56 protein-coding genes (1 of these 56 only partly in view) are annotated in these 57671 nt (G+C 51.8%); 13 read left to right on the top strand and 43 right to left on the bottom strand.

Translation table 11 applies throughout. From position 1 onward, the window contains the following. Window positions 1–44: 44 nt before the first annotated feature. From D3P07_RS15255 to yyaC, 13 genes are all read right to left on the bottom strand, one after another. On the bottom strand, window positions 45–860 hold the full coding sequence (locus D3P07_RS15255) for a class I SAM-dependent methyltransferase (protein ID WP_119801080.1): 816 nt from the start codon (window positions 858–860) through the stop codon (window positions 45–47). A 16-nt stretch (window positions 861–876) separates the two neighbouring features. Then, entirely contained in the window at window positions 877–2439 is a 1563-nt protein-coding gene (locus D3P07_RS15250; protein WP_259391524.1) for a 2-isopropylmalate synthase, read from the bottom strand. An 881-nt stretch (window positions 2440–3320) separates the two neighbouring features. Further along, a complete protein-coding gene (gene tsaD / locus D3P07_RS15240) occupies window positions 3321–4391 on the bottom strand; it encodes a tRNA (adenosine(37)-N6)-threonylcarbamoyltransferase complex transferase subunit TsaD (RefSeq protein ID WP_182914341.1) in 1071 nt (356 codons plus the stop codon). Next, the gene (gene rimI, locus D3P07_RS15235) at window positions 4388–4882 is read right to left on the bottom strand and encodes a ribosomal protein S18-alanine N-acetyltransferase (RefSeq protein WP_119801078.1); all 495 of its coding nucleotides are present in this window, start codon (window positions 4880–4882) and stop codon (window positions 4388–4390) included. Before rimI ends, tsaD begins: the two co-directional genes overlap by 4 nt. Further along, a complete protein-coding gene (tsaB, locus tag D3P07_RS15230; protein WP_182914340.1) occupies window positions 4879–5688 on the bottom strand; it encodes a tRNA (adenosine(37)-N6)-threonylcarbamoyltransferase complex dimerization subunit type 1 TsaB in 810 nt (269 codons plus the stop codon). The genes rimI and tsaB overlap by 4 nt, the downstream gene beginning before the upstream one ends. Further along, window positions 5688–6176, bottom strand: a complete 489-nt coding sequence (gene tsaE / locus D3P07_RS15225) for a tRNA (adenosine(37)-N6)-threonylcarbamoyltransferase complex ATPase subunit type 1 TsaE (protein WP_119801223.1) — start codon at window positions 6174–6176, stop codon at window positions 5688–5690. The genes tsaB and tsaE overlap by 1 nt, the downstream gene beginning before the upstream one ends. A 13-nt stretch (window positions 6177–6189) precedes the next feature. Then, window positions 6190–7311 carry a thiamine-phosphate kinase gene (gene thiL, locus D3P07_RS15220; RefSeq protein WP_119801076.1) on the bottom strand — a complete coding sequence of 374 codons (1122 nt, stop codon included), beginning with the start codon at window positions 7309–7311 and terminating at the stop codon, window positions 6190–6192. Between the two features lie 120 nt (window positions 7312–7431). Further along, window positions 7432–8514 (bottom strand): HD-GYP domain-containing protein, encoded by a 1083-nt coding sequence (locus tag D3P07_RS15215; protein WP_119801075.1) that lies wholly within the window; start codon window positions 8512–8514, stop codon window positions 7432–7434. 174 nt (window positions 8515–8688) lie between these two features. Beyond that, complete coding sequence (locus D3P07_RS15210) at window positions 8689–10368, bottom strand: histidine kinase N-terminal 7TM domain-containing diguanylate cyclase (RefSeq protein WP_259391537.1); 1680 nt, start codon at window positions 10366–10368, stop codon at window positions 8689–8691. Window positions 10369–10447: 79 nt separating this feature from the next. After that, window positions 10448–11653 (bottom strand): class I SAM-dependent methyltransferase, encoded by a 1206-nt coding sequence (locus D3P07_RS15205; RefSeq protein WP_119801073.1) that lies wholly within the window; start codon window positions 11651–11653, stop codon window positions 10448–10450. Beyond that, on the bottom strand, window positions 11650–12333 hold the full coding sequence (locus D3P07_RS15200; protein WP_119801072.1) for a DUF6483 family protein: 684 nt from the start codon (window positions 12331–12333) through the stop codon (window positions 11650–11652). Before D3P07_RS15200 ends, D3P07_RS15205 begins: the two co-directional genes overlap by 4 nt. Window positions 12334–12364: 31 nt before the next feature. Next, window positions 12365–13216 (bottom strand): alpha/beta fold hydrolase, encoded by an 852-nt coding sequence (locus tag D3P07_RS15195; RefSeq protein WP_259391523.1) that lies wholly within the window; start codon window positions 13214–13216, stop codon window positions 12365–12367. Window positions 13217–13246: 30 nt separating this feature from the next. Continuing rightward, window positions 13247–13870 (bottom strand): spore protease YyaC, encoded by a 624-nt coding sequence (gene yyaC, locus D3P07_RS15190; protein ID WP_259391521.1) that lies wholly within the window; start codon window positions 13868–13870, stop codon window positions 13247–13249. A 130-nt stretch (window positions 13871–14000) separates the two neighbouring features. Between yyaC and D3P07_RS15185 the strand changes: the two genes are divergently transcribed. Next, entirely contained in the window at window positions 14001–14231 is a 231-nt protein-coding gene (locus D3P07_RS15185) for a DUF1128 domain-containing protein (RefSeq protein ID WP_119801070.1), read from the top strand. Between the two features lie 119 nt (window positions 14232–14350). On the opposite strand, the gene D3P07_RS15180 is transcribed toward D3P07_RS15185, so the two are convergent. The 4 genes from D3P07_RS15180 to D3P07_RS15165 all read right to left on the bottom strand — a co-directional run bounded on the left by D3P07_RS15180 (window position 14351) and on the right by D3P07_RS15165 (window position 18787). Next, a complete protein-coding gene (locus D3P07_RS15180) occupies window positions 14351–14809 on the bottom strand; it encodes a hypothetical protein (protein ID WP_119801069.1) in 459 nt (152 codons plus the stop codon). A gap of 149 nt (window positions 14810–14958) precedes the next feature. Next, on the bottom strand, window positions 14959–16548 hold the full coding sequence (locus D3P07_RS15175; RefSeq protein ID WP_119801068.1) for a UDP-glucose--hexose-1-phosphate uridylyltransferase: 1590 nt from the start codon (window positions 16546–16548) through the stop codon (window positions 14959–14961). Between the two features lie 40 nt (window positions 16549–16588). Then, window positions 16589–17575, bottom strand: coding sequence for a UDP-glucose 4-epimerase GalE (galE, locus tag D3P07_RS15170; protein WP_119801067.1), 987 nt, complete (start codon window positions 17573–17575; stop codon window positions 16589–16591). 36 nt (window positions 17576–17611) lie between these two features. After that, window positions 17612–18787 carry a galactokinase gene (locus D3P07_RS15165; protein ID WP_119801066.1) on the bottom strand — a complete coding sequence of 392 codons (1176 nt, stop codon included), beginning with the start codon at window positions 18785–18787 and terminating at the stop codon, window positions 17612–17614. A 193-nt stretch (window positions 18788–18980) separates the two neighbouring features. Between D3P07_RS15165 and D3P07_RS15160 the strand changes: the two genes are divergently transcribed. Continuing rightward, complete coding sequence (locus D3P07_RS15160; protein ID WP_119801065.1) at window positions 18981–19859, top strand: AraC family transcriptional regulator; 879 nt, start codon at window positions 18981–18983, stop codon at window positions 19857–19859. Between the two features lie 53 nt (window positions 19860–19912). Then, the gene (locus D3P07_RS15155) at window positions 19913–21133 is read left to right on the top strand and encodes an NAD(P)/FAD-dependent oxidoreductase (RefSeq protein WP_119801064.1); all 1221 of its coding nucleotides are present in this window, start codon (window positions 19913–19915) and stop codon (window positions 21131–21133) included. Window positions 21134–21216: 83 nt separating this feature from the next. Here the strand turns inward: D3P07_RS15155 and D3P07_RS15150 are convergent, their stop codons facing one another. Further along, complete coding sequence (locus D3P07_RS15150; RefSeq protein ID WP_259391520.1) at window positions 21217–22455, bottom strand: MFS transporter; 1239 nt, start codon at window positions 22453–22455, stop codon at window positions 21217–21219. 185 nt (window positions 22456–22640) lie between these two features. On the opposite strand from D3P07_RS15150, the gene D3P07_RS15145 reads away from it, so the two are divergent. Continuing rightward, window positions 22641–23426, top strand: a complete 786-nt coding sequence (locus tag D3P07_RS15145) for a DUF2935 domain-containing protein (RefSeq protein WP_119801063.1) — start codon at window positions 22641–22643, stop codon at window positions 23424–23426. A gap of 15 nt (window positions 23427–23441) precedes the next feature. Next, complete coding sequence (locus D3P07_RS15140; RefSeq protein WP_259391519.1) at window positions 23442–23843, top strand: YuzF family protein; 402 nt, start codon at window positions 23442–23444, stop codon at window positions 23841–23843. A gap of 24 nt (window positions 23844–23867) precedes the next feature. Here the strand turns inward: D3P07_RS15140 and D3P07_RS15135 are convergent, their stop codons facing one another. Next, on the bottom strand, window positions 23868–24740 hold the full coding sequence (locus D3P07_RS15135; RefSeq protein WP_259391518.1) for an MBL fold metallo-hydrolase: 873 nt from the start codon (window positions 24738–24740) through the stop codon (window positions 23868–23870). Between the two features lies 1 nt (window position 24741). Further along, window positions 24742–25305 (bottom strand): general stress protein, encoded by a 564-nt coding sequence (locus tag D3P07_RS15130; RefSeq protein WP_119801062.1) that lies wholly within the window; start codon window positions 25303–25305, stop codon window positions 24742–24744. Window positions 25306–25505: 200 nt separating this feature from the next. Between D3P07_RS15130 and D3P07_RS15125 the strand changes: the two genes are divergently transcribed. Then, window positions 25506–26705 carry a magnesium transporter CorA family protein gene (locus D3P07_RS15125; RefSeq protein ID WP_119801061.1) on the top strand — a complete coding sequence of 400 codons (1200 nt, stop codon included), beginning with the start codon at window positions 25506–25508 and terminating at the stop codon, window positions 26703–26705. 103 nt (window positions 26706–26808) lie between these two features. Beyond that, window positions 26809–27630: a lipase family protein gene (locus D3P07_RS15120; RefSeq protein ID WP_259391517.1), complete on the top strand. Its 822-nt coding sequence runs from the start codon at window positions 26809–26811 to the stop codon at window positions 27628–27630. 10 nt (window positions 27631–27640) lie between these two features. Here the strand turns inward: D3P07_RS15120 and trhA are convergent, their stop codons facing one another. The 13 genes from trhA to D3P07_RS15055 form a co-directional block, all read right to left on the bottom strand. Beyond that, entirely contained in the window at window positions 27641–28285 is a 645-nt protein-coding gene (trhA, locus tag D3P07_RS15115; RefSeq protein WP_119801060.1) for a PAQR family membrane homeostasis protein TrhA, read from the bottom strand. A 78-nt stretch (window positions 28286–28363) separates the two neighbouring features. Further along, window positions 28364–29056 (bottom strand): hypothetical protein, encoded by a 693-nt coding sequence (locus tag D3P07_RS15110; RefSeq protein ID WP_119801059.1) that lies wholly within the window; start codon window positions 29054–29056, stop codon window positions 28364–28366. 284 nt (window positions 29057–29340) lie between these two features. Beyond that, window positions 29341–29541, bottom strand: a complete 201-nt coding sequence (locus D3P07_RS15105; protein ID WP_119801058.1) for a hypothetical protein — start codon at window positions 29539–29541, stop codon at window positions 29341–29343. Between the two features lie 32 nt (window positions 29542–29573). After that, entirely contained in the window at window positions 29574–30515 is a 942-nt protein-coding gene (locus D3P07_RS15100; protein WP_119801057.1) for a TRM11 family SAM-dependent methyltransferase, read from the bottom strand. An 11-nt stretch (window positions 30516–30526) separates the two neighbouring features. After that, window positions 30527–30886 carry a LapA family protein gene (locus D3P07_RS15095; protein ID WP_119801056.1) on the bottom strand — a complete coding sequence of 120 codons (360 nt, stop codon included), beginning with the start codon at window positions 30884–30886 and terminating at the stop codon, window positions 30527–30529. A 146-nt stretch (window positions 30887–31032) separates the two neighbouring features. After that, entirely contained in the window at window positions 31033–32067 is a 1035-nt protein-coding gene (locus D3P07_RS15090; protein ID WP_119801055.1) for an NADH:flavin oxidoreductase/NADH oxidase, read from the bottom strand. A gap of 95 nt (window positions 32068–32162) precedes the next feature. After that, a complete protein-coding gene (locus D3P07_RS15085) occupies window positions 32163–32807 on the bottom strand; it encodes an SGNH/GDSL hydrolase family protein (protein WP_259391516.1) in 645 nt (214 codons plus the stop codon). Window positions 32808–32838: 31 nt separating this feature from the next. After that, entirely contained in the window at window positions 32839–33858 is a 1020-nt protein-coding gene (locus D3P07_RS15080; protein WP_119801054.1) for a zinc-dependent alcohol dehydrogenase, read from the bottom strand. Window positions 33859–33879: 21 nt separating this feature from the next. Continuing rightward, window positions 33880–36129 (bottom strand): helix-turn-helix domain-containing protein, encoded by a 2250-nt coding sequence (locus D3P07_RS15075; RefSeq protein ID WP_182914339.1) that lies wholly within the window; start codon window positions 36127–36129, stop codon window positions 33880–33882. A gap of 70 nt (window positions 36130–36199) precedes the next feature. Next, the gene (locus tag D3P07_RS15070; RefSeq protein ID WP_119801052.1) at window positions 36200–37063 is read right to left on the bottom strand and encodes a carbohydrate ABC transporter permease; all 864 of its coding nucleotides are present in this window, start codon (window positions 37061–37063) and stop codon (window positions 36200–36202) included. Then, on the bottom strand, window positions 37057–37941 hold the full coding sequence (locus D3P07_RS15065) for an ABC transporter permease (RefSeq protein ID WP_259391536.1): 885 nt from the start codon (window positions 37939–37941) through the stop codon (window positions 37057–37059). Before D3P07_RS15065 ends, D3P07_RS15070 begins: the two co-directional genes overlap by 7 nt. A gap of 178 nt (window positions 37942–38119) precedes the next feature. Then, entirely contained in the window at window positions 38120–39739 is a 1620-nt protein-coding gene (locus D3P07_RS15060) for an extracellular solute-binding protein (protein WP_119801050.1), read from the bottom strand. 320 nt (window positions 39740–40059) lie between these two features. Further along, window positions 40060–40626, bottom strand: a complete 567-nt coding sequence (locus D3P07_RS15055) for a C40 family peptidase (protein WP_119801049.1) — start codon at window positions 40624–40626, stop codon at window positions 40060–40062. A 342-nt stretch (window positions 40627–40968) separates the two neighbouring features. Between D3P07_RS15055 and D3P07_RS15050 the strand changes: the two genes are divergently transcribed. After that, the gene (locus tag D3P07_RS15050; RefSeq protein WP_119801048.1) at window positions 40969–41892 is read left to right on the top strand and encodes a methionine synthase I; all 924 of its coding nucleotides are present in this window, start codon (window positions 40969–40971) and stop codon (window positions 41890–41892) included. A 135-nt stretch (window positions 41893–42027) separates the two neighbouring features. Further along, entirely contained in the window at window positions 42028–42276 is a 249-nt protein-coding gene (locus D3P07_RS15045) for an NHLP leader peptide family RiPP precursor (RefSeq protein WP_259391515.1), read from the top strand. Between the two features lie 32 nt (window positions 42277–42308). On the opposite strand, the gene D3P07_RS15040 is transcribed toward D3P07_RS15045, so the two are convergent. From D3P07_RS15040 to D3P07_RS15025, 4 genes are all read right to left on the bottom strand, one after another. Next, entirely contained in the window at window positions 42309–44240 is a 1932-nt protein-coding gene (locus D3P07_RS15040; protein WP_182914338.1) for a sensor histidine kinase, read from the bottom strand. A gap of 193 nt (window positions 44241–44433) precedes the next feature. Continuing rightward, window positions 44434–45153, bottom strand: coding sequence for a hypothetical protein (locus tag D3P07_RS15035; RefSeq protein WP_119801045.1), 720 nt, complete (start codon window positions 45151–45153; stop codon window positions 44434–44436). Then, window positions 45150–46031, bottom strand: coding sequence for an ATP-binding cassette domain-containing protein (locus D3P07_RS15030; RefSeq protein ID WP_119801044.1), 882 nt, complete (start codon window positions 46029–46031; stop codon window positions 45150–45152). The genes D3P07_RS15035 and D3P07_RS15030 overlap by 4 nt, the downstream gene beginning before the upstream one ends. Beyond that, a complete protein-coding gene (locus D3P07_RS15025; RefSeq protein WP_119801043.1) occupies window positions 46028–46396 on the bottom strand; it encodes a GntR family transcriptional regulator in 369 nt (122 codons plus the stop codon). Before D3P07_RS15025 ends, D3P07_RS15030 begins: the two co-directional genes overlap by 4 nt. Window positions 46397–46560: 164 nt before the next feature. Between D3P07_RS15025 and D3P07_RS15020 the strand changes: the two genes are divergently transcribed. The 4 genes from D3P07_RS15020 (at window position 46561) to D3P07_RS15005 (ending at window position 51699) form a co-directional block, all read left to right on the top strand. Next, complete coding sequence (locus tag D3P07_RS15020) at window positions 46561–46968, top strand: (deoxy)nucleoside triphosphate pyrophosphohydrolase (RefSeq protein ID WP_119801042.1); 408 nt, start codon at window positions 46561–46563, stop codon at window positions 46966–46968. Between the two features lie 136 nt (window positions 46969–47104). Then, the gene (locus D3P07_RS15015) at window positions 47105–49474 is read left to right on the top strand and encodes a beta-propeller domain-containing protein (protein WP_119801041.1); all 2370 of its coding nucleotides are present in this window, start codon (window positions 47105–47107) and stop codon (window positions 49472–49474) included. A 185-nt stretch (window positions 49475–49659) separates the two neighbouring features. After that, window positions 49660–50628, top strand: a complete 969-nt coding sequence (locus tag D3P07_RS15010; protein ID WP_119801040.1) for an acetylxylan esterase — start codon at window positions 49660–49662, stop codon at window positions 50626–50628. A 204-nt stretch (window positions 50629–50832) separates the two neighbouring features. Continuing rightward, a complete protein-coding gene (locus D3P07_RS15005) occupies window positions 50833–51699 on the top strand; it encodes an alpha/beta fold hydrolase (protein WP_119801039.1) in 867 nt (288 codons plus the stop codon). A gap of 134 nt (window positions 51700–51833) precedes the next feature. Here the strand turns inward: D3P07_RS15005 and D3P07_RS15000 are convergent, their stop codons facing one another. The 6 genes from D3P07_RS15000 to D3P07_RS14975 form a co-directional block, all read right to left on the bottom strand. Beyond that, a complete protein-coding gene (locus D3P07_RS15000) occupies window positions 51834–54095 on the bottom strand; it encodes an FAD-dependent oxidoreductase (RefSeq protein ID WP_119801038.1) in 2262 nt (753 codons plus the stop codon). A 7-nt stretch (window positions 54096–54102) separates the two neighbouring features. Then, entirely contained in the window at window positions 54103–54888 is a 786-nt protein-coding gene (locus D3P07_RS14995; protein WP_259391535.1) for a carbohydrate ABC transporter permease, read from the bottom strand. A 135-nt stretch (window positions 54889–55023) separates the two neighbouring features. After that, complete coding sequence (locus D3P07_RS14990; protein ID WP_119801036.1) at window positions 55024–55908, bottom strand: carbohydrate ABC transporter permease; 885 nt, start codon at window positions 55906–55908, stop codon at window positions 55024–55026. A gap of 323 nt (window positions 55909–56231) precedes the next feature. Next, window positions 56232–56777: a GNAT family N-acetyltransferase gene (locus D3P07_RS14985; RefSeq protein WP_119801035.1), complete on the bottom strand. Its 546-nt coding sequence runs from the start codon at window positions 56775–56777 to the stop codon at window positions 56232–56234. 73 nt (window positions 56778–56850) lie between these two features. Further along, entirely contained in the window at window positions 56851–57399 is a 549-nt protein-coding gene (locus D3P07_RS14980; RefSeq protein WP_119801034.1) for a GNAT family N-acetyltransferase, read from the bottom strand. Between the two features lie 155 nt (window positions 57400–57554). Beyond that, window positions 57555–57671: the final stretch of an ABC transporter substrate-binding protein gene (locus D3P07_RS14975; protein ID WP_119801033.1), read on the bottom strand. Its footprint extends 1227 nt past the window's final position; 117 of the gene's 1344 nt are visible here — the last part of the coding sequence; its start codon lies beyond the right edge, outside the window; the stop codon is at window positions 57555–57557.

Here is a 57671-nt window from a genome sequence, read left to right as displayed (position 1 = left end):
TTTGTGCACAATCCATGTATCCACAGTCTTTTTTACGCCAAAAATCATTTTCGCCGTCCAATATACAAAAGATGCGTCGAACTGCCAAGCATAGACGGATTCATCGACAATTCCATGACCAGCTCCATTAACTGATGATAGACTTCTTCGCCTTGGTCCCGCCAATATTCGTATGCCTGATGGTCAAGGGCGGACGCGAAGCTGTCCGATCCGATCAGATTTAACGTCTCGAAGCCCTCTTCCTCCATCTGAGGAATGATGCGTTCGATTTTCTCAAAATATACCCCTGTGAACCTGCCCGCCTCACTGTGGTTGAATATCCCCGATTGGGAGAATTCCATTAACGCATCGATGCGATTATTCGGCTTCCACTGCATGGGATTGCGAATCGACTGCTGCATAAAGGCGACTCGCGGCATAAACGCTGCAGCGACGATGCCGCCCGGCTTGGTAACACGATACAGCTCCCGAATGGCCTGAATGCGCTCTTCCTGTTCCTGCAGATGATACAGCGGTCCCATCATTACGGCAGCATCAAACGATTCATCCGCAAAGCAATCCAGCGAAGCTGCATTGCTCACGTGAAAGCCAGAGAATCGGCTATCCACACCTGCCGCGCCTGCCTTCTCCCTGGCCTCCGCAACGAACCGCGGGATCAAATCCGCCAGACCTACACGATACCCCCGCCTAGCAAGCTCAATGGCATACTTGCCCGGTCCCGAGCCGATATCGGCAATATGTCCGCTGGCAGGCAAGTATCGGAGCAAGAAATGCAGGTTGATAAAAAATTCAAGCGGCTCACGATCGAGCCGCCCCCATTCATCGAATATTTCATAATAATCCCGTACTGTCGTTCCCATCGGCCTCAGCCTCCGCTTATTCGTTTGCCGTGCGTTTATCCTTCTCTCTGCGCGCTCCAGCGGTCATAATCGCTTGGTTGCAGGCCGAGATATAGGCTTCTGCCGCCGCCAGAATAATATCCTTGTTCGCAGATGTCCCGCGATACCGTGTCCCTTTATGGATAATGCTTACGACTGCTTCGCCATGTGCGTCTTCTCCGGTAGACAGCGAATGCAGCTCCAGATCCTCGAATTCCACCGCTACCGGGATCGCCTGGCCGATCGCATTAATGACCGCTTCTACAGGGCCCGCGCCCATTGCCATGTAGGATTTCTCCGCATTTTGCTCGTTCTCGCGAATCGTAACCGTTGCGCTGCGCGAACGCTGCGTTCCGGCATGCACATGCAGATCGACAAGCGCAAATGGATCAGGCTGCGTCTTGGTCATCTCGCCTGCAATGCGGATCAGCTGATCGTCCGTGACAATCTTCTGGCCATCCGCAACCTCCTTGAAACGGCTATAGACGCTCTTGAATTGATCTTCCGTCACTTCCACGCCGTATTCGGCCAGACGATGCTTGATGGCATGGCTGCCGGAATGCTTGCCCAGAATAATCATGTTGCGGGAGATGCCCATCGCTTCCGGGTCCATAATTTCATACGTATTGCGGTTTTTCAGCAGGCCGTCCTGATGAATGCCCGACTCATGCTGGAAGGCGTTGCGTCCGACAATCGGTTTGTTGTATGCAATCGGGAAGTTCATCGTGCGGCTGACAAGACGCGATGTCTCATAGATCTCGCTAACATCCACATTCGTCTTCGCCTGCACCGCGTCCTTGCGCGTCTCGATCGCCATAACCAGCTCCTCCAGCGAGCAATTGCCTGCCCGCTCGCCGATGCCGTTCACGGTAACCTCGATTTGCGTCGCGCCTCCTTGAATCGCCGCAAGGCTGTTCGCCACGGCCAGACCCAGATCATTATGGCAGTGAGCGCTGTAGCGAACCGTCTCGCCGCCTCTCGCTTCCCGGCGAACGGCCTGGAACAGATCGATAATCTCATTTGGCATCGCGTAGCCAAGCGTATCCGGCAGATTGATAACTGTCGCCCCTTCGGCAATAACGGCTTCCACCAGCTGAATGACAAAGTCGCGTCCCGATCTTGTAGAATCCATAGCCGAAAATTCAATCTCATCGACAAATTGCTTGCCATAGGCCACCATCTCACGCGCAATCTGGACAACCTCATCACGCGATTTGCGCAGCTGATGATTCAGATGGATGTCCGAAGAAGAGATGAACAGATGCAATCTGCGCTTCGCCGCATCTTGAGTCGCTTGTACCGCAGCATCGATATCCGCCTTGACGGCGCGTGCGAATCCCGCGATCTCCACGTTTTGCAATTCTCGGGAAATTTGCTGCACAGCTGCGAATTCACCCGGGCTGGATACAGCGAATCCAGGCTCAATCACATCGATGCCCAGCTTAGCCAGCTGCCTGGCAATCACAATCTTCCGCTCCGGCGCAATGGAAGCGCCCGGGGATTGCTCGCCATCTCTCAATGTTGTATCGAAAATTTGTATATTTTTCATCGTGTTCGTCATTGGTATATCCTCCTAATGGGTATTGGATTTTGGGTAACAAAAAAGGCATGCCGTCTCGATGAAGAGACGACATGCCTTCGCATATGCCGTGGTACCACTCTACTTGGCAGCATCGCTACGGAACGCCGCTTGCATAGGATGCATGCTGATGCGTTCGTGGACAACTGCCCGCTTGGAGCCGAGTGACGACGGCCAGCCGTAACGGAGTAATGGCTTCCTTCACCGTATATCGGTAAAAGAGCTGTTCCCCCGTTCCGCTCCCAGGCGAGTTTCAAGTCAGGCATTCGGCTGCGTCGCACCAACCCGCAGCTCTCTGATCGAAGGTAACTGCCTCTCCGCTTGGAGGGCGCTATGCTTCGTATTCCTGCTCTGACTTTACTTGCTCCTGTTCATTGCGTTTCTTGCTATGCAAATGTTGGTTAACGGTTCAGTGAATCTACTTACAGCTTCAGGACAACAAGAAAAGCCTGTCGCCTCTATGCAAGAGACGACAGGCTATAATGACCCGCGCGGTACCACCCTTGTTGACCGTCACACGTTGTTGGATCTCAACGGGAGACATGCCCACCTTAGTCATAAGACCGGCTCCGGATGCCGATGCTTATGTACCCCGTTACGGAGGTTAACCGTAGCCATGTACGCAAGCTCGCCATCATGCATGATCTGCATAGAGGCCGCTTATTTCCATCGCTCCGCTCCCAGGCGAGCTTCGAACCCTTCTTCGGCTGCGTTGCACCATCCCGCAGCTCTCTGACTCCCCGATCGGTTCTACTATTCCTGTTCCCAGCGTTTCATCCATATGTGATTGAAGTATTGCTGCTTATTATATCCATTCCCTAATTATCTGTCAATTCAGAAATGATTATTCCTTCAAAAATAATTCACGCGCCTGCAGAGACAGACCACTCTTCCAGGGAAAGACCGGGATCGGCCTTCATGTCCAGCTCCGTGAATTGGCCTCTCGCCAGCTTCAGATACGCAGCAGCTCCGATCATCGCGGCATTGTCCGTGCATAATGAGCCCGGCGGAATGAGCAGCTGTATGCCAGCTTCCTCGCAGCGCTTGGACAGCTCCGTTCTCAGTCCGCTATTGGCGGCAACACCTCCGCATAACAGCAATTGCCTCGTCCCGTATTGGCTGACAGAACGCAGCGCTTTCGTTACCAGCACATCAATGACGGATTCCTGGAACCCTCTGGCAAGAGCCCCATCATCCAGCTCTTGTCCTTTCATGCGAGCCTGATTAATGACGGACAATACTGCCGACTTCAGCCCGCTGAAGCTGAAATCATAGCTGTCTGCCTCCAGCCAAGCCCGCGGCAGCGTGATCGCTTCGGAAGCTTCTCTGGCGAGCCTGTCGATATGCGGGCCGCCGGGATACGGCAATTTAAGCGCCCGGGCTACCTTGTCGTAAGCTTCCCCGACCGCATCGTCGCGTGTGCGGCCAATCACGCGGAATTCGCCTTCGGTCTCCAGCAGCACCAGCTCCGTATGGCCTCCCGAGACGACAAGCGCCATGCATGGATATTCTAGCTCATGCACGAGCGCATTGGCATAGATATGGCCCGCAATATGATGCGTGCCAATCAACGGAATATCGAGCGCCAGCGCCAGGCTCTTGGCAGCCACGATTCCGACCAGCAATGCGCCGACCAGCCCCGGCCCCTGTGTCACGGCGATTGCCGTCAAATCATCCAGCTTATGACCGGATTGTCGTACCGCTTGCTCCATAATGACTGTAATCGTCTCGACATGCTTGCGGGACGCAATCTCCGGTACGACACCGCCGAACCGTTCATGCACATCAATCTGGCTGGAGACGATATTGGACAGGATGTGCTTGCCGCCTCGTATGACAGAAGCGGATGTCTCGTCACAGCTTGTCTCAATAGCCAGTATGAGCGAGTCGTCATATGCTGCCGATGCGTGATTATATTCTTGCTGTATGTTCAATTTGATCTCTCTCCCGTCTTGAGCCGCTCCTCATCAAGCTCCGCCCACATAATTAGCGCGTCTTCATCGTTATCGGAATAATAACGAGGCCGAACACCCGCAGGCTGGAACCCGAATTTGCGGTACAAATGCTGGGCCGTCTCATTGGATACCCGTACCTCCAGCGTCATGCGCGTCGCTCCGTAGAACACCGCCGTTCGCTGGAGCTGCTCCAGCAGCAAGTGGCCGAGCCCCTTTCCACGCAGATCAGAACGCATGGCAATATTGGTAATATGCGCCTCATCCATAATGATCCACATGCCGCCATAACCGAGTAATTCGCCTTTATAAGCCATGACCAGATATTTGGCGAACATATTATTCGTCAGCTCGTTCATGAAGGCTTCAGCAGTCCAAGGGCTAGTGAAGGCTTCCTCCTCAATCGCGATAATAGCCGGAATATCGGACATCTCCATCGGACGATACAGCAGCTTGTCCATATCCATGCTCATCGCTTGGCCTCTTCGGCTTCCTTCGCCTTCCACTTCACTTCCGCCTCCGTCAACTGTGTATAATTCGGCGTGAAGCTATGCACATTCTCCCGCACTCCACTTTCATATCGCTGTGCGCCGAGATAGGCTAGCGCGCTTCCCTGAAGCACATGAGGCAGCAGCCGCACATTGATGCCTGCCGCCGCGCATCGCTCTTGCAAGGAAGCAGCAGAATCTCCATGGAGCGACAAATCGCCGGTCAGCCAGATGGTCAGATGGCCAGACGCTGCTTCCGCAGCTGCCGCGATATCAGCCGTCCAATCCGCCATGATCCGGACGCCATCGTTCAGCCAGCGGCTCCAGCCTTCCTGCGAATCCATCGAGAAGCCCGCGCTGTATACCTGTCCGCGCCGGGCATCCATAATCGGGAGCAGCCAGTGCTTGCCCTTTAGCTCTGCCGGAAGCGCCTGACCATAGGACAGACCCAGTCCCGCATGCAGCGCTCCGAATGCGACCGCCTCCAGGCTGGAGATGCCGACGAGCGGCTTCTCCCACGCCCAAGCCAGCGTCTTCGCCGCCGTCACCGCGATGCGCATCCCCGTATACGAACCAGGCCCGTTACCGACCACAATCGCATCGAGATGCTCCGCCTGCATGCAAGTGTCTCTCAGCATATCCTTCAGATGCGTAATGACATGGACGGAATGATTCCGCTCGGCGAGCGATTCGATCTCCGCCAGCACTTCTCCGTTACGTGTAATGGCCGCTGCCATAGCAGCTGTCGAAGTGTCCAACGCTATGAATGTGCCGCGTATTGTCTGTTCCATTAGGCCATCGCTCCCATCTTGTCCCATTCATCGCACCAATCGGCGTACGGCTCCCCGATGCCCTTCGCACGTATCAGGCGCTCTTCGCCGCCCGTATGCTCGATATACAGCTCCAGCCGATTGGCAGGCAGCAGCTCCTCGATCAGTGTCGCCCACTCGACCAGCGTTACGCCGGAGCCGAAGAAATAATCGTCCAAGCCAAGCTCATCCGCTTCCTCAATCGAAATCCGATAGACATCCATATGATAAAAGGGCATGGAAGCGCCCTCGTATTCTTTAATAATCGTAAAGGTCGGACTGTTCACAATGCCCGGCACGCCGATCGCAGCCGCAAATGCCTGGGAGAACGTCGTTTTGCCGGCTCCCAGGTCGCCGTCGAGCGCAATGACCGTGCCCGGCACCGCTTTGCTTGCCAACCGGGCGGCAAGCTGTGCCGTTTCCTGCAAGCTGCCGATACGCCATTCTGCATAGATTGTTCGTTGCTCCATCTTATCCACCCGTTCATGTACCAAAATGATTAAAGCCTCTCTTCGGCAGCGTCATCCTGGGCAGCGTCTCTTCCGCTGCCTTGGAGCCACTCCCGTCCCATCTGCGAGGGAGCGGAATCAACTCCACTCCGGGACTTCCTTCCTCTGTCATGCCAATCACATAGAAGGGCAATCCATGCCGCTGGAATTCCGACTTCACAGCAGCCGCGCCATGAGTATCTATCGTGCCAATAAGAACGTAATCCTCTCCCCCGTAAAGCATCCAGTCCAGCGGATTCGCACCAGCTTGCGAAGCATAAGCGCTCATGCTTCCGCTCTTAGGCAGCGAACGCTCATCCAAAACCACTCGCAGGCTCGAAGCTTCCGCTATCTCCCAAGCCTCGCTCGCAAGCCCGTCGCTCACATCGTTAAGCGAATGGCAGATTCCTGAGCGAAGCAGCAGACGCCCGGCTAAGACTGATGGGGAAGGCTGCTGATGGGCAACCAGGAGTGCCCGGTAAGACGGGTCGCCCACCAACGCGCTATACGGCTTGTCCGATACCGCAGCTTGAAGCATATGAAGGCCTGCCGCCGACATGCCGACCGGTCCCGTCACGAAGACGGCATCGCCAGGCTGCGCGCCTGACCGCACCATTTCCTTGCCTGCTTCCACCGCTCCCGTCAACGCGATCGAGATGACCAGATGAGCCGGGGACGAGGTCGTATCCCCGCCAACGATGGCTACGCCATACTGCTCCGCACAGGCATACAGTCCGTCATAGATTCGCTTCACTCGCTCCGGACCGCAAGATGGAGGCACGCATACCGAGACAACCGCATGCAGCGGCACGCCGCCCATGGCAGCTATATCGCTGACATTGGCCGCCAGCGCTTTGTAGCCGATATGCTCGTCCTTCATCGTATGTCCGGCAAAGTGTATCTGCTCTACCATCGTATCGGATACGAGCAATTGCCTTCTCTCGCCTATGATGCCGTCCTGCGCAATGCCAAAGTCGAGGACCGCCGCATCGTCTCCGATGCCCAGTGCGACTCCACGCGCAAGCTGCCAGTCAACCGACTGTCGCTCCGAGGTCCAATATCGTATGCGTGCGAACTCATCCACGAACGTCCAATCTCCTTCTAAGGCGAATTGCATGCTTTATTTCTCATCATTTTACCTTAATCGCCACTAGAATCAAAGCCATAGGGCATAAACGGCAATCGAGCCTTTCTTGTTGCGGCCGCCATGTGCCGGAACAAGAAAGGCTCGATTGCCCTACAGTTCTTTTACGATCGTAATATGTGGAGTATCTTTCAGTTCAATCTCATATGGAGATGCTGGCGGCTTGCCGTCCATTTCTTTAATAACGCGAACGCGCGGACGATGCACCGCCAATTCGTTGTTTTGCGAGACAACCACCTCTTGCCCCGTGCTTAGCATCAGCGTCGTCGCCACTGGATATACGGAGATGTGGTTGCAGAACAGCTTGATCAACTCCAGATCAAAGAAGGTCCCGCCGGCGGCGAACAGAAATTCGATTGCTTCGCTTGTCGTATACCGCTTCCGGTGAGGTCTTGGGGACACCAACGCATCATACGTATCGGCCAGACCGACGATTTGCGCATAAATGTGAATTTCATCTTTCTTTAATCCGCGGGGATAGCCCGAGCCGTTATACCGCTCATGATGCTGAAGGGCGCAATGCGCAGAGACAATGGAGATGTCATGATATTTTCTTAAAATATCGAATCCTTCCATGGGGTGGGTATGGAGAACTTTCAGATCTTCCGATGTGAAGCGCTCCGTCTGCGTCAGCAGGCTTTGCGGCATCTTCGTCATTCCGATATCGAATAGGAGCGCCCCGATCCCAAGCTCCTCCAGCTGATTCCGGTTAAACCCCTTAGCGATGCCCATAATTCCAGCGAGCACCGCCACGTTGAACGAATGCTGGAACAGATAGGCATCCCTGGAGTGAATGCTCGTCAGATTCACCAGCATATTTGGCCGTGTAGCCAGGTCCTGCATGATGCTGCCGAATACGGCGCGGAAGTTGCGTCCCATATCGGGAGCGATCGTCCGGCCTCTTGTGACGATTTCTTCCTTGAAGGAATTCATCGTTTTATATATGACATTAACTGCATTCGAACGCGTTTCGTCCCGGATGGTATCCTCAGGCACGATGTCAGCCGTATTCCCGTCCTCAATATACAAGAAATCAATGCCCAAATTTTCCAAGCGCTGAATATAACGCGCATTCAGTTCTACACCCTCGCCAAGAAGAACGTTGCCGTTGTCTTGGAAGATGGATTTTGCAACCTTGTCCCCAGGCTTGACCATTCCAAGTTGCACTTTTCTCATTGATTTGTTCCCGCCTTTTAAACAAAACTTTGCACATGGAGCCAGATAAAACTATATTAACAGACTGTGACCTTTCTTACTATGTAAGGAGCAGGTAACTATGAAATGGTAAATTTTTACCCCGGCCTAAACGCCTTCTGTTACGCAAAAAATCCCGTACATCGTGTCGGGACTTTAAGCTAATTTGCGCTTTACGATACGGTTGCGTCCGTTGTACTTCGCTTCATATAGGGCAGCATCGGCTTGAGTCATCAGTTCGCGGAGGAAGGCCTTCGGATTGTCCAAATCCGAAGAATCGAACTGTTCTATCGAAATTACGCCCATACTGATGGTAACGGCAATCGATCCATCGCCCATACCGGTTGTCACCAGGTTCTTCTCTACTGCGGACTTTACCTGCTCAGCAATGACATCCGCCTGCTCCCGGTTCGTATGCGGAAGATAGACGGTGAATTCCTCGCCTCCGAACCGGGCCAGCACGTCAGTCAGCCGCAAGGCGCTTCGTACCGCATCGACCGTACTGCAGAGCACCTCATCGCCGATCAGATGGCCGTACCGGTCATTAATCGTTTTGAAATAATCCAAATCGAAGATGAATATCGAAAACGGAATGCCGTAACGGATATTGTTGACGACCTCGCCTTCAAGCTGCTGCAGCAGATATCTCCGATTGTAGCAGCCGGTGAGACCATCCGTTATCGCCATATGCTCAAGCTTCCGATTCGCCTGATACAGTTCGTCCTGCATAATCAGAAGCTCGCGGTTCCTCTCCTGAAGCAGCTCGTTCTGCGTATTCGTCTCCTCGACCAGCATGCGCAGCTCCGTCACATCATGGAAGGTAAGCACGCGTCCTACAATACGTTTCTTCTGGTTCAGAATCGGCGCCGATTGAACAATGACGTGGCGAATATCGTTCATATCGAGCGAGAGCTCGATTTCCAGCCGCTCCATCGGCCGCATCCGCTGCGCTTCGAAAAAAGCATGCAGCTGCCGGGCGGTATCGCTCTTGAACTGCGACGCAAGCGCATCGGGATTGAAGCTGTCCCCAATACGAATACGCAGAATCGGTTTGATCACCTTATTGACCTCAATAATCGTGTCATTCTCATCCATGACAATAATGCCCATAGACATCGTATTCATGACGTCCTTCTGGACGATCTGAATGATATCAAACACCTTGTTTCGGCTGATGGCATGAACAATATAGATAGCGGTTACGGTCATCCCTACAGAAATAAGCGGAATGTAGCGCGCGAAATAATCAATATAAGCCACATTGACGAAGAAATCGGTAATGGAGAAGAACGACAGCACGAACACGCTGTTCAGTGCGGTTCTTACCATCTTGCGCTGACGGACGGAATCGTCTCTTCTTCCAAGCTTGTACAACAGAATAACAAGAGATACCGATAAATACAGCACGAGCTGAATAATCATGACCCAATAAAGCGAGCCGTGCTGAAGCTGTTTAAGCGGTTCCACAGATTGGTTAATGTCTAGAAATCCGCCGTCCGGATTCCATATAACGACAATAACCGACACAAGTGCCGGTATCGATAGCAGAAGCAAGCGACTCTTCCGAATGATGTAGTACTGTCCTGTCAAAAAGAGAATAAAAGTAAACCAGCCAATACCAAGCAACGAAAGGCCTATATAAGACGCGGATAGGTAAAAAAGCCTATAACTGACCATCGTCGTCGTCTGCGAGGCAAATTGAAACAAAGGCCATAGCATGAAGACGATATGCAAGAAAAGATAGATTCGGTGCAGAACCGTGACTGAGCTCGAGGAGAATAAATATAAAAACAGGCCCAGCAGCACCGCAAACGTACTAAAATCTAACCAAATCATCCATTCCAATACGGTTCACCCATTCATTTGGTAGCCATCTTCTTCCATTGTAGCAAATGTTAATCCTATCGACAATTGGCTATTTCGTAGTTTTTACGGAATTCTTTTCTGCGTCCGGCCAATGTTGGGTCAACATGCTCTCTAGTGCTGGAGACAGATGTAGAAAGTCTCTGAAACTTTCATATTGCTTCCACTTGGCGAGAGATAGTTCTTTGTGCGGAGTCGCTACAGCACGGATAAGCAGATTTTTGGGGGTATGCTCAGGATCCACAAATTCCAGCATACTCACCTTGTAGCCGAGCACCTCCAGCAGATTCCCCCTGACGGCATCGGTTGCGAGAGCGGAGAACCGCTCCTTCAGCAGGCCCTGTGACAGCAGCGGAGCCATTACGTCGCTCTCTACTTGCCGGAAGAGCTCATGCTGGCAGCACGGCACAGACATGATAACGGAAGCCCCCCAGCCTACCGCCTTGGCCAAAGCCGCATCTGTTGCCGTATCGCATGCATGCAGGGTCACAACCATATCAGCCGCTTCAAGACCTTCATATTCGGCAATATCCCCAACAAGAAATTTTAAGTTGTCATACCCAAGCTTATCGGCAAGACTGGTGCAGAAGGCGATCACGTCTTCCTTCAGATCGAGCCCGATCACAGAGATATCACGTCCTTGCTCTATGGCAAGCAGATGGTACAAAGCGAACGTCAGATACGACTTGCCGCAGCCGAAGTCGACAATTTTAAGCTGGCGATCGCGCGGAAGCGCGTCCAGCACATCCGTGACCATCTCCAGGAATCGGTTGATCTGGCGGTACTTATCCTGCTTCTTCGCATGTACTCGGCCGTCCTCGGTCATAATGCCCAGCTCTACCAAGAAAGGAGCCGGCTTGCCTTCCTCCAGGATACGCTGCTTCTTCCGGTTATGCTCCAGCGCGGCAGGCTTGTCTCTTCCGCTCACTGCCGTCCTTCGCACGGTCGCTTTGCCCTTCTTGCTGAACAGAAGCTGGACGTCCGCCTCCGGCGTCTTCATCAATCCCTGCCGGTACAGGGGACCGACAATCTCAAGCAATCGCGATACCGTCTCATCCTCGTCCAAATTGTGATGCAGCACTTTATTCGTATAATGAGACTCGAACTGGTAACGCAGCCCTTCCTTCAGCTGCACAGGCCTTACGACCGTCCTTGGAGCCGTCGCTTCGCCGCCTCCGCGCGGCGAGCTAAGCGTCGCTTGCAGCAATTGCCCATTCCTGATCCAGCTCTCTATATCCTGTTGCCATTGTTCCGTCATGCTTGATTGGTCACTCCCTCGTTGCCTCGTGCTTTCCATGCCGATTGCAGATCGGCCATGCCTTGGCGGATCTCTTCTCTCGGAAGTCCCCCCGCCGTAAGCGCCTCGTCACTTTGCTCCAGCAGCCTGCGGTACGTCTCGGAGGCTTCCTCCGGCGACATCGCGCTCGTCTCCAGCAGCTCATACATCATATTTTCGGTTTGATCGTAACGCCCTTCCGCCTCATGCCATTCCATCAGCAGACGCTTCGCGGAATCAGGCAGCTCATACGCGCTGAGCAAACTGAGCAGCTCGTTTATTTGCTCTCTGGGCTCTACAATCGTTGGCTCCGCTCCCATCAGAGATAATCGCACGAAGAGCCGGAGTGAACGCACATACATCCCGTAGCACTCCGTCTCCCGTCCGAGCTCCCCGTGAAGCAGCCCCTCTTGCTTCATCAGAACGGCAATCGCCTGAAGATGGTCGGTATCGGCCACCCCGTTAGTCGTCATGACTTTGATCAGATCCTCATCGGACAACGACCGGATCAGCTTGCTGCTAAGCCGAAAGTGCTTGTCCAAGAGATCGTCCAGCACAAGCAGCGCTTCCTCCTGCTTCATCTGCTTGCGCAAGCCAAGCACTTGCCCTAACGCTTCCGTCATCTGGCTAATCATTCTCATAAAATAATCGCGTTGGAACATCGGCCGCGTCCCCCCTCGCCATTCCTTATTCCTAAATCGACCTTACGAAAGAAGCAATCTCTTCCGCAAGCTGTGGCGCGCATTCCATCATGCTCATATGCCCCGCCTGCTCCAGCTCGACCTTCCTGGTTTCTTCGTTAACGGCAGAAAACGTACTCTCTATTGGAATCACTCCGTCTTGGACGCCTGCCACCAGCAAGACCGGAAGCGATGAGCCGCTGATCACCTCGCTGCGATCCCTTCTTGCCTTCATCCCCCTGGCGGTTGCTATAGCACCGTTCTGCGCGGTCGCATAACCAATCTCCTTGCACCAGGCTACCTCCGGCCCCATACCCTCCAGCCGATCCTTCGCGAACAGCTTCGGGATCAGGCCGTCCACGAACGCCGCTACGCCGCTCTCCTGAAGCGAAGCGACCGCCTTGTCTCGATTGGCGCGAGCAGCCTCGCTATCCGGCAGCGGAGTGGAATGAACAAGCCCAAATGCAGACAGCCTGTCGGCATACCGTTCTGCGAATGCCAGCGCAATATAGCCGCCCAAGGAATGGCCCAGCACGATAGCTCGGCGAATGGACAGCGAATCCAGCAGGCCGGCCAGATCATCCGCGAACAGCTCCATCCCGTATATCTCGTCCTCCGGGGCGGAGCTCCGTCCATGCCCCCTCGCGTCAGGTGCAACTACCCGGATAGATGCCGCGAGCTCGTCCACTATCTTCTCCCAATAGGCGGAGCTGCCGCAATAGCCATGCAGCAAGACCAGCGCCGTATCGAGTCCATGCGATTCCTTGGAGTCATAATAAGCCAGCTTGACGCCGCTCTCCACCACTACGGCATCCAGCGTAATCGATTGGCTGATGTCGTCTGCTTTTTCATTCTGTTCCATCATAATCAAGCCTCCTTATCGGTATGAACCCCACTACCCGTTATTCCCTTTCGCCAACCAGGCCTCCCGTATCGCCGCCGCCGCTTGCTTCGCCATATCCATTACCAGATGCAGCGATGTTGTTTGCAGCATGCCGTACGCCTTCACCCCGTTCAAATTAACGACACCGGCTATACTGTAATCACCGACAGCCGGGAGCCTTCGTCCCGTTGCCGCTCCCGGCTGCAACGGTCCCTCCCGGGTGATAAAGCCTCCTACCGATTGCGGCTTGCCGAGGCAAGCGTCAACTGCAATCACCGTCAGCCTGCCGCTGTCTTGCAGGACCGCCGCTCGGCTTACAGCCGACTCTACCGCGTGTGCATCGCAAGGTTCCTCCAATGTGCCGATCACATGCTTCCAGCCTTGCTCCTTCAGCAGCATGCCGAGCAGCGGACCGAAGGCATCTCCGGTTGACCGGTCGCTTCCAATACAGATGAACATGATCCGGTCCGGATCGGGCTCCTTCCTTGCGACCATAGCAAGAAACTCCGCTAATCCAGCTGCATCCCATGCTGCCTGTATATCGGTCTCCGCTTCCTTGCGCTTCATTCTCGACCGCGATCCCCTCGCTGCGTCGCTTCCTGTTGACTGTTCCATCATCCGCACTTGATTCTTCACCCGTTTCCGCACTCTTTCCCAATACCGTTTATTGTACCGAATATTGCCCTTGTCTTCAATTTGTTGGCGATCTCCTCCCCAGTCGTGATACAATGACGAGAGTCAATACCCATGGAAAGGGGCGTACCCTATGAGCAACCTGGATCAGCACACCCAAGAAAACGTCGAAATTATGATCGAAGCCATTAAGACCAAGCTAAGAATGGCATCGGGCGCAGCCATGCAAGCCTCCAATTTCAACGTAGACCAATACGAGGATATAAAGGACCTGTACGATGTCGTGAACGGCAAGGATCGATTCAGCATTAGCGAAGTCGAAGCACTGGTATCGGAGCTGGGCAAGCTGCGCAAAAAGCAATAGGATTCATAGGCCGGAATATATCGTTTATTCTGCCATTATGAACCATTAATTATCATTATTCGACAAAAAAGAACCGGGATCGTTCAAGACGATTCCGGTTCTTTCTCATGCCCGTACTGCTATTCCTGTGCATCCGTATCTTCGTTCTTCTCCGTATCCACCGCTTCAATGGACAGCTTGATAGAGATATCCTTGCGCTCGCCCTTCAGGAAGTGCGCCAATCTCTCCAGCTTGTCGGCCAGCTCAGGGCCGGTCAGCGTCGTATTCAACTGGTAGTCGAATGAATCGGAAGGAAGCTTCGCGCCATAGCTGCCGCCGCGCCAGCCGCGTTCATCGGCATGGCCCGGGCGCTGGTTCAAATTTTCTTGCGCAGGGTAGAACTTATCTGATTTATTCACGACACGCTCGTAGATTCTGAGCTTCTTCAACAGCATGTAATATTGTGCGGAATGCTTGAAGTTCCAAGCCTCCCTAATATCTTTAAGTGTATAATCCATCTTCCAGCGCTTCAGCTTCTCCACCTGCTCGTCTGAGCTGAGCTGCAAAAATTCGTCGAGCGGCAGCATTTTCTCTGGCATTTCTATCCCTCCAATATGATCTATCTTCATTTCAGATTATTAATTCTAAAAACAATATTTATTATATAAAAAATACCATAATGCAAGAAAAAACACAACAAAAAACCTTCCCGTTCATCGCATAGTCGATTTTCAGGAAGGTTCGCTATTCATTTTGGGCTTGCTCCTGCCGATGCAAGAAATTGATGAAAGGCCTCTCTGCCCCGTTCCGTTCGCTTGAATACACCCGCATCCGTCAGCACGTCAAGAAAGCGTTCCCCCGTTTCGTGCTGCATGATCGCCCATGCCTGTGCATTTGAATTCGCAGTACCGTGATTCTCCGCCAGCGACGCCAGCCACTCCCCATGCTTGTGGAGCGGATGATCCGCCTGACCGAGCTTATCAATAGACTCAATAGCATCCGGCGTCAGATATAAGGACAAGCTTTTCAGCTCTTCGCTCAGCCTGCCCGGAAGCACCGCCAGCCCCATAACCTCAATAAGTCCAATATTTTCCTTCTTGATGTGATGCAGGCTCCGGTGAGGATGAAAGATGCCATCCGGGTGCTCGGAGCTGGTCCGATTGTTGCGCAGTACCAGGTCCAGCTCATACTCCCCGTTATCCCGAAGACGCGCAATTGGCGTAACCGTATTATGGGATTCTCGTATGCCGCCCTCTCGTTCCGTCCATGCCAGCACCTCCGCAGACGCATCGCTGTAGCCTCTCCAGGCATCCAGAATCCGGTTAGCCGCTTCCAGCACCGCAGACCGGGATGCTCCGTTCAGGCGGATGACTGACATGGGCCACTCCACGATGCCGATCGATACACCAGGATTACCGTCGTCCGTGAAATATGCCTCTACCTTAGCGGTTTCCATCGGGAATACATGCCGTCCGGCCTGGAAGTGATCATGGCTTAGAATCGAACCTCCCACGATAGGCAGATCTGCGTTGGAGCCGATAAAGTAATGCGGGAATTGCTCTACAAAATCAAGCAGCCTCACAAAAGTGTCAGGAGAGATCGACATCGGCTCATGTGCCGCCTTCAGCACGATGCTGTGCTCATTGTAATAGACATAGGGAGAATATTGAAAACACCAGTCTTCCCCTCCGAGCTGCAGCGGCAGGACTCTCAGGTTCTGTCTTGCCGGATGATCGATTCGCCCGGCGTAACCTACATTATCCGCACATAGAAGGCACCTCGGATAATGCCCCTGCGGCATCGATCTCAGCTTGGCGATTTCTTGCGGGTCCTTCTCCGGCTTTGACAAATTGATCGTCATCTCCAGGTTCCCGTAAGAAGTTTCGTGCTGCCAGTACAGGTTGCTGGCGATCCGGTCCATACGTATATAATTGCTCGCAATGTTCATCCGGTAGAAGGCATCCGTCGCACTTGACAGCCCTTCCCGCTCCGCCCGCTCACGGAAGCTCGCCGCTGCTTCTGACGGCCTTGGCATTAGCAGCCCCATAATCCGAGCATCCAGCAAATCCCGCTGCGTCGTCGTGTATGCCGGCACCAACCCGATTGAACAGCCGTAATCAAGCAGCGGTTCCAGCAGCTCGGAGACATTATCCGTCGTCTCAGCGGGGACCACTCCCCCATACGGTTCGGCAAAGCCGAACAAATCAAGCAGGGCGTTGCGTCCATAGGGTACATCCAGCTCATGCAGCAACTCCTGTTGCCTTGCGAATGCCAATAATCGTTCGATCAGCAGCAACGCTTCTTCGGAAGAAGGCGCCGCTTGCGTGGCGATACTCATGCTGTCTAGCTCCTCTCACGCAGGTGCGGTCAGATGCCTCCTAGCCCTCGTAGCCATTGGGGCGCGATGCATGCCAGTTCCATGCGCTTGTAATGATATGCTTCAGCTCGCTGCGGCTTGGCGCCCATCCCAGTTCCGAGCGTGCACGCTCGGACGATGCGACCAATACAGCAGGGTCGCCCGCGCGACGCGGCTCGATAAGCGCCGGAATTTCCTTCCCTGTTACCGTACGCGCAATTTCAATCACTTCTTTTACTGAAAAGCCTTGGCCGTTGCCCAAATTATAGACCGAGCTGTCAGCGCCCGTTCGCAGACGGTCGACCGCCAGCACATGGGCATCCGCCAGATCGCTTACATGGATATAATCGCGGATGCATGTGCCATCCGGTGTATCGTAATCGTCGCCGAAGACAGAGATATGCGGACGCTTGCCGAGCGCTGCTTCCAGTACGATTGGCACCAGATGCGTCTCTGGCCTATGGTCCTCCCCAATCTTGCCGCTATCATGGGCCCCGGCGGCATTGAAGTAACGAAGGGAGATAGATTTGATCTCATGCGCCGTATCGAACCATTGCATCATCTTCTCCATCGCCAGCTTGGTCTCGCCGTAAGCATTCGTCGGCAATGTCCGGTCGTACTCGTCAATCGGGACTTGCTCCGGCTCGCCATACGTTGCTGCTGTCGATGAGAATACGATCTTTTTGACGTTGTATTCATTCATCTTCTCCAGCAGGCATAACGTTCCGTACACATTGTTGTGATAATATTTCCCCGGCAGCTTCATACTCTCCCCGACCAGAGAGTTAGCGGCGAAATGAATAATGGCATCGATCTCGTTTTCCGTGAATACTCTGTCCAGCACCTCTGCATCACGCAAGTCGCCAACGTAGAGCTTGCCGCCAAGCAATGCCTCCTTATGCCCTTGCTGCAAATTATCGAGCACTACGATGTCCTCTCCGCGTTCGAGCAGCGCTGCGACCGTATGGGAGCCGATATACCCTGCTCCTCCCGTTACTAATACTGCCATTTCACCATCTCCTCGTTCATATTGGCGACAAACGGATCAAGCTTCCAAGCGCTCGACGCCATTGCCGATGCTGCATACATAGAACTCCGCCTTGAGGCCGGTAGCCTCCGTATATAGACGGCCAACCTCTTCTTGGAATAGAGCCACACTGTCCTCATGAACAAGCGATACAGTACATCCGCCGAAGCCCGCTCCGGTCATGCGCGATCCGACTACACCCGGCACTTCGCGGGCGGCATCCGCAAGCGCGTCGAGCTCATGACCTGTCACCTCGTACAAATCCCGAAGCGACTGATGGGATGCATTCATGAGTTGGCCGAACCGTTCCAGATCCCCATCGTTCAGTGCCTTGACTGATTGCAGTACGCGCTCGTTCTCTTCCACCACATGCTGCGCACGTCTTCTCACCGTATCGTCTTGAATCAGATGCTTAATGCTGTGGAATTGCTCCGCGCTTAGCTGGCCAAGCAGTTCCAGGCCCGAATGTACGGCCCGAAGCTCCTCCACCGCCTTCTCGCATTCGGCGCGCCGCTCATTATATTTGGAGTCGGCGAGACCTCTCTGTTTGTTCGTATTGGCGATCACAAGCCGGTAGCTGCCCGTGCGGAAAGGCACCTGCTCTACCTTTAAGGTATCGCACATTAGCAACATCGCATGGTCCCGCAGCCCATTTGCGACAGCAAATTGATCCATGATCCCGCATTTGACGCCATTGAACTCATTCTCCGATTTTTGGGACAATAATGCAATTTTTGTTTTGTTTAGCGGCAAGCCTTCCATGGACAGCAATGCATATGCCGTTACCACTTCGATAGACGCGGAGGAGGACAAGCCCGAGCCGTTGGGAATCTCGCCATGATAGAGCAGATCATAGCCTTGGCTGAACGCAATGCCTTGGCTGTGCAGCTCATGAACAATTCCTTTGGGATAATTCATCCATTCATCCGATTTGTCATACGCAATAGAATCGATAGACAGCAGCTTGGAGAGCTGGAAGTTGGTAGAAGCCAGTCCCAAGCCCCGGTCCTTTCTTCCCCGGATCAATAATGTCGTACCAAAGGTAAGCGCCGCCGGGAAGACATAGCCTCCATTATAGTCCGTATGCTCGCCGATCAGATTGACTCTTCCGGGCGCATGAAAAACTTCAATATCCGACGGTTGTCCGCCATAATGTTCGATGAACTGGATTTTAAGCGTTTCTATATTAGCCATTCGCATTCACGTTCCTTTGCTGGTGGAATGAATCGTCTACTCTCTTTAGCCTTAGTATAGTGGAAGTAAGCTGGAAGGGAAATGGCGGAATGGATGCATCATATGTATTTATGTGACTTTTCCGACGACAGTCAAGCATGATAAGATGAAAAAAAGGTATCGGATTACAACGTCACAGAAAGGGGTAATGCCTATGAAACCGGAAACCTATCGCGTCGCATCCAACCCGACCATCGAGAAAGCCAGTGAATCGGCCGCCCTGCGCGTCTTGTTCTCCGGAGAGAGCCAGACAGCGTCTGGCCACATCCTTGGACCGAAGGTATATGACTTTTATCTCATGCATCTTGTCCTATCTGGCCGAGGCATCTTCGAGCTGAATGGCAAGAGCTACGAGCTGGAAGCAGGGCATACCTTCCTTATTAAGCCGGGGCAGCTCATTCGCTATGAATCGGATGAAGCCGATCCATGGCGCTACAGATGGATCGCATTTAAAGGGACGGAAGCGGCTGCTTTAGCAGAAATAGCTGGTTTTGATACCGGGGAAACACAGCATAATCGCCTATCCGACCTTCGCCGGGCATCCACTCTATATCGAAGCGTCTATCATGCATTAAGCGGAGAAGGCGCTGCAGCCGACCTGGAGGCCGCCGGATATCTCCAGCTTCTCATGGCGGCATATCGCAAAGCGGCCATTGCTTCCAGTCGGCATACAGAAGAAGCAGATAGTCATGGCGACCAGCTCCATCAACGGGTTGTCCGCTTCTTGTCCGCCCAATATACACATGCCGTGTCCATTGAAGCGATGGCCGATTCACTCGGCTACAACCGAGCCTACCTGTCGCGCGTCTTCAAGAGGAAGACCGGTCTCTCTCCCGTCTCCTTCCTGCTCAGGCTCAGACTGGACCGGGCAAAGCTGATGCTCCGCGAGCGTCCCGAATTGACTGTGGGACAGGTCGCAGCTTCCGTCGGCATGCAAGACGCTTTGTACTTCTCCAAGCAGTTCAAAAAGCAGCATGACATGTCTCCGATTGCTTATAGGCAGGACATATTGGGACAACAGAGGGATTCCTGATATCCGGCGATGGATATACTACGGATAGAGCTTTCAAGGGGAAGGGTGTATCTATGAAAGAGCTTCATACAGGCCAGCTGTATTGGCCGACCACACGATTGAATACCAAGCCTTACCCCGCACTGGAAGAAGCGGCCACCGCCCGGATCGCTATCATTGGGGGCGGCATGTCGGGCGTTAACTGTGCCTACGCCTTCGCTACAGCAGGTCTGGATACCCTGTTGGTCGAGCGGAGAGAGATTTCGGAAGGAAGCACCTCGGCCAATACGGGCATGCTGCAATATAGCAATGATACGATGTTATGCGATCTGATCGTTCAGATTGGCAAGGCTAATGCTCAGCTTTTCTATAGGAGATGCCTGCAGGCGGTCGATGAACTGGAGCAGGCTGCGGCAAGCTTGCCCGAATCTGTCGGCTTCAAGAGAAGAAGCAGCTTCTACTTCGCATCCACAGAACAAGATCTCCCCAAGCTGAGGAAAGAGTACGAAGCGCTCAGCGAAGCTGGACTTCATGTGGAATTCTGGACATCCAATGACATCGTGAAGCACTTCCCGTTCAGGAAACCCGGAGCTATTGTCACTCACGGTGACGCTGAAGTGAATCCGTTTCAATTCGTTAATTCCCTTGCGGATGCAGCAGTCAAGGCCGGAGCACGGTTGCATGAGCATACCGACATCGTGCGGCACGAGCCGCTTCCGGACGGAAGGCATAGGTTGCACACATCCAGCGGCTTTACGATCGAAGCCGACTACATCGTCTGCGCAGTCGGCTACGAGCCGGAAGAACTGCGCGGCAAGCTGGTAAAGTCTAGCATGAATCGTTCTTATTCTATCGCCACTAGAACCATACCGGAGCCGCTGCTTAAGCAGTGGCATAAGCAATGGCTGATTTGGGAGACGGCCAGACCCTATCTATACATGCGAACAACGGAAGATGGGCGCATTATAGCGGGCGGGCTCGATGAAAGAATAGAGCAGCCGGTGCACAGTGAAGCGATCATGAAAAAAAGAGGCGAGCAGCTTCTGGGTAAGATACAAGCCTTATTCCCTGACTGGCCTCTTGCCATTGAATATATGTGGAATGCGACTTTCGGAGAATCGCAAGACAATCTTCCCTTTATCGGCGAGGACCCTGCACTGCCAGGCGTATATTATAATCTGGGTTACGGCGGCAATGGCACCATTTATTCCATGATTGGCGCACGAACGATATTGGGAATGCTGCAAGGCGAATACACCTCGCATCCCTTTCCGTTCATCGGCATACGCCCGTGATCTAGATGACACTATGTAGGTCTCACAAATAAAGCTGTCTCCCCGGCATCATTCCGAGGAGACAGCTTGCATTTTGCATGGAATCAAGCCGCAGCCTTTTTTCCTTTGCCCTTCCCTTTCCCTGGCTTGATTCCGAACAGAGCAACCACACAGCATATCAAGGCTACACCCGCCAGCAGATAAAACAACCATTCCTCATGACTCAGAAGAGCGGAAGCTGTTAACGGACCGACGGCCACGCCGATAAATCTCATGCTGCTATACAGGGATGTAATTGTCCCGCGCTGCTGCTTCTCGACGCCTTCTGTAATGAGAGCATCCAGGCTTGGCAATGACAACCCGATTCCAATGCCCCCAGCGAACATGACCGAAATAAGGAATACGATGCTCTTCGTATTCACAAGTCCGCATGTCAGCATACCCGCTGTCAGCAGGGCTGCCCCGATGACAGAGAACCATTTCATCTTCGGCTTGTTCTCCCCAACTAGTTTGCCGGCAATGAAAGAACATAAGCAGATGGCGCATAGCGGTATGGCCAGCAAGAGTCCCTTCCATATCCCGTCTATATGATAATGCTCCTCCAATACGGATGATAAATAATAAAGAAACCCGAACATTACAAACATCAATATACCGCCGATTGCGAAGATGCCATAGAGCCAGCGATTTTGCGCCAGAATATCTTTTGTATTTTTGGCAAATTCCCTTAACCCTTGCGGACTGTCCTTCTTCTGCTTCTTAGGCTTGGGTACCTTGACGAAGTAGGCGACCGCTATTATGGATATGGCAGAGAACAAGGGAATAACGGCCAACGGCATAAACCAAATAATCAGGGCCAGAGCTGAACCTAGAATAGGACTCAACACTTTGCCGAACGTGTTGGATGTCTCAATCATGCCGAGTCCGCTGCTGATCTGCTGTTCACTTCGGAACATATCTCCGACTAAGGGAAGCACGATCGGGAATGCACCGGCTGCTCCCAGTCCCTGTACGAACCGACCGCCCAAAATCACATAGTAAGCCCCTTGCTCCTGCAACAACCATGCTCCTAATCCCGATATGATGCCTCCGATTGCCGCAATCGTTAAACCGATCAGAATAATGAGCTTTCTGCCGAAACGATCCGACAAGTAACCTGCAATCGGGATGCATATAATGGAGACTGCGGCATACACCGTAATGATCAAGCTGGATTGAATGGCCGTAATGTTCAGCTTCTTTTGCATGAGGGGCAGAACAGGAATCAACATGGAATTGGCAAGCGTCATTATGAGGGGAATGGAGGCCAGCGCCGCCAAATCCCATTTCTTCTTATCGCTCACGCTTACTCCCCATTCTATAGTGGGATAACAACGATTAGACGAACTGAACGCCGCTTCTGCAGGCCCTCAGGCCTTCCCCGATTAATCTGTGCGGTTAAGCCAAATATATTCCGTCCCCGTACTGTCAGAATATGAATAAGACAGGGATACCTGCCCATAAGCTAATGAAGGGAGGGATCGTACATATGGATGAGCAAGCTTGGTTCGAGCACCGATTCTGGCTGCAAATATTGGGCGATCATGCCAGATTCATTTATAATGCGCTATCGCCTGTAGAATTAAAGGATATCCAGACCGCATCGCGATTTATTCATCATTTTGACCAATTGCTGACGCAAGCAAGGGAGCAGTCGGTTCCACTTGCCGAGCTGAATTCGGCAGCTAGCGCCTTAACCGGTCAGCTCCGGTCCTTCAAGCTGGACCTGCTGGACCGATCATTGCAGGGCAAGGTCAAAATCGGATTGACGCCCACTTTCCTGAATCACATGGTGAACGAGCTGGAAGAGTATGCGAGAATTCTGGCCTCTTTGCTGGAGGGAAAAGGGGTTCCGCAGTTCCCTTCACTACATCACGATCTGCTCTGGCTGCAGGATGCCTCGGGACATGCCGCTTCACTTGCGATGGATCTGGATGCGGTCGAGAAACGGCTGATCAAGAAAAGCCAGAAGTTCGAAAAGCACTTCACCCAATATTATATGAAAGCAATCGAACTGACCGGATACTTCCGAACGATGCGGGATCGCTATCCCGTACTGGGCAAATTCCATAATGACGTTAATTTAGAGATGAAGGTATTCATGTCCTTTCTCAAGGAATTGGAAGAGCTTGAGCTTGGTGAAGAGCTGCTCAGTCGCATCGATCCGCTTATGCCCAATCACATGTACCGGGAAGAATGTTATTATTTGCTCAAGCTGTCCCAGGGCGGAGACATTGCACTGCCCAATTGCGACCCGGCAGAACCTAGAATTTAGCAGGAGGTCGTACCTATGAATGAGTATCATTATGCTCAGAGGCCCACGGGCATTCATGACCAGCTTGACGCCGCATATTCAGCCTCTCCTATGGCAAGGGTTGTCTCCCGCTTGGCTCCCATTGTACAGCCTGCTTACGTGGGCGGCATGCCTGCTGCCGGTACGCCTATACAACAAGCAGCCGCTATCCCACAAGCGATGCAGTACGTCACCAGTCTTGATCCCGTATTTGTCGATCATATCGGGCGGCACAAAGGACAGGCGGTTTCCATTATGACAACGGCCGGCTTGCTATCCGGCGAGTTGTCCGGTATAGCAGTCGACCATATCCAGCTCACGCTTGAGAGCAATCGGGCCGTGCATATTCGTATGGCGCAGATTGTCTATTTCGAAGGTCATCCGATTGCATATGATTGAGTGAGAAATAAGCTTCCGTTCATATTAATGGATGTACTTCCCTTGCCTCGGTACGGCTATTTCTGAAAAATGATCCGCAAGCCGGCTCAACTGAGACGCAAGCTCATCATCCTTCATTGGCATGCCGTGGCCGGTAATGACGGAACTGGGCTTAAGCGCCTCCAGCTTGCGGACGGATTGATGGGCAAGCTCCCAATCGGTTGTCAAATACTTTGGAGGGCCGTTAAGCTCTATTTCCTGTGTAAACACCTTGTACAGCGATTCTTGCTTAACTGTCACAAAAGCGTCTCCTGCTATTAATACCCGATCGTCTGAGCGAAAGAGCGAGATATGGCCCGGTGTATGACCAGGCGTATGAAGCCACTTCCAATCAGGCAAAAAAGGAACGCTTCCGTCATCAGGCAGAGGATGTATATATTCGCCTAGTTGAATCGGACGGATCGGGAACAGCGGCGACAGCTTGGCTACTAGTCCGGCATCCACACTTGAATCCGGTTCGGGATAGCTCTGTCGTCCTGACAAATACGGAATCTCCAAGGAGTGAGCATAGACTGGGACCTGCCAATGTCTAACAAGCTCAATAATCGCACCGACATGGTCGAAGTGACCATGCGTCAATATGATGCCCTTGGGTTTGTTCTGACTTCCGTAACGCAGCTCTGCAGATGCGATTATAGCTTCGGCCGAGCCAGGCATCCCGGCATCAATCAGTACCCAATCGGCCTCATTCGGCTTTCCGATAAAGCATACATTAACGATCTGAACGGTATAGCCAGCAACATCTGGCGCCACCTCATGAACATCCCCGCTTTCAAGAGAGGTAACCGGAAGATAATGATAGTCGCTTCCGTAAGATAAGGAATCGGTCCGCATCTCATTCACATTCTCTTCCATCATCTTAGCTCCCATCCGCAATCCGGTAAGCGCCGCAGCGCCGGAAGGCCGCCTCTGCGATACCAAGCTTGGAGAGATCCGGACCTCCATCCTTATCAAGCAGGGACTTGCTCTCGTTCGTTTCTACGACAAAGGCAATTGCACCGCTCCTCACTGCTTCCGAGCACAGCTGCGATTCCTTGCTGTCCAGTCCGAGCGCTTGATAGGCGCGGGTACTGCTGTTGTCGATAAACCCCAAGGGCGCTGCGGTTGAATAGTTGGCGTTCCAGCCGCCACCTGCCGAATCCAGGAATGAAGTCATTCCGTAACCGCCGGCTACATTCGGATAACCATTGCTAGGATTAATGACTAAGCCCATATAGCCAAGTTCGCCTCCCCTGGTGCCTGTCTCCTCCAGCTCGCGCATTTCCTCCACATGAGTGTCGGTCTCCGTCTCAATTCGTCTGGAATGCTCCCAGTCCTTGGTCAGAATCAGCATCTCCCCCGGTGTGAATCCCGCTTGCTCCAGCTCCCCAATTGCCGCTATAACATCCTGCTGTTTTTCGAATAATCCAATTTTTTTGGCCATAGTGGTTCGCTTCCCTTCAATTGAGGTGATTGTACTTAAGGATGGTATGCCCAATGCGCCTAGGAATCAGTCGAATATGTCGTATGAAGCAGAAATTTGACAAATAACGTCATATCGAGGGCGACAGGTTGTGCGGGCAGCCAAGTTCGGGGTATGATGTTGAGTAGATATGGGAGAAAACGGAGAAGGGGGATGGAAGAATGATTCATCGGATGCTTCGTTATCCCGCGGGCTGGGAATGGCATGTCGTTCAGCAAGCCAGATACGAGTCCCTGGATCAGCAGCCGCTCCCGAGCAGGAAGTCCGCCGCAAGAGGCGACGACTCTTCTGCACTGACACGTACGAAACCAAAACCTTCGATGTCCGAGACGCAAGTTCAAGCCGAAGAGCATATTACGGAATTGAAACGCGAATTTCCGGAATGCGCCGTCTGGCTGGATGAATGCCAGGGCAGACGAATGAATCATATATATGTAGACGACCAACCGGAGATCGGCCCGATTCTATGCGGCACCTTGATGATTCAAGTCACGGAGGATCAATCCGACGTGCAGCCGTTCCACTTCTGGTTATCTCGAAGCCGCCTCATCACGATGCATGAGGATATGCGTATACCGCTCAGGCTGCAGTCCGGCACCCACACACTGAAATATGAAGAGTCACAGATAGCGCCGGAAGCTTTTTTCATTATGATCAGTGTGCTGCTGGAGACTTTCCACATCGGACTGGACGGATTCGAGCGAAGACTCGGCGAGTTGGAGAAGACGATGCGAAAGCGCAATCAGACCGGATTGCTTGATGTCATCTTCGAAAGGCGATACGATCTTCTCCACTGGAGCCATCTCTTCATCCCGATTAGAGAGATGTACGGCGCAGCCAAAGAAACGTTCACAGACGATCTGGAGGAGAAAGAAGCCTTCATCCGAATTACGCATAAGCTGGAACGCATCGAGTCGTTGCTGAAGCATTATGCGCTGGAGATCGATACGCTCATCTCCATGGACGACGCCATATCCAGCTTCCGGGGCAATGACATTATGAAGACGTTAACGATCTTCACCGTGCTGTTCCTGCCCGCTACCATTGCTGGTTCGCTTATGGGAAGCAACTTCGACAAGCTCCCTTACAAGAATCATCCTTGGGGATTTATCGCGATGGTAATCGTTATCTTCGCCATTACGATCGGTATTTACATCTGGCTTTATAAGAAAGGCTGGACCGGCGATCTGCTGAACAAAAAAGGCGGACCGGTGCTACTAAGCGAGTCAGACTCCGACGTACAGGAGGGGCGCTCGCGCCTCCATGGCAAACGAAAGAAGCCGTCCAAACGCTCTCAAACGGCAGCATCTTCAGACGCCTCTCAACCAAATGCGCTGCGTTCCCGTAAAAATCGCGTGTAAACGTGATTTACAGGAACGCTTTTTCATGCAGCCCTCCGCTGGTACATATCCTGGGCTCCCGACATACACTATCCCATCAGACGGTTGTGACGGAGGGATAACCATGATGTCAGAATCTGAGCATGCTCGTGGAATGGAGCCGGAGCTGGGGAGCGCGCTATTCATGGCTGCGGTATGCGGACAAACTTACGTACAATTCAACAACAAGGAAGACGGCTTATTTCTTGTCCCCCGCACATACAGCCTTGTAGGGGAATTTACAGCCGCGAACGCCTATGACGAGCGCCAGGAACGCTTCGGCTTTCTGATTGTATCCGAGCAATGCGCGATATTGGCCTTCCGGGGTACCGGCTCCGCGGTTGATTGGGTATCCGACTTCATCGCCCATCAGACTGTATACCGGCCTGTGCGCAATGCAGGACTGACGCATAAAGGCTTTACCGATATTTATATGTCCGCACGGGACCAGGTGCATGCTTTGCTTGGGCAGCTTCCTTATGACAAGCCTCTTTTCATTACAGGCCATAGTCTGGGCGGCGCCCTCGCTACGCTGGCCGCGCTTGATATAGCCACGAACACGCCGTTCTCCGCCCCTATGGTCTACACTTTCGGCGCACCGCGAGTCGGAGATCCAAGATTCGTTCAAACCTACAATTACATCGTTCCCGTACACTTCCGTTTCCAGAATGAGTTCGATATCGTTCCTCATTTGCCCCCGCTCGTCTATCAATCGCCCAGATCTAAAGGCACGTATTTTTATTTGCATGTGAAAGGCGAGGTGCAGCGCTCCTTCCGTATGGGCTCCGTCTCCGCCAATCATATCTTATCCAGCTACTTCGCCGATTTGGCCAAAGAAAAACCCGCAGACGCGGCACTGATGTGTGCCGAGCCTCCGGGCTGGTGTCCAGCTATTGAGGATGAATAATCGGATGTGTCTATGCCGGCAGAATGTAGAGCAGAATCGCAAAAAAATGTACAATCGAACCCGCGAGTACGAACAGATGCCACACTGCATGATGGTACGGGAAGCTGCGCCACATATAGAAGATGGTACCCGCTGTGTACAGAATACCGCCTGTTACGAGCAATTGAAGTCCGCCTGGCGCCAAATGCGTAGTTAAAGGCTTCCATGCGAAGACGATAATCCAGCCCATCGCGATATACAGAATCGTCGAGGTGAACAGGTATCTGGACGGGAAGATCGACTTGAACACCGTCCCGACGATGGCGATCCCCCATACGATGCCGAACAAGACCCAGCCGAGCGCGCCTTGCACGATATGGAACAGGATCGGCGTATAGGTACCCGCAATAAAGACATAGATGAATGAATGGTCAAGCGATTCGAATACTCGCTTAGCCTTGCCTACAGGGAAGCTATGGACAAGAGTAGAAGCCAAATAAAGCAGCAGCATGGCGGAGCCGTAGATCGTAAAGCTGACGACATGCATGGCCGTTCCCTTCAGCGACGCGAATACGATGAGCAGCACAAGTGCAGCTATGCTGAGCACCGCTCCTATTCCATGCGTGATTGCATTGGCGATCTCCTCACCCTTGGAGAATGTATGTGTATTAGCCATAAGATAACCATCCTCTTCCAACGAACCTGCCGGAGCAATCCGTTTTTGGTATTGATGCTTACCTTCCAGTCTATAGGATTACAGCCATTCTTTCAACCACGCCCGCACCCGTCCAATCGTCTTATCCAGGTTGCATACCGACTCCGTATCCATGAACGGCTCCGTATTGCGGAAGTAATCCGCATGTCCGCCTACAGTCGGGATGCCTTCGACATACCCTGGCGCATACTTGAGCCGATTCCAGGTCGGCATCGTGCGTCCCGACCTTGTCCAACCGCCCCAGCTGCCAATCCGGCTGATTGGATCATTCAGCTTGCCCAAGCTGTCAATGGAGTGAAAATAACTTACGCGATCTCTAAGCTCAGGATGAATCGGCGTGCGAGGCGAGCCCACCTGCACAACACGGAAGTCCCGCACCGCCCCTTCCTCCTCCAGCAATCGGGCTGCCTGGTAAGCTGCAGCGCCGCCTCCGCTATGTCCAATGAAGAGCGCCTTCTCTCCCTTGACCGTGTCCTTGATCTGCTGCCATACATATTTCCCGCCGATTCTGCCTGCCCTCATCCGGTTGGACAAATCCGTCTTGACCTCCAGCAGCTGTCTCATCAAGCTTCGGCTGGCATCCCCATAAGGAAACAGCACCTGGATCGAATGCTCAATTCCCTCTGAGTGAAGCTGCTCGGTAAGCCTCGCTTGACATGCATTGAAGGAGCAAGGGGTTGTCTTCACTCCGGCAAGCAGATAGACGCGGAGCGACGATGTATTGGCTGCCATAGAGAATCCCTCCAGTGAATAATCGATTGTGAAATCGTTACCCTCATTATGCGGGGACTCCGGGATAATCATTCTTGAATTTCGCTGTCAGTTCCGACCACACTTATAACCCGGCCATTCGTCCCATGATCTTGTTATCCATGCAGCATATGCTATTGGCAGCGCTGACACGTTATAACTAGGCTATATCCTATTCACCCAATCGGCGAAATGCGAATCGGCGAATATAAAAAGAACGCCAATCCGCATACGCGGCTGACGTCCCGTTCAGGTGATATTGCGTGTTATACGCCCATTTTTTTGCGCTGGTTGTTAACTTTTTTGGTGTTCTGGCTCTTCATTTCCTGAGTCCCCGTAGATAGGTGTTTCTGGCCTGGCTTGCCGCCAGATGCAGCTTGTTTCTTCTGAGCCAGCAATTGCTTGGCGCGCTCGGCCTGACTTAGCGCCTTGGTTGGCTGAGCTTCGTTTTGTTCATTCGTAGACATAGGGTTCACCTCGCTTTATGCTCCAATCCATTCTATTCTACTACACTTACATATCGTGTAAAAGAGCCTTTCGTCAGCCTTATCTGATTCTTTAACCGGAAATCCGCTTTTTTGAAACGATCGGTCATGTCCTCCGTCGTGACAATAACCGCTCGCTCCGCTAATCTACGTACGGACCGCAGCATCTCCAACGACTCTTCCTCCGGCAAGACGGAGCACAGATTATAAGGCATATCCACCACTGCGGCGTCATAGCGGCGCTTGGTTTCATCCCGCATGTCGCCCAGCCTCACCGTATCGGGGTAGCCAAAGTGGGCCAGATTCAATCTGGCTCCCCGCACCGCAAGCGGATTCCGGTCAATGCCGTCCATCGCAATGCCCATGGACATCGCTTCGATCAGCACCGTACCCATACCGCAGCATGGATCAACCATGCGCAATGATTGCGGATTCGATCCTCCGGCAGCAATGTTCACCATCGCTCTTGCGGCTCGGGTCGGAAGCGCGGTGGAATAGTTTTGAGGCTTGCTTTGATGCCTGAGCCAAATCGATTCCGCTTCCTCGCAAGGACCGAACAGCCAGCTTCCCTTATACCGGACCAGACCGAAGAGCATATCAGGCCTGCGCATCTCCGCTTGACCCTTCAGGACTGATCCTGCCGACCTCTCCAGCAATCGCCGATCTTCGTAAGCGTGATGCTCGTCACCTACCGTATACAGCACCTTGAAGGTCCCTTCTAGCGGCTTCAGCCGCGCCAATTGCTCTTTCAGTTCAGATAGGCTCGCCGCTTCCTCGATAATCTGGATGCGCCGTTTGAAGAACGGGCTTCTGCTCACAGACGGCGAGTCATCGCTCACCTGCGACGCTACGATGCCATGACTGATAGCAGCCGCCTCGCCGAACAAAGAGCGAAGCTCCAGCGCGCATAACTCTTCTTCATCCTCATGTCTTGCATATGTATAGATGGCTTTCATGCTCTCACACCTTAGCGTTTGCTCTCATCTTCTCCATCCGGCTGGTTCTCCGGCTGCTCATCGGAAGCGTCTGACTCCTTCACGCCATCGTATGCATAGCTCGCTTCGAACTTATCCGATTCGGATGGCTGCTCGCCGACGCGCTTCTCCAGCGCTTTCACTGTCTTCTGCAGCTTATAAATGCGCAGCATGCCGAACAGGCCCACCGTCAACCCGCCAAGCAGCGTCGACACGAGAATGACCAGAATCAGCGGCGTATTCGTCTTGGCGAATAAAAAATTCACCTGCACCTGATCCACATTAATGACGGCGAATACAGCAATAACCAGCGCAAATGCGAATGCCGATATCAGTATGCCTTGTCCCTTCATGAACGATCCCTCCAGTTCTTAGGTTAAGATTCTCATAATTAGTCCAAATAGTCTAGTGTGAAAGAGGAGTTCCTATATCAACAAAAAAGAGCCGGCCGAACGTCATGATGACGAGAGGCCTGCCCTGAAAATTCAATTGCGAAGTTTTAGTAACCGCGGATATAGGCTTCCGGTACATGCGCACGGAAGTCCCCGCCTGTCTCCTTGATGGCATGAATCGCCCAATACGGGTCGCGCAGCAGTCCGCGTGCGACGGCGATCAGATCCGTCTTGCCGCTTGCCAGCGCCTCCGCTGCGAAGTGAGGATCGTCCAGCATGCCTACAGCGATAACGGGGACGCCTAGCGCTTCCTTCACCGCATGCGCAGCTTCCAGCTGGAAGCCCGGTTCTACCTTCGGCCGCTTGTCTTGCGACGGCGTGCCTTCGCCGCCTGTCGAAATGTGCAGCAGGTCAACTCCCGCTTCCAGATAAGCGCGGCATAGCTCAATACCATAATCGATACCATAGCCGTCCTCTACGTATTCCAGTGCCGAGATACGGAATAACAGCGGCATATCTTCCGGCATATGCTTCTTCGCTTCAGCGATGACCTCTCGTCCGAACAGCGTCAGATCTTGACCATATTCATCGTCGCGCGTATTCGTGCGCGGCGAATGGAACTGATGCATCAGATAACCGTGCGCGCCATGCAGCTCGATCGTATCAAACCCCGCTTCTACCGCTCTGCGGGTGGCGTCGCCAAATATCTTGACCATAGCCCGTACTTCTTCCGTCGTCAGTGCGCGCGGCTGCTTGTACGTCTCGTCGAAAGCGATAGCCGATGGAGCAACAGGCTGTGCGGCATCCTGCGCCTTCCGTCCGGCATGTGCGATCTGGATGCCGATCTTGGCGCCATGCGCGTGGGCGGTGTCCACAATCCGCTTCAGCGCCGGAATGTGGTCATCGGACCACAAGCCCAGACATTGGTCCGTTATCCGGCCATCAGGCTCGACATTCGTCATCTCTACGATAATAAGACCAATGCCTCCAAGCGCACGGGATGTGTAGTGAACATAGTGCCACTCATTGGCGATTCCGTCTTTCTTCGTAACGCTGTACTGGCACATAGGCGCCATGACCGTCCGGTTGCGGAGCTGGAGTCCTTTCATGGCAAAGGGTGTATCTAACGTGAATCCACTCATTGATTTCTTCCCTCCTTGAATCGTCTGCATGACCGCGCCGTTCGAACGGTACGTGGTTATCTATTGTACTGCTGCGTTCACAGTCATGCAAGCACTCAGAGAGGGCTGCCCGCTCCAACCGCTTGAAGCCAGGCTTTGGCCATCAACGCATGTCCGGCTGGCGTCGGATGGATGCCGTCCGGGGCCCAGTAATCGATAGGGGCATTCGCTCTCGCTTGCGCAAAGAGTCCATCCAGCGGAATATAGATCGCGCGAAGCTCCTCCGCCAGATCACGAATCGCATGGATCTTCGGATCGAGATCCTCTCGACACTGCCTGCGTGATGCCACATTAGGCAGAACAAAAGGCTCAATGAGAATCAGCCTTGAACCGCAAGCTTCCACAGCCTCTATAAGCAACTGCCGATAGATGCCGATAAACGTCTCTGTCGTGGTATGCTCGTTGCTGTCGTAGCGTCTCATCGCATCGTTAATGCCAACCATGACACTGATCCAGTCAGGCTTCAGCGCGAGGCAATCCTCTTGCCAGCGGCTCTCCAAGTCTATCACTCGGTTGCCGGAGATGCCTCTATTAAAGAACTTAACGCCAAGCTGCGGATACATAGCACCGAACAAGCCAGCCGCCATCAACGCATAGCCGCTTCCCAAATGATGAGGATCTTCATAATTGCGGGCGGCATCGGTGATGCTGTCCCCAATGAACAGTACCGTCTCACCCTTCTTGATTACAGGCCCTGACAATCCAATCATCTCCATTCTATAATGTTAACTGCTATATATAAGATATATCGGCAGCCCCGTAACGAATGAGAGTAGCAATCGACTTGCTCGGCTTTCTATAATTTTCATAAGCCTCCGCCGCTTGCTCTAGCGGATAGACATCCGTAATCAGCGGCTTCATCGAGATACGGCCCTCTCCCAGCAAGCGGATGTATTCTGCGATATTGCGGCCTTCTGTCCACCGAACATGGCCGCTAGGATAATCCCGGTTCTCCAATTCATATTGCTTGTCATAGCGTCCCGGCCCGCCAGCTCGCGAGATGAGCACCTGGGCTTCCTTGGCGAACATCAGCCCTCTGGAGAACGTCATGCTCAGATCGCCGACGATCACGACCTTGCCGCGATCCCTGATCCACTCCAGCGATTGATTGATTAAGGCTTCTCCCGGACCTCCGGCGCATAATAGCACCGCATCCGCTCCTCCTGATCCTACCGCATCCCCAAGATTGGCGCTTAGCTTGGCAGCATCGTCATAGATATGGGGATAGCCCTGGCTTCTCAGCATGTCCGCCCTCTCTGTACTGACGTCAACGCCGGCCGTTCGAATTGCGGCAGCGCTGGCAATCTGAGCGATCAGATTGCCAAGCGTTCCAAGTCCCGCGACAATCGCCGATTCGCCGAAACGCAAATCCGCGACACGCAGCGCATGAATGGCAATCGCGCCTAATCCCGCAAAAGCCGCTTCTCTCGGATCGACATGATCAGGCACGACAGCCGTCAGATTGGTTGGCACATTCAGCCGTTCGGCATGGCGAACATACGGCACGCCGTAGCAAGCGAGCCGCTGACCCGGCTTCAGACCGATTACGCCTTCACCCACGTCTTCCACGATGCCTACCGCGCTGTAGCCCAGCGGGGTGAGGGTATCCGAGCCGCGACTGACAAACCCCATCTCCGTGCCCGGACTTATCGCCGAATATTCCGTCCGAATAAGCACATGGCCCGGTGGCGTCTCGGCTACCGCCATATCGGCGATTACGATCTTTCCGTGCTGTGTGGCAACTGCTTTCATCTCGTTAGCCTCCCGTGCTTATCAGCCCGTATTTTGTTTTTGCTTTCGGTATTCGCTCGGCGATATGCCGTAATATTTTTTGAACGTTGTTGTAAAGGTAGAGGAGTTCAGATACCCCGTCCTCTCTCCAATCTCCGATACGCTGTAATTGGAATGCTTGAGCAACTCCCGCGCATGGGACAGCCGCACTTTGTTCAAGTATTCCACGTAATTGACGCCAAAGGTTTTTTTGAAGTAGCTGGAGAAGTATTTGGACGATGTCCCCGTCACTTCCGCAAGCTGATCCAAATATAAGTTCCTCATATAATTCAGTTCAATATACTGGGAGATGTAAGCCTTGTTGAGCTTGCTCGCCGGTTCTGCCGCCTCGCTATGATGCACAATATGCTGCGCCGCATCATGCAGAAGCTGCTCCAGCTTCTCCGGGCTTGCTCCCGTCGTCTCCGCGGCGCGAAGAAATTCGCTCTCGAGCAGGTACAACTCATTGTTCCGGTTAGCAGAAGGGGACGCGTGGCGAACCATGGCATAGAAGAGCGACTTTGCGATATATGCGAATTGATGCTGATGCACATTTCGCTGCGCCGTCTCGCGAATCGTCTCTGTAATGATCGCTTTGCTCTCCTTCAGCTTGCCGTTCATGACGAAGCTTGCCAGCTTCTCCAGCTTCTCGATTGGAAGCGGCATGTTCCACTCGTACTCCAGCTTGCCCGCATCAATGACCGCGGCCCGCTCATTCACATGGCGGTACGCCATGGCACTCGTCAGGCTTTGATAGGCCTTGCTGCAATTAGACAGCTCCGAGGCATACACCTTGCTCACGCAAGCGATTCCCGTATATCCGGACAGTTCGCCCTGCTGCAGCTGTCCCAGCAGCAAGCCGAGCAGCTTGAGCAAGGTGTCGCGCTCGCTTGACTGCCGAATGCCGATCAGCGCCAGGAACTGCAGCTCTCTCTCATGATAGACATTCGCCATGGCCTGCCTGTCGCGCAGCCCCGTCCGGAGCAGCTCCGCCATACGCTCGGCCGAGACATTCACTCCTTCTTCAGCCTGTGCCGGAGCGCTCCAGCGGAACATGACCATCACGAACTGCTTGTTCAGGAAAAAATCCGTTTCGTATCTATGCATGAGCTGCTCATGCTCAGCCGATAATTCGCGTTCATCCAGCGCAAGCAGCAGGATGCCTCTGCGCGCCTCCGCATCCACGAATGCCAGCTGTTTTTTATACGTTTCGTTCTCCGCTTGCATATGCTTGATTCCGCTTAAAATCTTCGCAAAATCATTGCCGCCATGCCGTCCGCCAAGCTGATGCAAAATCCGCTTCACCGGCTTGTTCAAATAAATGCTGAGCAGGATGGACAGCAAGATAGCGCACAGGATGGCCGTAAACATAATAAGACGGTTCGCTTGCGAGACGGAATCGATGTTCTGGAACTGGAACGGAATCTTCTCTACATAAATAAACTCGTTAAAATCCGATTTGTAGAAATGGTATTCATAGTTTTCCCGGGTCAGCGATGCTTCTTGGGTCGCGCTCAAATAAACCTCTTCCATCATACCGGTAATATTAAGCGTTGAATCGGTGCTGTACACCACTTGCTGATTCTGATCGAGAACGATGAGCGAGGCGCCCGGAATCATCAGATTCTGGCTGACTTGCTTCATGAATGCCTTTTCATTAATGAGCAGCATCACATTTTTGTTGGACAATCTGACCTTATTGCCGCCGGCTGCAATCATCAGCTTCTTGGTCGTCTCCTTGAACGTATCCGAAGAGATGCGATAATAATCGCCATGGAACACCTTGAATGAATTCCGTTCCTTCATATAGGTACGCCAATAGTTTACATTGAACCGGTCATGCTTGTATTTTTGATTAAAAAATTGCGTCAGGCTGCTCGTTCCCGAAGAGGTGATGACAAGATCGTGATTATCGTAGAAGATAACCGCTTCCTCGATAAAGTCGACCGAAGACACAAGCGATGCCAGGTTGTCTTGCAGCAGATACACATCCGACATGTCTACCTGTCCGTCCTCGCCCGGCTCCAGCACATTGTAAGGAAGCATGTGTATGGAATGAATCAGATTGTTAATCGATCGGAAGTTGTTGTCGAAGGACCCGATCATCGCCTTCACCGCCAGCGAATTGTTTTCCGTCATCCGGTCGTAGATGCCCGAGATTGAATTTCTGTAGAGATAGTACATGGAGATCACCATGATTCCGATGACAAGCAGCATAGCGAAGAAAATCTGGAAGGTACCTTGATTTTTCAATAATCGCTTCATCCTGTCGGTCACCCTTTCTGCTCATGCTGTATCCCAACTATTTCTACAGAGAGAGGTATTACCCCTTCTCCGCCCCCAACATCACACCTTTGGCAAAATACTTCTGCACAAACGGATAAATAAGCAATACCGGCACCATCGACAATACGATCGTAGCATTCTTCTTTGCTTGCGGCGCCAGCGCGGAGGCATCTACCAGACTTGCTCCACTGCCTTCGTTGAAGATCAGCATATCCCTAAGCACGACCTGGAGCGGATACATGTCCGAATCATTCAAATAAATCATCGGCAGGAAAAAGCTGTTCCAATGGCCCATGAAATAGAACAAACCGATTGAAGCAAGCGCCGGCTTCGACAGCGGGATGACGATGTTAAACAAAATCCGGTATTCGGAAGCGCCGTCAATGAGAGCAGCTTCTCGGATCTGCGAAGACATATTCTCGTAGAAGCTCTTCAGAATAATAAGCTCCATCGTCCAGATGGCATTCGGGATAACGAGCGACCAGACCGTATCTGTCAGTCCCAGCTCGGAGACGATCAAGTAATTCGGAATAATGCCGGGATTCAGGAACATCGTCAGTACGATGCCGAACATCCAATATTTCCGCCACAGGAAATCCGGCTTCGACAGCGGGTACGCGGCAATCGCCGTGACAAGCAGGTTAATGGACGTGCCAAGCGTCGTGTAAAGGATGGTGTTCAAGTAGGCGCGCGGAATACGGACATCCTTCAGCACATCCACATACGCTTTGAAATTCAGATCAATCGGATACAGCCATACATTGCCCTGAATGACTTGAGATGTGCCGCTGAGCGAGATCGCGAATATATAGACGATCGGATACAGCGTCACCAAGGCTGCAATCGTGAGCACCAAGCCGTTGAACAGGCCAAACAGCGTAATTCTCGATTCTCCTACCATAAGCCGCGCCCCCCAAGCTTTCTGCTGATGAAATTAGCGGATAACAGCATGATCATGGCAATCAGCGCTTCGAACATGCCGACAGCCGCAGCATAGCTGTAGTTCGTCTCCAGCAAGCCTTTGCGGTAGACGTATGTCGAGAAGACGTCTGCCACCTCGTAGGTTGTCGGCGTATAGAGCAGGAGCACTTTTTCATAGCCGACACGAATCATTGAGCCTGTCTTCAGGATGAACATGACAAGCACGGTCGGCAGAATGCCTGGTATTGTAATATGCCAAATGCTGCGCAGCCTGCTGCTGCCGTCCACTCTTGCCGCTTCGTACAGCGTCGGACTAATGCCCGATATCGCAGCTAGATAAATAATGGCTTCATAGCCGGCGGTTGACCATATATCGGATACCACATAAACCGTCCGGAACCACTCCGGCAAGATAAGAAAATAAATTTTTTCGAGTCCGATCCACGCGATGAACTGATTAATGATGCCGCTGCCCGGCGAGAGGAAGTCAATAATCATGCTGCTAATAATGACCACGGATAGAAATGCCGGGAGATAGGTAAAGGTTTGTACCGATTTTTTGAACCATTTCACCCTTACCTCATTAAGCAGAATCGCAAGGATGATCGGAAACGGGAATCCGAATATAAGCGAATAGAAGCCAAGCAGCAGCGTGTTCTTGAACAGCAGATAGAAGTCATCGCTTGTAAAAAACTTGACGAAATGCTTCAGTCCTACCCAATCGCTCCCCATAATACCCTGAAAGACGCTGTAATCCTTGAACGCTATGATTAGTCCATAAAGCGGACCGTAACGGAACAATAAATAAAATACAATACACGGTATAAATAAAACCAGAAGCTGCCTGTCGCGCTTCATATGCTTCCAGGTCGCATGCAGCCGCGATCGGAATGAAGCGGAATGCTGCTTATGCTTATTGACTGTCGTCCCGGTGACTGGACTAGGCATGTGCCGTTCCCTCCTAACGCGATGGCGGCGGCGTCCGTCCCTTGATCGGAAGCAGACACCGCACGCATCATCGTGACCGATACCTTACTTATTTTGCGGAAGCGTCAAGACGCTTCTGCGCAGCATTATAGACTTCCATATACTTGCTTGCGCCCAGCTTCTCCGCCGTCTTCTGCCACTCTGTCCACTCTTTCTCGCCATACGACTTGTTTAGGATGTACTTCGCGTTAAACTCATTGGCCGCTTTCTCCAGCGCTACCTGATACTCCGCAGCAATCGCGATTTCTTCATCGGTCAAGTTTAGCTCGGGGTCCATCGGCTCGAACTTATTCGCCGAGAGTATCTTATCCTGCGCTTCCTGCTCCTTTTCGGTGAAGTTGTAATAGACGGAGCGACGGTCAGGTGCCAGATACATGCCCTCCAGCCATAGTCCGTAACGGTCCTCCAGCACCTTAATATCGATCAGCGGGACATCCGTCAGCTCCGGATAGACCGGCTTGCCATTCTCATCGAAGTTGAACGTCTCTCCTTCCACGCCAAGCGTCACAAGAGCTGCCCCCGACGGGCTTGTCAAATAATCGAGCAGCTTAAGCGCCGCTTCCTTGTTCTGGTTGTTGGCTACAGCAATACCGAAGTTCGTATCGATCTTTGCCAGTGTCCTGATGTTGCCTGTCGGTCCAATCGGATTGGCGTAACGCATATCATATTCCGGGTTTTCTGCGCTGATCTGGTTGTAGAACAAATCCAGACGGCCAATCCAATCCCATGTCACGAACGACTTGTCTGTCGTCATCTTCGATGTCCAGGAGTCCGGCGTATCGGTCAGAAATTCGGGATCAAGCAGTTTTTCGTCATATAGCTTCTTCAGGAAATCAAGCATTTCCTTATGCTTCGGCTGCGTGGATGCGAACTTCCAAAGCTTCTCCGCTTCGTCATAATAAGCCGGATAGTTTGCGCTGCCGAGACCCCAGCCATAAGCCAGATCGCGGAAAATGTATTCCTTCGTCTTGGAAGCCATTGGATACGAATTCGGGTACAGCTCCTTCAGTTTTTTGAGCGCTTCATAGAACTCATCGGTATTCGTCCATTCCGGGATGCCGTGCTTGTCGAAGATGTCCTTGCGGAACATCATGCCGTGATTGACGTCGCGGTTCATATTGTAGATCGGCCAGCTGTACAGCTTGCCGTTCTGGTCGCCGTGGGAAGCGATAACCGACGGATTCTCGTCGATGTACAGCTTCTTGAAGTTCGGCAGCATATCCGTGTAATCGTTAATAGCGACAACAGCGTTCTGCTGGCCGATCTTCTTCAGCTCGGCAGGCTTGAGACCGTGGAAGATATCCGGCAGCTTGCCCGACGCCAGCGTCACCCGCAGCTTATCCTGATAGGTCGCCGAGGAATAGTTCTGAATATTAAGCTTGATGCCGGTGCGCTTCTCAATTTCTTTTACAATCATCTTGTCGTTAACCGGATTGTCGCTTACGAGCATCCAGGTCAGCGTGGTCGGCTTATCGACGAGCGGCAGCGTCAGCCCTCCCGTATCTCCATATTGATTCGCCGCTTCTCCTCCGTCGCCCGTCGGCGTTGCCGACTGGGTCAGCGCCGCGCTCGGGCTGTTGCCTCCGCTGTTGCCATTGCTGCTGCAGGCAGCGAGCATGGATGCGACTAGCGTTAATGCAAGTACAACTGTCATCAGCTTCTTTGACATCTCTGTTTCCTCCCTGTGGTATGGTTTGGCTAAGTCCATATAGCAAGTTCACCGTCATCCGGCTGATTCACATTGTATAGAGGGTTCGGCAGCATCGTAAATAAAGCGTTTTCATTTTCGTCTTCTTTTTGCACCCTCTGTTGATTGAAATAAGCATGAATCCAGTCCTATCAAGGGTTTTGAGGCTGTGGAATTTGCTAAATCGGTTGAAAATGCTAAACTGGCGGCACGAAAAATAAACCTATTCGCTCGAATGGGCCGGAATCTGACAAGGGTCACACGACAACAAAAAAAGACCTCTGTTGCAGAGATCTTTGGGATTAAGCAGTACGGAATGCACTGGCTGCCGGCATGCCCTCGAAGCCTGTGTAGGAATGGAGCCTTCCGTGATAGACCAGCTCCAGCTCCGGCGTGTGCTGCAGATCGCCAGGCGTTACTAGCAGCGGTGACTTGTCTACCAGGCTTACACCGCTTCTCTCGAACACCGTAGCAACGAATTGAGAGCAGAAGTAAGCGTAGCGGCGTTCCCACTCGATGTTGAATACAACACCAAGCATACCCACCAAATTATATTTGTATAGATCATGATATTGTTCGAAATGTTGAATTTGAGTTCGAATGCTGTTGTAAGTCGCTTGGCTTACCTTGCAGCTATATAACGCGCACATCGATTCTTCAAAAAAATCGCCCCGCACATTTTCTTTCACGAATCCAGCGAAGAAAGGATTGCTTGGATTCTTCCGGCCGAAGCTATATACTTCGTTCAAGTCCTTGTCAAAAGCAATAGACGCATGATTGAGCGGATCTTTCGTGAAGGATCTTATAATTTTCGTTAAGACGGTTCCGGTATCGGTTAGCAATACATATATTTCTTTATCTCTGTTCATGACTTTCTGACCTCCACATGAAAGAACTCTTCTAGGTATTAACTTTAATGCAGGAGACGCAAATAATTAACCTGCTCAGGTAATAGATGACCCTCGACTTTAGTCCAGTTGTGCCCAGCCTCTCATGGAAGAGAAAAGTGAAAATTTGATGAACGTCATCAGTCCTTCTTCATTCTACTGGATTTCCCAGCTTTACTCAACCTATCAAATGAAAAGTTTCATCAAATTAAATTCATATTCTGTAAGGATTTGTAGGACCCCCGCCTGCCGCCATGATATAGTAGGGAAAAATGGCTTGTTTCCTTATATCCTACTCTATTCATGAACAGGAGATCGGTTACGATGGACTGGTACCAACGACATATTCACAACTTGACATCCGTATTCCGCGAAGCTCAATCGCGCATTTCACATTTCCCTCGCCCGCTGGACGACATCGGCAATGCATATGCTGACAAATATAATCCGCTGGATGATTCCGATAAAGGCAAAGACTACATATGTGTATTGCTGCCGTACTGGATGCAGGAGATTACCGGCATTTCGGACGAGCAGTCCGATAGACTGGCGCTTGCCAATATATATGGCATGCTTTACTTTTTTATTCTTGATGATGTAATGGATAGTACGCAGATTGAGCGGGTGAAGTCTCAACTTTCTTTGGCAAGCCTCCTGCAATTGGAGATGCACGCTCTGTTCCGGGAGCTGTTCCCTTCGGAAAGTCCATTCTGGACCTACTACGACCGTTACGTGATAAGCTGGGCGGACTGCGTGGTAAATGAAGCGGAAGCAGATTTCTTTATCCATGATCCTATTCGTACTGCCGGAAAAGCTGGTCCCGTGAAAATCTCGGCGGTTGGCGCGTGTCTGCTAGCCGGATGCGAGGAGCGAATTGGTGAGGTCGAACAATCGATCGATCTGGCGCTTATGACCCTGCAGATGCTGGATGACTGGGCGGACTGGCAGGAGGATATGATGGAGGGTAGCTATAATGGACTTCTTGCGATGATTGCTTCCGAGACGGGCACTCCCTTGAGATCGCTCTCCAAGGAAGCGGTACAGTCGCAGATCTATGTACTTGGCTGCATGAATCGATATGCGGAAATTGCGAATCGCAACCATGACAGTCTGATGAAGCTTGGCCAACGCATCCCAGCTATCGTGGAGTACCATGACTATATGGTAAGCAGTCTACGCGATATAGCTGCCGGGATAGAAACTGCGAAACGGAAAGCGCTTGGCGGCGGAATCAACTTTTTCACTTAAATTGCATACAAGCCCATTATCCTAGAACCGAAAGACTATAGCGTGTAGAATATAGTAAAAAAGTTGTAGTAAATGTCGAATAATCATGCTATCCTAGTCTTGGTAATCCTATACATATTTGAGAGGATGATTACGGTGCCAAGCGATCGAGAAAATGAATTAAGAGAGCAAGTAATCGAAAAAGCTTGGGCGGACAGCGCATTCAGACTGCATCTGCTGACTGACCCGAAAGCTGCCATTCTAAAAGAATTTGGTATCGATATTCCGGCAGAGTTCAACCTCAAAGTGCTGGAAGAAACGGATGATACTTTCTACCTAGTTCTGCCTAAGAAGCCGGATGATAAAGATAGCTTGACATCTCAGGTCTGCGTACCGAGATGGTAATGGTACAAATTCAATAAAACCGATTAACTCACTTATGAGTTATCGGTTTTTTTTATTTTTGGGATTCTTATACAGCACTCCGTTCCTTGACCTTTAACACTACTGAACTGAATACTGCCTTTCATGGCCTCTATAATTCGATAAGTTACCATTAATCCTAAACCAGTTCCTTTTGTTTTTTTCGAATAATACGGTTCTCCAAGTTTCTTAAGATCTGTCTCGTCTATCCCTTCACCATTATCCTTTATTTTTATTTCAATCATATCTTCATTTGTTTCGGAAAATGCAGTTATTTCTACTACCCCTTGATCATCTTTAAATGCTTCAATACTATTTTTAATGATATTTATCAATGCCTGTTTGAATTTAGATGAATTACCATCAATATAGAGATTTTCTTGGAATGAGATTTTTAACGTTCCACCTTCCATTGTTGCAAGAGGTTCTAAAATAGCTACTATTTGTTGCAATTCATTTGTTAAATTCAACTCTCGCATATCTCCTAAATCAGGTTTTGCAAACGTTAGGAAATCAGTAATAATCTCTGATGCCCTATCTAATTCATTAATGGCAAGGGTTGTATAACTCTTATCCCTTTCCCCGCTTGTTTTTTGACCAAGTAGTTGAAGAAATCCCCGTGTAACTTGCAATGGATTACGTACCTCATGAGCAATGGAAGCTGCCAAATGGCTAATAGTTTCAATTTTTTCTGACCTTTGTAACTCATTGTTGAAAATCTCAATTTGTTTAGAGTACATAATAGCTTTCTCATAATTTTGCATTACTTTTCTAACCAGGATTATTATCAATGATGCTAGGAAAAATAGAAGGCTTATTTTCCAAAAAAACATCATATGCATTTTATTACTTAAAAAGTACCAAGAAACTTCACCCACACCGACTAAAGCAAAAATACTAAATCCTGTAGCTAAAATGATTGCTTCTTTATTGCCCTTTTTACAATATACGATCAAAGAACCAATCAATATAATGTTACCTACAATTACTGAAAATCCAAAACCGCCAACTCCTATAATGTCGTATAGTTTGGCTAACTTCTCACTTTTAATGCTTCCAATAATTAAGCATAAATATAGTACAGTAAAGAAAAACTGAAAGTTTCTAAAATATCGTACAACTCCAAAGGGACCTTTGCCAAAAACCTTTTCAAAAAAGAAAAAGATTGAGGGTATTAGAATTGATGATGCTACATCAAATATGTAATAAAGAACATTCCCGTACTCGGGAAATAATTTATCCATAAATGATGAGTATGTTAGTATCATAAATCCGATAGAAAGCATAACCAAAAACAAAGAATTCCATCCAGGAACAAATGAACGATTAAAAAATAGTACACTTACCAGCATAAAAAAAGAGATAAAGATTAAAGATGCCCCTAAGATAACATCTACTAAATCTTCTTTTACAAACCTTCGCGTTAACTCATCTGATTCTCCTATTACAATTTCAGCTTGAATCCCGATTCTATGATTATCTCTAATTAGTTTAATATAGACATCCTTATATGACTCAGAGGTAAATAATGGAATGAAAAATTCATTAAAATCGTATGGATACTCCCGTTGTAGATCATATACTATTTTATTGTCAATATAAATGATTAAACTTGATGCGAGTAACCGATTAAACTCCATAGCTGGCCGAATCTGAGTCAACTCCGGCAACTGAAACTTAATCCATGCGGTTTTCACATCTTCAGGCACGACAGGATACTCCCCTCCTGCCTTGACGGGGAACCATCCTTGATCGCCTAGCGCGCTAACTTGTTCAATCGTCATCTCTTCACCGGGCTGCTCCCAAAGCATTTGCCATTCCGTAATGGCATTGACTTGCTCCTTGCTCTCCGCATCAAGCTGGGCCCCCGGAACTAGAAAGGACAAAAGCACTAATAAGATGGCGACTTTGTATATAAATCCTCGTGTTTCCCCCAGAATAGACACCGATAACCGACCTCTTTGCATTGAAATATTTTTCATAATTCGACAATGTTCAGCAAAATTTTCCTACTAACATTTTCCTCTATTCCAAAAATAATAGCAACAGTCTAAATGGGCTGTTTTGCAAAAAAAATGTCCCGATTGCCTCTCACTTCATGAAGAAGCGATCAGCATCAGGACATATTGAGTACATCAATTAGATCAATTTGCGCTTAATAGCCACCGTACGATGCATGCCATAATTCAATGCCATTATGATACAAACTATGAGCAGAACGAGCAGCATTTCGACCATAAAGGACACCGACGGCCTTGTCATGGTGTAACCGAACAGCTCAATCGGTCCGGTACCGCTCACCATTTCAATGAATATAATGGGGACAAGGGACAGGATAGAGATTGCAATGCCGCTCTGCCAGCTAAAACGGTAGAACCCGCTCCCGATCATCCAGCCAATAGCGAAATAACCAAGAAATCCGAGGAAAAACTCCACGCCGGATTGCAGCAGCGGAGGCGTAACCAGAATCTCCTGCCCTCCGAACCAATCTGTCAGCAAACGCTCCACAGGGAAACCGACAACCATCACTATTGCGCTTATAAGCGACATAAGCAAGGTGAATAGCATAGCGCCTCCTACAAAATGCTTGCGGGTTATGCCGCTGGAGACGAAGCTAGACAAGGATACCGGTGTAAGCAGAATGCCGATTACCAGAAGGTATATCTTTGGCGATATACTGGCGCCCGCCCAGATGCCCTCCCCGATGCCCAACTCTTTTGACATATTGATTGGCAACCCCAAGTGAATCCCAACAAAAATCGCAACGAATATGATCCAATACCCAATGAGCGAGGTTCGATAGCCGCTCCAAAGGTTATTAGCAACAATCAGCATAGGGTGTTTTCGTTTCGCTATCATACTCCCCCGCCTCCTTTCTTCGTCATATGCACGAACAGATCTTGCAGCGGCACAGGCCCGAGCTCCAGTCCGTCCGTACGCGCACGGTTCACACGCTCCTGGTTCAGCTCTCCATATACCGTCACAGACTTTGTCCTGCCGAGCGTCTGCTCCCCGAGCACCTGCAGTCCAACCACATATTCATCCACCCGCTCAGCCGGTCCGGTAATGGAGACGCCCCGTTGTCTCAGCGATTCCGATTCTTCGTGCAAAAGCAATCGTCCGTTATCCAGAATGAGCACCTCTTCGAACAAATTGCCCACTTCCTCGATCAGATGAGTCGAAAGAATGAAGGTGCGCGGATGCTCCATATAATCGCGCAGCACCTCGTCATAAAAGGCATACCGCGTAGGAGCGTCCATGCCTAGATACGCTTCGTCGAATATCGTAACAGGAGCCCGGCTCGCCAGGCCAAGCGTAACGCCAAGCGCCGACTTCATGCCCCTCGACAAGCTGGAGATACTCTTCTTAAGCGGAAGCTGGTACAGGTCCAGCAGATGATTCGCATATTGCTCATCCCAATTCGGCCAGCAGCTTGCTGCCAGCTTGATCGCATCCTTTACCTTGTAGCCGTCCGTCATATGGCCATTTTCTTGAATGAAGCATACCTGGCTCATAATTTCCGCATTCTCGAACGCAACCTTGCCGCCGATCAGCACTTCACCCGTTGAAGGCTGTCTAAAGGAAGCAAGAGTCGACAGCAGGCTGGTCTTGCCCGATCCGTTCCGTCCAAGCAAACCGTAGATTTTGCCGCCCTCCAGCCTGAAGGACACATTGTCCACCGCTGCGGTGCGTCCATAATGAACCCCAACGCCTCTTATATCAATGCCTAACGTCATCGTCTCTCGCCCTCCTTCCGACTTTCAATATGGTTCAAGATATCCGTGATCGGAACGCCGATCTGCCTCGCTTCCTCCACCATTCGGTCGACAACTTCCTCGAAGAAACGTTCCTTGCGCGCTTGAACCAACGTCTGCCGCGCTTCTGCACTTACGAACATGCCAATCCCTCTTTTCTTATACAAAATGCCTTCCTCCGTCAAAAGCTGAAAGCCCTTCGCAGCCGTAGCCGGATTGATCCGGTAAAAAGCCGCATATTGATTGGTCGACATCACCTGTTCCTCTTCCTTCAATGCACCGGATACAATGTCAGCCTTGATTTGATCAGCGATCTGCTGATAGATCGGACTTCGTTCATCGAACACGCCATCACCTCATCGCTTATATGGTTCATTACTTATGTAACTAACCATACAACTTCTGTTTATGTTCGTCAAGCCCAATTTGAAAAAACCGAATGATCTTGTGTACAAATATGGTTTCCCTTACCATGTGAAGAGAGAAGTAAACAAGCAAAGGAGAAGTCAGCGTGACCGAATACATCTATGTAGCAGGGGCTGTTATCCGCAATCATGACGGGGATGTGCTGTGCGCGCTTCGATCCGTGACCATGTCCATGCCGGGATTATGGGAGTTCCCCGGCGGCAAGCTGGAGCCGAACGAGTCAGCGGAAGAATGTCTGGTGCGGGAAATAGAGGAGGAGCTCGGCTGCGCCATTCAAGTAGGACGCCAGATCGCAGACGTCATATACGAGTATCCTTCTATCCGTGTGCGGCTTGTCACCTACGAGTCCAAGCTGGCAAGCGGCACACCTGTGGCGCGTGAGCATGAGCGCCTGCTATGGCTGCCGGTCAGCCGTCTGACAGAGCTGGAATGGGCTCCAGCAGATTGGCCTACAGTCGATGCCTTAAGGAGATCAGAATCACACGAATCTTAGTGGCAAGAGCATGATGATAGATATTGTAACTTCTGGAAGAGTTCTTACGTTGTAAGTGATAACAACAACAGGTTATGGCACGGATGCAACGAGCAACACCTCATTCATTCTGTTTATCAAAAGGAGGAACAAGCTCATGAAGCGAACTGCCCTATTGGCGGCTTGCCTGGCGATCGCGTTATGCCTTCCGTCATCGCTTCCATGGACAGCTTCAAGCGAGGCTCACGCGTCGCAGAAGCCGATTCGCATCGAATTGGAAGGCAAGGAGCTGCCGCTTGCGGCGCCCGCTTTTATCGAACATGGCTCTACCCTCGTACCTGTCCGGGAAATTGCCGAAGCATTGGGAGCGACGGTCACGTACGACAAGAACAATGGGGAGCGAACCATTCTGTTGACCAAAGGCGAACGGAAAGCCCTGCTTACGATCGGGTCGAAGCAGATGCTGGCGCAAGGAAGATCCATCACGCTCACTGCAGCTCCGCGTACCGTGGGCAGCATAACGTTCGTCCCGCTTCGGGCGATATCCGAAGCACTCGGAACCGTTGTGGCATGGGATGGCCTGACGCGTACAGTCCATATGGATAAGCCGCTGAAGCTCCCGGCTATCGGAACAGAAGAGAAGCTGATCGAGCTGTTGAAGTCGACTCCGACAGATGACAGCGCCATCCTCTCGCTTCCGGGATTATCAATCCAAGGCAGAGAAGAAGTCCCCGTAGATAGCTCAGCTCCGCCAGTAACGGAAGCTGCTGGAGAAGCCGGCACACCTGACACCGACTACTCTCAAACGAACATTCAAGTCAGCGGCGTAGACGAAGCCGATTGGGCCAAGACCGACGGCCGGTTCATCTATCAGATCAGCGGCTCTCGCGTGGTCATTACGGATATCGCCAACCCTGACAAACCGCGTCTAGCCAGCGTATTAACGTATGGGCCGGAAGAGCAATTCCAACCCGAGCAACTGTATGTAGACGATATGCGACTAATCGTAATCGGGCATTCGACAGACGATGGCGCAGGCACGGTTCAGCCCCAGAATGAGCAAGTCACCGTGCTGCCTGAGAGCGAAAGCATGGCACTATTGCCGCCTCCACAGATCAAGCAATCGGTGAAATCTTATATTTACGACCTTCAAAGCAACGGCCAGCCCAAGCTGAAGCGCATGCTGGAGCAGGAAGGCAGCTACCTGTCCTCCCGCAAGATCGGCGATGCTTTATACATCATCACGAATAAGTTCTATCGCAATTATTCCTTATATGCCAAGTCAAAAGGACTTCATCTGGATGCCATTACCGGACAGCAGACGGACTTCAATGAGCTGGCATCCACCTTCCGTACCCGCTATACCGATTCAGCTGTATCCGATAAGCCGCAGAGCGTATCGCTTGATGATATCCATTACTTCCCCGACATTATGAACTATTCGATGCTGCTCGTCGGGTCTATCGATCTGGGTCAGTCGGAAGGACAGCTTCAAGTATCGGCTTACTTGGGGTCTGGCGACAGAATATTTGTCTCCCAACGGCATCTCTATGTCTCTCAGATGATCCATAAGGCAAAGGGCAGCTCTTTTGAAATGATTACGAAATTCCACAAGTTCCGCCTGGATTATGGCAGCGTGCTCTATATGGGCGAAGGAAGCGTTCCCGGCTACGTCACCGACCCGTTCTCGATGAATGAGCACGAAGGCTACTTCCGTGTTGCCTTGACGAACGGCGATCTCGCATCCGACCATCCGGGAGAGTCCAGTCAAATCTACATTTTAGACGAGAAGCTCCGTATCGTAGGGAAGCTGGATGGCATAGCGCCGGGCGAGCGTATGTATTCGGTGCGCTTCATGGGCAAACGCGCCTACATGGTCACTTTCCGCAAAGTGGACCCCCTCTTTGCCATCGACCTGAGCAACCCTCAGCAGCCGAAGATTCTTGGCCAGCTCAAGATTCCGGGATACAGCGATTATTTGCATCCGTATGACGAGAATCATCTTATCGGCTTCGGCAAGGACACAACTGAAATCATGAGCCTCGGATCATTGAATGAGACGGCAGCCATAACCACGGGCATGAAGGTCGCCCTGTTCGACGTCAGCGATGTAAGCCGTCCCAAGGAGAAGTTCAAGGAAATCATCGGAGCCACCGGGACGCACTCGGAGCTGCTGGACGATTACAAAGCATTGTTATTTTCCAGAGAAAAGGGGCTATTGGCCTTCCCTGTCACGCTTTATGAGATCGAAGACAAGGACAGCACTGGGTTCGACTTTGGCCGGTTTGCCTATCAAGGCGCCTACGTGTACAGCCTCGATCTGGAGAAGGGCTTCCAACTGAGAGACCGGATTACGCATCTGTCGAATGAGGATATGCTGAAGAGCGGAATGTATGGCTATAACCATTCGAAGGCTGTCAGACGCATTATGTATGCGGGAGATTCCCTGTATACGTTGTCGGATGCTATGCTGAAAGCAAATAGCCTGAACGATCTAAAGGAACGCGGCTCGCTTCTATACCCCTAAAAGCTGCACAAGGGAGGACAGGGATAGACTGTCCTCCTTCACTATTTTTCGAATTACACGATAGTTCTGGCGAATCTGGTATACTATTGTCCGTACATAAAAGAAGTGCATCGCCCGCTTTAAATCAAGCCGCGAATAAACTCATTTAGAAACAGAAGCTACGCTAACCTGAGGAGGAATTCGACATGCCACAGCCTTATGACTTGCCCTTGGAGCAGCTTCGCGCCTATAAGCCGCTGCCGACCAGACAAGACGACTTCGACGATTTCTGGAATGCTACCCTGGAGAAGCTTGCGGAGGTCCCACTCCATTATGAACGCACCGAGCTATCCTATCCTGTCAAAGGGGTCAAAGTGTACCGCGTGCTGTATACCGGCTTCCATCATGCGACCATTGAAGGCCTGCTGGCCTTGCCTGAGGGGACCGATCCCCTGCCGGGAATCGTATCGTATCACGGCTACAATTGGTGCCAGGACAGCGACATTCATGAGACCGTCAACCTGGCGCTGAAAGGTTATGCGGTTATGAAGATGATGTGCCGCGGCCAGCACGGCCTGAGTGTCGACAACGTCGTGTCGTCGAACGGGCATGTGACGGGCTGGATGGCGAAGGGCATTCAGAACAAAAACGAATATTATTACAGAGCGGTCTATATGGATGCCGTACGCGCGATCGACGTTCTAGCCGCGATGCCGGAGGTCAATAGTGAGCGTATTGCCGTAACAGGCGGGAGTCAGGGCGGAGCCATCACCCTTGCGGCAGCTGCGTTATCCGATAAACCGCGGCTTGCGGTCGCGGACTATCCGTATCTGTCTGACTTCCAGCGGTCGATCGATCTCGCGCCGCGCGGTCCATATGGTGAGCTGAATGAATATTTCCGGCGGCATTCCGGCAACCCGGAGATCGAGACGAACGCGCTCAGAACGCTATCTTACTTCGATCTGGTCAATCTGGCTCCGCGTATTCGCTGTTATTCCTGGATGACGATCGGACTAGTCGATGACATAACACCACCGTCGACCGTATTTGCCGTCTTTAACCATCTCCAGTGCCCGAAGGATATAGCTGTATACCGATACTTCGGCCACGAGCTTATGCCCGGTTCAATTACGACCAGGCTGCAGCTGTTCATGGATCATTTGCAGCAAGCCTGACCAGCCTATCCGTATCGCCCTGTCTGCCTCAGGCTGCACAAGGCTCGTATCGGCTTCCATCGACAGAAGGGAAATGCACGCGCATTCCCCTTCTGTCGTTCTTTATTTTCCAACCATTGACAATACGCGTATTTTCCATTATTATTTTTACCATGGCAAATAATTTTTCCCTAAGGAAACAATTGGGATTGCGAGGTGAATGGAATGCCCAGAGCCGCTATTGAGCACCCGCTATTCGAGCAATTGATTGCGTTCCGAACAACCTATCCCAAGCAAACCATTCTGTACGACGGACTGCAATGGAGATATCATATAAGCGGCAAGGGAAAGCCAGCGCTGCTGCTGTTGCCTGGCGGTCTAGGAAGCGGCGAAGCGTTTTTCGCACATTTTATGGAGCTGTCGAGCCGCTATACTGTCATTGCTCCTTATTACGGCAAAGCCGAGGATATCGAAGTGCTGGCGGATGGAATCATTGCCATTATGGCGCATGAGAATATCGAATTATTTCATGTGCTAGGCCAATCCTTCGGAGGCCTTGTCGCGCAAGCGCTGCTATCAAAGGTTCCGCACCGGATCGATAGAATCATCTTGTCCCATACCACCACCGCATCTCCAGACCCCGCAGCCGTTCCCAGCCAAAAGCGAATCGTTCGTATTCGAAATCTGATACGCATCGTCAAGATGGTCCCGCGTTCCATGTTCATCACCGTATCCCGCAACAAAATTCAGAAGCACTTCCGTTCGATGCCCGCCGAAGATGTGCCCTTCTGGCAATGGTACTTCGAAGAGCTTATACGAAGCCAGACGAAGCAGGAGCTTCTTGCGATCTATCAGTGTATGCTGAATTTGGATGCGAAACCTGTCCCGTCTGCGAGCCCGGTATTCGATCAAAGCAATATGCTAATTATCGATTCTCCCGCCGACGCATCCTTCTCGGAGGAAGAACGGGATGCGGTTCGCTCGCAATTCCCGGATGCCGACTTTTTGCGGTTCAAGCATGCCGGGCATCTTAGCATGATTACGGAGAGAAAGCTGTATATGAAGGAAATCCGCAAGTTTTTAATCTCTTAAAACAAGAAGCAGCCTCCAACCCCGCTCCTATTGCGGGGTTGGAGGCTTTTTCTTTTTTGGATGCTGCCTGCTTCTATGCTTTCGATAGGAGAAGCAGCAGCTCACAAGGCTAATCGAACAGAGAAACGGCGGGCTTATCCATTCTCGCTATACACCCGGATGCTAACCAGCTCGGCATGACAAGTGCCGTTCGTCGACAGCACTGCGACTCGAAGCGCTTGAGTCTTGAGAGTGGCGCCCAGCTTCAGCTCGTTGCGGCGCTTACGGTTGCCGCGAATCTCGAAGAGCGGCTTCCATGCTCCTTCCATCAGCGCCTCGATCCGGTAATCCATCACCAGCTCCGGAATCACCTCGAAGGCTGTACGGTGATGATGCAGATTGATCAGATCCTCGTTCACGTCATCATTCCAGATCAGCTGTATCCTTCCAATCTCAACAGGCTTCTGCCACTCCAGCTGCAGCCAAGGCGCTGTGTCATTTTCCATCGAGTCGGACATCCATATGTGCGGCCCGCCATACGGCCGCAAGAAGCCGTCGACCGCTTTGGCAGGCTCGTAGACGCCCGCTGCGGCATTACTGCGGAAGCAGAACGGCCTTCTGATGAGCCGCTTCATGCTCCACTCCAGCACCGGCTGTGTCGGGTCCAGGTCTTCCAGCTCGCGCGCCGCATTCGGCGCAGGACGCTTCTCGAACGCCAGCACGCCGGAGAGCGGACGGCTCGACAGGTGCAGGCTAACCGCTTTGTTTTGCAAAATGACGATAAAAGCATTCTGCGATTGTTCCGTCTCCCATGTGAGAGGCACGCTCACCCATTGGCGCTCCCCTTGCCTCAGCTGAACCTCGGCCGATGCGCGCACGCTGCTCGGAATATAGTTGTCCGGCCTTCCGGTATCATATAACTCGAGCCGGAGCAAGGTATCCTCCTCCGCATCGACCAGCAGCTCCAGCACGCGAAGCTCGCGCTCTACCGGAAGAAGCAGTCCCGCCTCATGCTCCAGCCTGTACGTCTCTCCGCTGCTTTCCTCCAAAGCAAACCGGGTAAGTGTAGAGGAGGCGCTGATCTGAGCGGCCAGCGCCAAGTCCACATCATCGGGGATTGCTATTCCTACGATAGACGCGTCTTGACGGAGCAGCGTCTGCTGCAGCGTCGCCAAGTGCTCGTTATAGAGCTTGCGCGGTGACATGCCAAGCTTGCCGCATAAGGCCGCTGCCGTACCGGCGGCTTCTCCCATCACGGCGCATGTCGCCATGACGCGTGTCGTGCCGAAGGCAACATGCGTTGCGCTTATATTCCGTCCGGCAAACAACAGATTACCGACGTTCACAGAATACAGCGAGCGGAACGGAATGGAGTAGACACCGTCAAGATGCATGTTTTTGGAGCCGCTCTCTGTGGCGTACATACCCTGAGGGGGATGCAGATCAATCGACCAACCGCCGAATCCGATACGGTCATGGAACGGTTCTTGCGCGATAATATCATTTTGGGTCAGCACATAATCCCCCACGAAGCGGCGGAACTCCCTTTTGCCCGGAATGGCCCCCACCCACTCCAGCGTCATCGTCTCCGCGTCGAATTTGCCCGAGTTTTTGATATAATCCCAGATGCCATAGATAACCGCCCACAGCTCATCCCGAATACGCTCATTCTCATGAACGGTATCCAGCTCCCCGCCCCATTCGATCCACCAGTAATGGCAGCCAGAATCGCCGCTGCGAATAACCCGTTTTATCGGAATCGAAGTCGTCGTAATGTCCTTCGCGAAGCTCGGAGGCACGAACTTCACCGGATGGCCCGCATCCTTCGTATAGAACAGGATCGTGCTGCCCAGCGTCACATCATCTGCTTGCTCAGGCGCCCAAATCTCGTTGTATTCATGCCTCGCTTCCCGTCCAATCCGGTATTTGGCCCCTGCCAGAAAGCCAACAAGCCCGTCCCCGGTACAATCCAGATACATGTCTCCTTTGAAACGAATCTTCCGCTCCGAACCCATCATCCATCCCGTTACGGACAAAATGCGCCGTTCCTGCTCGTCTCCTTCCGCTTCCACTTCATGCACATCCGTATTGAGAAACAGCTCAATATTCGGCTCAGCCTTCACCGTCTCCAGCACAACCAGATCCCAAATATACGGATTGCCATCGGGATTCCGATACTGATTCTCCACGAACATCTCGCCCATGATCCCCGTCTCTCGGGCATACCGGTTCACCCCATGCTTGGTCGCTCCGCACACCCACACGCGCACCTCGCTGCTGGAATTGCCGCCAAGCACCGGACGGTTGTTAATGAATGCGACCGTGCTCCCGTTTCTCGCTGCAGCTACGGCTGCGCACACCCCGGCAAGCCCGCCGCCTACAACGATTACGTCCTTCTGAATCTCTTCCATCCTCATCTTGTCGTCATCCCTTCACCGCTGTATTGGAAATGCCCTGTACAATAAACCGCTGCCCCAGCAAAAACACAATAATCATCGGAATAATACCTGCCGTCGCTGCCGCCATCATGCCGTTATAGTCGACCGTATTTTCCAGTATGAAGTTTTGGAGGCCAAGCGGCACGGTGTATAAGCTGTCATCGATCAGAAACACAAGCGCATTCTCATAGTCATTCCAATGCCAAGAGAAGTCGATAATCGCCAGTGTCGCTAGCGCAGGCTTCGCCAGCGGCAGCACGAGCTGGAAGAAGATGCGGAAGTGACCCGCTCCGTCGATGAACGCCGATTCCGATATCTCATAAGGCACTGACAGGAAAAACTGGCGCATCATGAACACGCCGAAGATCGTGAATAGTCCTGGCAATATCAGCGCCAAATGTGTATTGTAGATGCCTGCCCAGTCGAACATGAGAAACTTGGGAACAAACAGCACCTGCGGCGGCACCATCATCATCGACAAATAAATCATGAACAGCGCATTGCGCCCCTTGAAGTAAATACGGGCAAACCCGTATGCGGCGAAAGCCGACAGGAATGTGGCGCCCGCTGTACTGATGATGGATACCTTCAAGGAATTCAGATAATAGTGAACAAAGCTGTTTTCCCCGGTCCACACTTTGACATGATGATCCCATTTGAAGTCTGCGGGAATCCATTTGATCGGATATTGGAATACCTCTGACGGCGTCTTGAATGAGGTGCTGATCATCCATATGAACGGCACAACCATCAGGATGCCGAAGAACAGCATCACCAGCGTGGCAGCCGATTGGAACAATCCCTTCCTGACTGCCGGATTGCTTCTCTTGCGTGTCGGCTCAGAAGAAGGAGGCTGCTGGCCAGCCTTCGTGGCGTTTGCGATTGTTTTCATCGAGTCGTCCTCCTTCTAGTAGTGAACCCAGCGCTTCTGTCCCCACCACTGGATCAGCGTAATGATTAGAATCAGCGCGAACAACGCCCAAGAGATGGTGGCGGCGTAGCCCATATCGTAGTAACGGAATGCATTCTGGTAGACGAACAGTGACAGAATCGTCGTGCTGTTGCCTGGTCCGCCTTGCGTGATGGCCTGAATGATGCCGAACGTCTTAATGGTCATGATGAGTCCCGTAATAAGGAGCAGGAATGTCGTCGGGCTGACAAGCGGCCAGATGATGCTGCGGACAACCTGCCAGCGCCTCGCCCCATCCATGCGCGCCGCCTCCAGCAGCTCGCTCGAAATCTCCTGCAGCGCTGCCAGATAGATGATCATGTTATAGCCAAGCATGAACCAGATCCAAATGATATCGATGGCAAGCATCGACGTTTCCGTCGTCGACAGCCAGCCCGGCGGATTGCTGATGCCGATCGCACGCAAGAAGCCGTTGATCGGGCCCTGCTGCGGCTGGAACAGCAGCATCCATACAAAGGCGATGGCAACGCCGCTTGTAATGTATGGCATGAAGTAGAGCGCTCGCAGCAGCTTTTTCATATAGACGGAGCCGTTCAGCACCACGGCAACCAGAAACGCAAGACCGATCGATACGGGTACCGACAGCAGGAAGATCACTGTATTTTTGAGCGACAGATAGAATAGCTCATCCTGAAACAGCCGCTTGATATTGTCAATGCCGACGAAGCTGACCTCCGGATTCATGAACTTGTAATCGGTGAACATCAGATAGAACGAATAGATTGCCGGTACTACAAAGAACAACAGCACGCCCAGCATATTCGGCCCGATAAACAAATAGCCGAGCATGGATTGGCGTCGCATCCAATTGTTCGTTTTCATATACGTCTCCCCCTTGGCAAGCTAGCTAACTTTGGCTGAACCTATCTTACCAAGGAGGAGAAGGGCTTTATAAGGAACATTTCCACCGCATTCGTATCACAAAATGACGTAATTCCCGCCCTCCAACCCACCTGCCGTTATCATAGAATTGTTCTATGTTTGTGTCACATCCGGCAGCGCTTACTCCCCTGAAAACATAAAAAACGCAGGGACATTCGTCAGCCACGAATGTCCCTGCGCCCTTTCCTGCAGGCTAGCTATTCTGCTATGCTCCCCTAGCTCTCGTTACCCGGTTACTGCACATATATGCTTGCGCGACTCTCTTACAGCTGCCGCTGCAACGCATCATACTCCTGCTCCAGAATAGAATACAAATGCGAGTCATGCCATTTGCCTTTGTGGAACATATGCTCACGCATATGTCCTTCATAGGTCATGCCGAGCTTGCGCATCACCGTTGCGGAGCCGATATTGCCCGGCCGGCAGGTTGCATAGACCCGATGAAGGCCAAGCTCCCGGAAGCCGTACCGCAACAGGGCGCCAGCCGCCTCAGTCGCATATCCTTTGCCCCAATACGGCCTGTTGAAGCAGTAGCCAATCTCTCCCTGCGAGGCCGGCAAGACGTATAGTCCCGTGCCGCCGATTAGCTTCCCGCTATCCTTGAGCTCAACTGCAAGCTCATACCCTTCTCTCGGCTTCTGTGCCTGCAAGCGGAGCATATGAACAATAAAGTCCCTCGTATCCGCCTCCGAGTTCGGACCCCATATCATATGGGTCGTCACAACAGGATCTGCTGCATATTCATGCACCGCGTCCTGATCCTCATGAGTAAACTCCCGAATAATCAATCTTTCCGTCTCCAGCTGCATGTCACGCCGCCTCCTTTATTGTGCTTAACTCCATACCGCGTGCTGTGGCCCTGCGATGAGTAGGTTGTATCCGCTACAGCTCTGCTGCTTGTTCCCTCCCATCAATCCAAAACCGCTTCAACACTTCCCCCTTGTCCGTCGTAAATAAGGATTCCAGCACACCGCCAGCCCGGCGAATCGTCCGCTCCGATGCTTCGTTGTCATGATCGCATACCAGCAGCACACGCTCAATTCCCATCCCTTTGACTACCTTCAATGCCTCAGCTAGCTGTACCGACGCATACCCTCTGCCGCGGCGCGAAGGGCGAATGCCGTAGCCAATATGTCCGCCGCTCTCTAGCAGCTTCTGATTAAGCCGATGACGGATGTTGACCGCTCCAACGATCTCTTCCTCTTCATTTATTAGCCAATAAGTCGAATGCGGTACAAAACCATCATCCGTCAATTTCTCTTCGCTGTCCGCAGCATACAAGAATGCTACATAAGCTTCAAAATCTTGCGGATCGCCTTCCACAACCCAAGGCACGATTGCTTCGACGCCTTCCGTCAGCCAATCCTCATAAAAATCCATATACGCTTCACGGTAAGCCAGCGACGGCTTCACCAGCCTTACATTCCCCATGCGGCAACCCTCCTTGATATTCCGAATCAAGATATTGGAAACTATTATATCGGTGCATCTTCAACGATGCAAATAAAAAAAGATCGTCCTTGGGACTCCTTCCAGAGCTCCATGGACGATCTTTGGTGACGATATACGATTTCCCGAAACCTACCTTACTTCTGTTGCTTCAAATAATCGTTATGACGCTGCGCCATACGAGCCAACGTCTCATCGGCAGTCTGGTTGCCGAGGAAATATTTCTCGTACTCCTGCGAACGAAGGTCCATCAC

This window comes from Paenibacillus sp. 1011MAR3C5, assembly GCF_003591485.1.
Taxonomy (GTDB): domain Bacteria; phylum Bacillota; class Bacilli; order Paenibacillales; family Paenibacillaceae; genus Pristimantibacillus.
Note: the sequence above shows the minus strand (reverse complement) of the source record. Positions and strands in the feature narration are given on the sequence as shown.

Coding starts and splice junctions, on each gene's coding strand:
- galE (WP_119801067.1), bottom strand. CDS start 17,575: ATGGCAGTATTAGTAACGGGAGGAGCAGGGTATATCGGCTCCCATACG.
- D3P07_RS14995 (WP_259391535.1), bottom strand. CDS start 54,888: ATGCTGTTCTTCGGCATCCTGATGGTTGTGCCGTTCATATGGATGATC.
- D3P07_RS14985 (WP_119801035.1), bottom strand. CDS start 56,777: ATGCAGCTGGAGACGGAAAGATTGATTATTCGGGAGTTTACTCATGAG.
- D3P07_RS15200 (WP_119801072.1), bottom strand. CDS start 12,333: ATGTTCCAACGCGATTATTTTATGAGAATGATTAGCCAGATGACGGAA.
- D3P07_RS15110 (WP_119801059.1), bottom strand. CDS start 29,056: ATGGCAGCCAATACATCGTCGCTCCGCGTCTATCTGCTTGCCGGAGTG.
- D3P07_RS15095 (WP_119801056.1), bottom strand. CDS start 30,886: ATGAAGGGACAAGGCATACTGATATCGGCATTCGCATTTGCGCTGGTT.
- D3P07_RS15000 (WP_119801038.1), bottom strand. CDS start 54,095: ATGAGGATGGAAGAGATTCAGAAGGACGTAATCGTTGTAGGCGGCGGG.
- D3P07_RS14980 (WP_119801034.1), bottom strand. CDS start 57,399: ATGGGGAATGTAAGGCTGGTGAAGCCGTCGCTGGCTTACCGTGAAGCG.
- D3P07_RS15195 (WP_259391523.1), bottom strand. CDS start 13,216: ATGATGGAACAGAATGAAAAAGCAGACGACATCAGCCAATCGATTACG.
- D3P07_RS15050 (WP_119801048.1), top strand. CDS start 40,969: ATGGACTGGTACCAACGACATATTCACAACTTGACATCCGTATTCCGC.
- D3P07_RS15055 (WP_119801049.1), bottom strand. CDS start 40,626: ATGAACAGAGATAAAGAAATATATGTATTGCTAACCGATACCGGAACC.
- D3P07_RS15210 (WP_259391537.1), bottom strand. CDS start 10,368: ATGATTTGGTTAGATTTTAGTACGTTTGCGGTGCTGCTGGGCCTGTTT.
- D3P07_RS15015 (WP_119801041.1), top strand. CDS start 47,105: ATGAAGCGAACTGCCCTATTGGCGGCTTGCCTGGCGATCGCGTTATGC.
- D3P07_RS15205 (WP_119801073.1), bottom strand. CDS start 11,653: ATGACGGAACAATGGCAACAGGATATAGAGAGCTGGATCAGGAATGGG.
- D3P07_RS15165 (WP_119801066.1), bottom strand. CDS start 18,787: ATGGCTAATATAGAAACGCTTAAAATCCAGTTCATCGAACATTATGGC.
- D3P07_RS15135 (WP_259391518.1), bottom strand. CDS start 24,740: ATGATGGAAGAGAATGTGAATGAGATGCGGACCGATTCCTTATCTTAC.
- D3P07_RS14990 (WP_119801036.1), bottom strand. CDS start 55,908: ATGAAAACGAACAATTGGATGCGACGCCAATCCATGCTCGGCTATTTG.
- D3P07_RS15185 (WP_119801070.1), top strand. CDS start 14,001: ATGAGCAACCTGGATCAGCACACCCAAGAAAACGTCGAAATTATGATC.
- rimI (WP_119801078.1), bottom strand. CDS start 4,882: ATGAGCATGGATATGGACAAGCTGCTGTATCGTCCGATGGAGATGTCC.
- D3P07_RS15145 (WP_119801063.1), top strand. CDS start 22,641: ATGGATGAGCAAGCTTGGTTCGAGCACCGATTCTGGCTGCAAATATTG.
- D3P07_RS15155 (WP_119801064.1), top strand. CDS start 19,913: ATGAAAGAGCTTCATACAGGCCAGCTGTATTGGCCGACCACACGATTG.
- D3P07_RS15255 (WP_119801080.1), bottom strand. CDS start 860: ATGGGAACGACAGTACGGGATTATTATGAAATATTCGATGAATGGGGG.
- tsaB (WP_182914340.1), bottom strand. CDS start 5,688: ATGGAACAGACAATACGCGGCACATTCATAGCGTTGGACACTTCGACA.
- trhA (WP_119801060.1), bottom strand. CDS start 28,285: ATGGCTAATACACATACATTCTCCAAGGGTGAGGAGATCGCCAATGCA.
- D3P07_RS15250 (WP_259391524.1), bottom strand. CDS start 2,439: ATGACGAACACGATGAAAAATATACAAATTTTCGATACAACATTGAGA.
- D3P07_RS15175 (WP_119801068.1), bottom strand. CDS start 16,548: ATGAGTATCGCCACGCAAGCGGCGCCTTCTTCCGAAGAAGCGTTGCTG.
- D3P07_RS15105 (WP_119801058.1), bottom strand. CDS start 29,541: ATGTCTACGAATGAACAAAACGAAGCTCAGCCAACCAAGGCGCTAAGT.
- D3P07_RS15100 (WP_119801057.1), bottom strand. CDS start 30,515: ATGAAAGCCATCTATACATATGCAAGACATGAGGATGAAGAAGAGTTA.
- D3P07_RS15060 (WP_119801050.1), bottom strand. CDS start 39,739: ATGTCAAAGAAGCTGATGACAGTTGTACTTGCATTAACGCTAGTCGCA.
- D3P07_RS15005 (WP_119801039.1), top strand. CDS start 50,833: ATGCCCAGAGCCGCTATTGAGCACCCGCTATTCGAGCAATTGATTGCG.
- D3P07_RS15160 (WP_119801065.1), top strand. CDS start 18,981: ATGAAACCGGAAACCTATCGCGTCGCATCCAACCCGACCATCGAGAAA.
- D3P07_RS15080 (WP_119801054.1), bottom strand. CDS start 33,858: ATGAAAGCAGTTGCCACACAGCACGGAAAGATCGTAATCGCCGATATG.
- D3P07_RS15180 (WP_119801069.1), bottom strand. CDS start 14,809: ATGCCAGAGAAAATGCTGCCGCTCGACGAATTTTTGCAGCTCAGCTCA.
- D3P07_RS15010 (WP_119801040.1), top strand. CDS start 49,660: ATGCCACAGCCTTATGACTTGCCCTTGGAGCAGCTTCGCGCCTATAAG.
- D3P07_RS15120 (WP_259391517.1), top strand. CDS start 26,809: ATGATGTCAGAATCTGAGCATGCTCGTGGAATGGAGCCGGAGCTGGGG.
- D3P07_RS15030 (WP_119801044.1), bottom strand. CDS start 46,031: ATGACGTTAGGCATTGATATAAGAGGCGTTGGGGTTCATTATGGACGC.
- D3P07_RS15130 (WP_119801062.1), bottom strand. CDS start 25,305: ATGGCCAAAAAAATTGGATTATTCGAAAAACAGCAGGATGTTATAGCG.
- D3P07_RS15215 (WP_119801075.1), bottom strand. CDS start 8,514: ATGAGAAAAGTGCAACTTGGAATGGTCAAGCCTGGGGACAAGGTTGCA.
- D3P07_RS15140 (WP_259391519.1), top strand. CDS start 23,442: ATGAATGAGTATCATTATGCTCAGAGGCCCACGGGCATTCATGACCAG.
- tsaE (WP_119801223.1), bottom strand. CDS start 6,176: ATGGAGCAACGAACAATCTATGCAGAATGGCGTATCGGCAGCTTGCAG.
- D3P07_RS15070 (WP_119801052.1), bottom strand. CDS start 37,063: ATGGTAGGAGAATCGAGAATTACGCTGTTTGGCCTGTTCAACGGCTTG.
- D3P07_RS15035 (WP_119801045.1), bottom strand. CDS start 45,153: ATGATAGCGAAACGAAAACACCCTATGCTGATTGTTGCTAATAACCTT.
- D3P07_RS15065 (WP_259391536.1), bottom strand. CDS start 37,941: ATGAAGCGCGACAGGCAGCTTCTGGTTTTATTTATACCGTGTATTGTA.
- thiL (WP_119801076.1), bottom strand. CDS start 7,311: ATGCAATTCGCCTTAGAAGGAGATTGGACGTTCGTGGATGAGTTCGCA.
- D3P07_RS15125 (WP_119801061.1), top strand. CDS start 25,506: ATGATTCATCGGATGCTTCGTTATCCCGCGGGCTGGGAATGGCATGTC.
- D3P07_RS15090 (WP_119801055.1), bottom strand. CDS start 32,067: ATGAGTGGATTCACGTTAGATACACCCTTTGCCATGAAAGGACTCCAG.